Annotated in this window: 69 protein-coding genes, 8 tRNA genes, 1 rRNA gene and 2 other annotated features (1 of these 80 only partly in view); of the genes, 1 reads left to right on the top strand and 77 read right to left on the bottom strand. The window is 47.6% G+C overall.

What is annotated here, in order from left to right; all coding sequences use genetic code 11:
* Positions 1–37, top strand: the final stretch of a protein-coding gene (locus EWH91_RS10805; RefSeq protein WP_129930052.1) for a polysaccharide deacetylase family protein. 716 nt of this gene lie to the left of the window's left edge; 37 of the gene's 753 nt are visible here — the last part of the coding sequence; its start codon lies beyond the left edge, outside the window; its stop codon occupies positions 35–37.
* A 5-nt stretch (positions 38–42) separates the two neighbouring features.
* On the opposite strand, the gene gerD is transcribed toward EWH91_RS10805, so the two are convergent.
* From gerD to rrf, 77 genes are all read right to left on the bottom strand, one after another.
* Positions 43–597 carry a spore germination lipoprotein GerD gene (gerD, locus tag EWH91_RS10800; RefSeq protein ID WP_129930051.1) on the bottom strand — a complete coding sequence of 185 codons (555 nt, stop codon included), beginning with the start codon at positions 595–597 and terminating at the stop codon, positions 43–45.
* Between the two features lie 102 nt (positions 598–699).
* On the bottom strand, positions 700–1,755 hold the full coding sequence (locus tag EWH91_RS10795; RefSeq protein WP_129930050.1) for an Mrp/NBP35 family ATP-binding protein: 1,056 nt from the start codon (positions 1,753–1,755) through the stop codon (positions 700–702).
* A gap of 85 nt (positions 1,756–1,840) precedes the next feature.
* Positions 1,841–2,551, bottom strand: a complete 711-nt coding sequence (gene cwlD, locus EWH91_RS10790; protein ID WP_129930049.1) for an N-acetylmuramoyl-L-alanine amidase CwlD — start codon at positions 2,549–2,551, stop codon at positions 1,841–1,843.
* Between the two features lie 70 nt (positions 2,552–2,621).
* Entirely contained in the window at positions 2,622–3,056 is a 435-nt protein-coding gene (locus tag EWH91_RS10785) for a DUF2521 family protein (RefSeq protein ID WP_129930048.1), read from the bottom strand.
* Between the two features lie 417 nt (positions 3,057–3,473).
* Positions 3,474–3,866: a 30S ribosomal protein S9 gene (gene rpsI, locus EWH91_RS10780; protein WP_129930047.1), complete on the bottom strand. Its 393-nt coding sequence runs from the start codon at positions 3,864–3,866 to the stop codon at positions 3,474–3,476.
* A 16-nt stretch (positions 3,867–3,882) separates the two neighbouring features.
* Positions 3,883–4,320: a 50S ribosomal protein L13 gene (gene rplM, locus EWH91_RS10775; protein ID WP_129930046.1), complete on the bottom strand. Its 438-nt coding sequence runs from the start codon at positions 4,318–4,320 to the stop codon at positions 3,883–3,885.
* Between the two features lie 206 nt (positions 4,321–4,526).
* Complete coding sequence (truA, locus tag EWH91_RS10770) at positions 4,527–5,267, bottom strand: tRNA pseudouridine(38-40) synthase TruA (protein WP_129930045.1); 741 nt, start codon at positions 5,265–5,267, stop codon at positions 4,527–4,529.
* A gap of 15 nt (positions 5,268–5,282) precedes the next feature.
* Complete coding sequence (locus EWH91_RS10765) at positions 5,283–6,077, bottom strand: energy-coupling factor transporter transmembrane component T family protein (protein ID WP_129930044.1); 795 nt, start codon at positions 6,075–6,077, stop codon at positions 5,283–5,285.
* A complete protein-coding gene (locus tag EWH91_RS10760) occupies positions 6,070–6,945 on the bottom strand; it encodes an energy-coupling factor transporter ATPase (RefSeq protein ID WP_129930043.1) in 876 nt (291 codons plus the stop codon). The genes EWH91_RS10765 and EWH91_RS10760 overlap by 8 nt, the downstream gene beginning before the upstream one ends.
* Positions 6,921–7,760: an energy-coupling factor ABC transporter ATP-binding protein gene (locus EWH91_RS10755; RefSeq protein ID WP_129930042.1), complete on the bottom strand. Its 840-nt coding sequence runs from the start codon at positions 7,758–7,760 to the stop codon at positions 6,921–6,923. The genes EWH91_RS10760 and EWH91_RS10755 overlap by 25 nt, the downstream gene beginning before the upstream one ends.
* A gap of 209 nt (positions 7,761–7,969) precedes the next feature.
* Positions 7,970–8,335, bottom strand: coding sequence for a 50S ribosomal protein L17 (rplQ, locus tag EWH91_RS10750; RefSeq protein ID WP_129930041.1), 366 nt, complete (start codon positions 8,333–8,335; stop codon positions 7,970–7,972).
* A gap of 78 nt (positions 8,336–8,413) precedes the next feature.
* A complete protein-coding gene (locus EWH91_RS10745; RefSeq protein ID WP_129930040.1) occupies positions 8,414–9,358 on the bottom strand; it encodes a DNA-directed RNA polymerase subunit alpha in 945 nt (314 codons plus the stop codon).
* Positions 9,359–9,504: 146 nt separating this feature from the next.
* The gene (gene rpsK / locus EWH91_RS10740; RefSeq protein WP_129930039.1) at positions 9,505–9,894 is read right to left on the bottom strand and encodes a 30S ribosomal protein S11; all 390 of its coding nucleotides are present in this window, start codon (positions 9,892–9,894) and stop codon (positions 9,505–9,507) included.
* Positions 9,895–9,916: 22 nt separating this feature from the next.
* Positions 9,917–10,282: a 30S ribosomal protein S13 gene (gene rpsM / locus EWH91_RS10735; protein WP_129930038.1), complete on the bottom strand. Its 366-nt coding sequence runs from the start codon at positions 10,280–10,282 to the stop codon at positions 9,917–9,919.
* 19 nt (positions 10,283–10,301) lie between these two features.
* A complete protein-coding gene (gene rpmJ / locus EWH91_RS10730) occupies positions 10,302–10,415 on the bottom strand; it encodes a 50S ribosomal protein L36 (RefSeq protein ID WP_010024581.1) in 114 nt (37 codons plus the stop codon).
* 38 nt (positions 10,416–10,453) lie between these two features.
* Positions 10,454–10,672, bottom strand: coding sequence for a translation initiation factor IF-1 (gene infA / locus EWH91_RS10725; protein WP_129930037.1), 219 nt, complete (start codon positions 10,670–10,672; stop codon positions 10,454–10,456).
* Complete coding sequence (locus EWH91_RS10720) at positions 10,665–10,988, bottom strand: KOW domain-containing RNA-binding protein (RefSeq protein WP_129930036.1); 324 nt, start codon at positions 10,986–10,988, stop codon at positions 10,665–10,667. Before EWH91_RS10720 ends, infA begins: the two co-directional genes overlap by 8 nt.
* 16 nt (positions 10,989–11,004) lie before the next feature.
* Positions 11,005–11,754: a type I methionyl aminopeptidase gene (map, locus tag EWH91_RS10715; RefSeq protein WP_129930035.1), complete on the bottom strand. Its 750-nt coding sequence runs from the start codon at positions 11,752–11,754 to the stop codon at positions 11,005–11,007.
* Positions 11,751–12,404 carry an adenylate kinase gene (locus EWH91_RS10710; protein WP_129930034.1) on the bottom strand — a complete coding sequence of 218 codons (654 nt, stop codon included), beginning with the start codon at positions 12,402–12,404 and terminating at the stop codon, positions 11,751–11,753. The genes map and EWH91_RS10710 overlap by 4 nt, the downstream gene beginning before the upstream one ends.
* A 31-nt stretch (positions 12,405–12,435) precedes the next feature.
* Positions 12,436–13,725 carry a preprotein translocase subunit SecY gene (secY, locus tag EWH91_RS10705; protein WP_129930033.1) on the bottom strand — a complete coding sequence of 430 codons (1,290 nt, stop codon included), beginning with the start codon at positions 13,723–13,725 and terminating at the stop codon, positions 12,436–12,438.
* Entirely contained in the window at positions 13,725–14,165 is a 441-nt protein-coding gene (rplO, locus tag EWH91_RS10700; RefSeq protein WP_129930032.1) for a 50S ribosomal protein L15, read from the bottom strand. Before rplO ends, secY begins: the two co-directional genes overlap by 1 nt.
* A gap of 31 nt (positions 14,166–14,196) precedes the next feature.
* Positions 14,197–14,385: a 50S ribosomal protein L30 gene (gene rpmD / locus EWH91_RS10695; RefSeq protein WP_129930031.1), complete on the bottom strand. Its 189-nt coding sequence runs from the start codon at positions 14,383–14,385 to the stop codon at positions 14,197–14,199.
* Between the two features lie 13 nt (positions 14,386–14,398).
* A complete protein-coding gene (gene rpsE / locus EWH91_RS10690; RefSeq protein WP_129930030.1) occupies positions 14,399–14,914 on the bottom strand; it encodes a 30S ribosomal protein S5 in 516 nt (171 codons plus the stop codon).
* A gap of 18 nt (positions 14,915–14,932) precedes the next feature.
* Positions 14,933–15,295 (bottom strand): 50S ribosomal protein L18, encoded by a 363-nt coding sequence (gene rplR, locus EWH91_RS10685; RefSeq protein WP_129930029.1) that lies wholly within the window; start codon positions 15,293–15,295, stop codon positions 14,933–14,935.
* Positions 15,296–15,335: 40 nt separating this feature from the next.
* Positions 15,336–15,875, bottom strand: coding sequence for a 50S ribosomal protein L6 (gene rplF / locus EWH91_RS10680; protein WP_129930028.1), 540 nt, complete (start codon positions 15,873–15,875; stop codon positions 15,336–15,338).
* A gap of 27 nt (positions 15,876–15,902) precedes the next feature.
* Entirely contained in the window at positions 15,903–16,301 is a 399-nt protein-coding gene (rpsH, locus tag EWH91_RS10675) for a 30S ribosomal protein S8 (protein WP_129930027.1), read from the bottom strand.
* A 33-nt stretch (positions 16,302–16,334) separates the two neighbouring features.
* Positions 16,335–16,520, bottom strand: coding sequence for a type Z 30S ribosomal protein S14 (locus EWH91_RS10670; RefSeq protein WP_129930026.1), 186 nt, complete (start codon positions 16,518–16,520; stop codon positions 16,335–16,337).
* A 24-nt stretch (positions 16,521–16,544) separates the two neighbouring features.
* Positions 16,545–17,084 (bottom strand): 50S ribosomal protein L5, encoded by a 540-nt coding sequence (gene rplE, locus EWH91_RS10665; protein ID WP_129930025.1) that lies wholly within the window; start codon positions 17,082–17,084, stop codon positions 16,545–16,547.
* 29 nt (positions 17,085–17,113) lie between these two features.
* Positions 17,114–17,422 carry a 50S ribosomal protein L24 gene (gene rplX, locus EWH91_RS10660; RefSeq protein ID WP_129930054.1) on the bottom strand — a complete coding sequence of 103 codons (309 nt, stop codon included), beginning with the start codon at positions 17,420–17,422 and terminating at the stop codon, positions 17,114–17,116.
* A 43-nt stretch (positions 17,423–17,465) separates the two neighbouring features.
* On the bottom strand, positions 17,466–17,834 hold the full coding sequence (gene rplN / locus EWH91_RS10655) for a 50S ribosomal protein L14 (RefSeq protein ID WP_129930024.1): 369 nt from the start codon (positions 17,832–17,834) through the stop codon (positions 17,466–17,468).
* 45 nt (positions 17,835–17,879) lie between these two features.
* Entirely contained in the window at positions 17,880–18,152 is a 273-nt protein-coding gene (rpsQ, locus tag EWH91_RS10650; RefSeq protein ID WP_129930023.1) for a 30S ribosomal protein S17, read from the bottom strand.
* Positions 18,153–18,168: 16 nt separating this feature from the next.
* Positions 18,169–18,372, bottom strand: coding sequence for a 50S ribosomal protein L29 (gene rpmC / locus EWH91_RS10645; RefSeq protein WP_129930022.1), 204 nt, complete (start codon positions 18,370–18,372; stop codon positions 18,169–18,171).
* Entirely contained in the window at positions 18,362–18,796 is a 435-nt protein-coding gene (gene rplP, locus EWH91_RS10640; protein ID WP_129930021.1) for a 50S ribosomal protein L16, read from the bottom strand. Before rplP ends, rpmC begins: the two co-directional genes overlap by 11 nt.
* Before the next feature lie 2 nt (positions 18,797–18,798).
* A complete protein-coding gene (gene rpsC / locus EWH91_RS10635) occupies positions 18,799–19,461 on the bottom strand; it encodes a 30S ribosomal protein S3 (protein WP_129930020.1) in 663 nt (220 codons plus the stop codon).
* Between the two features lie 3 nt (positions 19,462–19,464).
* The gene (rplV, locus tag EWH91_RS10630) at positions 19,465–19,806 is read right to left on the bottom strand and encodes a 50S ribosomal protein L22 (protein WP_129930019.1); all 342 of its coding nucleotides are present in this window, start codon (positions 19,804–19,806) and stop codon (positions 19,465–19,467) included.
* A gap of 17 nt (positions 19,807–19,823) precedes the next feature.
* The gene (gene rpsS, locus EWH91_RS10625) at positions 19,824–20,105 is read right to left on the bottom strand and encodes a 30S ribosomal protein S19 (protein ID WP_129930018.1); all 282 of its coding nucleotides are present in this window, start codon (positions 20,103–20,105) and stop codon (positions 19,824–19,826) included.
* 38 nt (positions 20,106–20,143) lie between these two features.
* The gene (gene rplB / locus EWH91_RS10620) at positions 20,144–20,980 is read right to left on the bottom strand and encodes a 50S ribosomal protein L2 (RefSeq protein WP_129930017.1); all 837 of its coding nucleotides are present in this window, start codon (positions 20,978–20,980) and stop codon (positions 20,144–20,146) included.
* A 28-nt stretch (positions 20,981–21,008) separates the two neighbouring features.
* Positions 21,009–21,299 (bottom strand): 50S ribosomal protein L23, encoded by a 291-nt coding sequence (gene rplW / locus EWH91_RS10615; RefSeq protein WP_129930016.1) that lies wholly within the window; start codon positions 21,297–21,299, stop codon positions 21,009–21,011.
* On the bottom strand, positions 21,299–21,922 hold the full coding sequence (rplD, locus tag EWH91_RS10610) for a 50S ribosomal protein L4 (RefSeq protein WP_129930015.1): 624 nt from the start codon (positions 21,920–21,922) through the stop codon (positions 21,299–21,301). The genes rplW and rplD overlap by 1 nt, the downstream gene beginning before the upstream one ends.
* 17 nt (positions 21,923–21,939) lie before the next feature.
* Positions 21,940–22,578, bottom strand: a complete 639-nt coding sequence (gene rplC / locus EWH91_RS10605) for a 50S ribosomal protein L3 (RefSeq protein ID WP_129930014.1) — start codon at positions 22,576–22,578, stop codon at positions 21,940–21,942.
* 29 nt (positions 22,579–22,607) lie between these two features.
* On the bottom strand, positions 22,608–22,916 hold the full coding sequence (gene rpsJ / locus EWH91_RS10600) for a 30S ribosomal protein S10 (RefSeq protein ID WP_129930013.1): 309 nt from the start codon (positions 22,914–22,916) through the stop codon (positions 22,608–22,610).
* A gap of 259 nt (positions 22,917–23,175) precedes the next feature.
* A complete protein-coding gene (gene tuf, locus EWH91_RS10595; RefSeq protein WP_129930012.1) occupies positions 23,176–24,363 on the bottom strand; it encodes an elongation factor Tu in 1,188 nt (395 codons plus the stop codon).
* A 138-nt stretch (positions 24,364–24,501) separates the two neighbouring features.
* Complete coding sequence (fusA, locus tag EWH91_RS10590; protein WP_129930011.1) at positions 24,502–26,580, bottom strand: elongation factor G; 2,079 nt, start codon at positions 26,578–26,580, stop codon at positions 24,502–24,504.
* A gap of 31 nt (positions 26,581–26,611) precedes the next feature.
* Positions 26,612–27,082, bottom strand: coding sequence for a 30S ribosomal protein S7 (gene rpsG, locus EWH91_RS10585; protein ID WP_129930010.1), 471 nt, complete (start codon positions 27,080–27,082; stop codon positions 26,612–26,614).
* Positions 27,083–27,113: 31 nt separating this feature from the next.
* Positions 27,114–27,527, bottom strand: a complete 414-nt coding sequence (gene rpsL / locus EWH91_RS10580) for a 30S ribosomal protein S12 (RefSeq protein ID WP_129930009.1) — start codon at positions 27,525–27,527, stop codon at positions 27,114–27,116.
* Between the two features lie 101 nt (positions 27,528–27,628).
* A complete protein-coding gene (locus EWH91_RS10575; protein ID WP_129930008.1) occupies positions 27,629–27,880 on the bottom strand; it encodes a 50S ribosomal protein L7ae-like protein in 252 nt (83 codons plus the stop codon).
* Positions 27,881–27,963: 83 nt separating this feature from the next.
* Complete coding sequence (rpoC, locus tag EWH91_RS10570) at positions 27,964–31,587, bottom strand: DNA-directed RNA polymerase subunit beta' (protein WP_129930007.1); 3,624 nt, start codon at positions 31,585–31,587, stop codon at positions 27,964–27,966.
* A 100-nt stretch (positions 31,588–31,687) separates the two neighbouring features.
* Positions 31,688–35,209, bottom strand: coding sequence for a DNA-directed RNA polymerase subunit beta (gene rpoB / locus EWH91_RS10565; RefSeq protein ID WP_129930006.1), 3,522 nt, complete (start codon positions 35,207–35,209; stop codon positions 31,688–31,690).
* A gap of 149 nt (positions 35,210–35,358) precedes the next feature.
* Positions 35,359–35,973 (bottom strand): class I SAM-dependent methyltransferase, encoded by a 615-nt coding sequence (locus EWH91_RS10560; RefSeq protein ID WP_129930005.1) that lies wholly within the window; start codon positions 35,971–35,973, stop codon positions 35,359–35,361.
* A 123-nt stretch (positions 35,974–36,096) separates the two neighbouring features.
* The gene (gene rplL, locus EWH91_RS10555; protein ID WP_129930004.1) at positions 36,097–36,459 is read right to left on the bottom strand and encodes a 50S ribosomal protein L7/L12; all 363 of its coding nucleotides are present in this window, start codon (positions 36,457–36,459) and stop codon (positions 36,097–36,099) included.
* A 70-nt stretch (positions 36,460–36,529) separates the two neighbouring features.
* The gene (rplJ, locus tag EWH91_RS10550) at positions 36,530–37,036 is read right to left on the bottom strand and encodes a 50S ribosomal protein L10 (protein ID WP_129930003.1); all 507 of its coding nucleotides are present in this window, start codon (positions 37,034–37,036) and stop codon (positions 36,530–36,532) included.
* Between the two features lie 61 nt (positions 37,037–37,097).
* Positions 37,098–37,246 (bottom strand) — a sequence feature (ribosomal protein L10 leader region).
* Between the two features lie 51 nt (positions 37,247–37,297).
* On the bottom strand, positions 37,298–37,990 hold the full coding sequence (gene rplA, locus EWH91_RS10545) for a 50S ribosomal protein L1 (protein ID WP_129930002.1): 693 nt from the start codon (positions 37,988–37,990) through the stop codon (positions 37,298–37,300).
* Between the two features lie 93 nt (positions 37,991–38,083).
* A complete protein-coding gene (gene rplK, locus EWH91_RS10540; RefSeq protein WP_129930001.1) occupies positions 38,084–38,509 on the bottom strand; it encodes a 50S ribosomal protein L11 in 426 nt (141 codons plus the stop codon).
* Positions 38,510–38,676: 167 nt separating this feature from the next.
* Positions 38,677–39,213, bottom strand: coding sequence for a transcription termination/antitermination protein NusG (gene nusG, locus EWH91_RS10535; RefSeq protein WP_129930000.1), 537 nt, complete (start codon positions 39,211–39,213; stop codon positions 38,677–38,679).
* A 37-nt stretch (positions 39,214–39,250) separates the two neighbouring features.
* Positions 39,251–39,445, bottom strand: a complete 195-nt coding sequence (secE, locus tag EWH91_RS10530; protein ID WP_129929999.1) for a preprotein translocase subunit SecE — start codon at positions 39,443–39,445, stop codon at positions 39,251–39,253.
* A gap of 396 nt (positions 39,446–39,841) precedes the next feature.
* Positions 39,842–40,492, bottom strand: coding sequence for an RNA polymerase sporulation sigma factor SigH (gene sigH, locus EWH91_RS10525; protein WP_129929998.1), 651 nt, complete (start codon positions 40,490–40,492; stop codon positions 39,842–39,844).
* Between the two features lie 73 nt (positions 40,493–40,565).
* Positions 40,566–41,075 (bottom strand): NYN domain-containing protein, encoded by a 510-nt coding sequence (locus EWH91_RS10520; RefSeq protein WP_129930053.1) that lies wholly within the window; start codon positions 41,073–41,075, stop codon positions 40,566–40,568.
* Positions 41,076–41,080: 5 nt separating this feature from the next.
* On the bottom strand, positions 41,081–41,824 hold the full coding sequence (gene rlmB / locus EWH91_RS10515) for a 23S rRNA (guanosine(2251)-2'-O)-methyltransferase RlmB (protein ID WP_129929997.1): 744 nt from the start codon (positions 41,822–41,824) through the stop codon (positions 41,081–41,083).
* Positions 41,814–42,242: a Mini-ribonuclease 3 gene (locus EWH91_RS10510; protein WP_129929996.1), complete on the bottom strand. Its 429-nt coding sequence runs from the start codon at positions 42,240–42,242 to the stop codon at positions 41,814–41,816. Before EWH91_RS10510 ends, rlmB begins: the two co-directional genes overlap by 11 nt.
* On the bottom strand, positions 42,239–43,639 hold the full coding sequence (gene cysS / locus EWH91_RS10505; RefSeq protein WP_129929995.1) for a cysteine--tRNA ligase: 1,401 nt from the start codon (positions 43,637–43,639) through the stop codon (positions 42,239–42,241). The genes EWH91_RS10510 and cysS overlap by 4 nt, the downstream gene beginning before the upstream one ends.
* Positions 43,639–44,286 (bottom strand): serine O-acetyltransferase, encoded by a 648-nt coding sequence (cysE, locus tag EWH91_RS10500; protein ID WP_129929994.1) that lies wholly within the window; start codon positions 44,284–44,286, stop codon positions 43,639–43,641. Before cysE ends, cysS begins: the two co-directional genes overlap by 1 nt.
* Positions 44,287–44,445: 159 nt before the next feature.
* Positions 44,446–44,656, bottom strand: a binding site (T-box leader).
* Positions 44,657–44,696: 40 nt separating this feature from the next.
* On the bottom strand, positions 44,697–46,178 hold the full coding sequence (gltX, locus tag EWH91_RS10495; RefSeq protein ID WP_129929993.1) for a glutamate--tRNA ligase: 1,482 nt from the start codon (positions 46,176–46,178) through the stop codon (positions 44,697–44,699).
* Positions 46,179–46,297: 119 nt separating this feature from the next.
* Positions 46,298–46,780, bottom strand: a complete 483-nt coding sequence (ispF, locus tag EWH91_RS10490) for a 2-C-methyl-D-erythritol 2,4-cyclodiphosphate synthase (RefSeq protein ID WP_129929992.1) — start codon at positions 46,778–46,780, stop codon at positions 46,298–46,300.
* Entirely contained in the window at positions 46,758–47,477 is a 720-nt protein-coding gene (gene ispD, locus EWH91_RS10485; protein WP_129929991.1) for a 2-C-methyl-D-erythritol 4-phosphate cytidylyltransferase, read from the bottom strand. Before ispD ends, ispF begins: the two co-directional genes overlap by 23 nt.
* 31 nt (positions 47,478–47,508) lie before the next feature.
* Positions 47,509–48,615, bottom strand: coding sequence for a PIN/TRAM domain-containing protein (locus EWH91_RS10480; RefSeq protein WP_129929990.1), 1,107 nt, complete (start codon positions 48,613–48,615; stop codon positions 47,509–47,511).
* Positions 48,616–48,733: 118 nt separating this feature from the next.
* On the bottom strand, positions 48,734–50,140 hold the full coding sequence (radA, locus tag EWH91_RS10475; protein ID WP_129929989.1) for a DNA repair protein RadA: 1,407 nt from the start codon (positions 50,138–50,140) through the stop codon (positions 48,734–48,736).
* Positions 50,141–50,330: 190 nt separating this feature from the next.
* The gene (gene clpC / locus EWH91_RS10470; RefSeq protein WP_129929988.1) at positions 50,331–52,778 is read right to left on the bottom strand and encodes an ATP-dependent protease ATP-binding subunit ClpC; all 2,448 of its coding nucleotides are present in this window, start codon (positions 52,776–52,778) and stop codon (positions 50,331–50,333) included.
* Positions 52,779–53,094: 316 nt separating this feature from the next.
* Complete coding sequence (locus tag EWH91_RS10465) at positions 53,095–53,556, bottom strand: CtsR family transcriptional regulator (protein WP_129929987.1); 462 nt, start codon at positions 53,554–53,556, stop codon at positions 53,095–53,097.
* 291 nt (positions 53,557–53,847) lie between these two features.
* Positions 53,848–53,921 (bottom strand) — tRNA-Ala (locus EWH91_RS10460).
* A gap of 27 nt (positions 53,922–53,948) precedes the next feature.
* A tRNA-Pro gene (locus EWH91_RS10455) sits at positions 53,949–54,022 on the bottom strand.
* Between the two features lie 4 nt (positions 54,023–54,026).
* Positions 54,027–54,100 (bottom strand) — tRNA-Arg (locus EWH91_RS10450).
* A gap of 16 nt (positions 54,101–54,116) precedes the next feature.
* Positions 54,117–54,205 (bottom strand) — tRNA-Leu (locus EWH91_RS10445).
* 16 nt (positions 54,206–54,221) lie between these two features.
* Positions 54,222–54,296, bottom strand: a tRNA-Gly gene (locus tag EWH91_RS10440).
* Between the two features lie 38 nt (positions 54,297–54,334).
* A tRNA-Lys gene (locus tag EWH91_RS10435) sits at positions 54,335–54,409 on the bottom strand.
* 16 nt (positions 54,410–54,425) lie between these two features.
* Positions 54,426–54,498 (bottom strand) — tRNA-Thr (locus EWH91_RS10430).
* A 7-nt stretch (positions 54,499–54,505) separates the two neighbouring features.
* Positions 54,506–54,578, bottom strand: a tRNA-Val gene (locus EWH91_RS10425).
* Positions 54,579–54,583: 5 nt separating this feature from the next.
* Positions 54,584–54,700, bottom strand: a 5S ribosomal RNA gene (gene rrf, locus EWH91_RS10420).
* Positions 54,701–54,744 lie beyond the last annotated feature (44 nt).

The following is a 54,744-nucleotide window of genomic DNA, read 5'->3' as shown; positions in this document are numbered from 1 at the left end:
GGCTGACGGGAAGTCCAGCCATCGGTTGCTTGACTGATCCGATCACTCGGCGCGTTCCGTCTTCTCAGCCTGCTTCTGTAACACTTTCGTTATCGCATCTGACAGCTCCTTCTGAAACATGGGACCCGCGACCGTCTCCTGAAGGATCTTCTCCATTTGTTTACGGAATGGTTTGGTTTTCTGCAGTTCAAGATAGCCCTTCTGCAGTTCGGGATCCTTCAGAATGTCAATCATCATGCCCTGATAATCAGGATCCTTCATCATTTTTTTTAGCAGCTGTTCATTCTCCTTTTCCATCGTCTTTGCCAGCTTCCGGGAAAAGTCGGGGTCTTCCAGGAGTTCCTGCCAGACTTTGTGTCCTTCATCTGTTGTCAGCGTCTCAATAATGGTCTGTTTTACCGTCGTATCATTCATGACGACTGCAGATCTCAGTTCTTTGTCCTGCAACATTTCTTTCAGCGTGTCTCTGCCTTCATCGGTACGCAGCATATCCAGTACCATCCGTTTGCTGTCTTTATAAGTGGACGTCTCTTCTCCGCATCCGGACAGGATGATAAGGATAATAGCTGAGAAGACAATCACTGCTTTCTTTATCATGAACATGGCCCTCCTCACACATCCACCGTTAATATGTGAGGATCCCGCTACTTTATTCTCTGAGTATAAAAAAAGAGACACTCAATGGAGCGCCTTTTCTATTCAGCCATTGGATGATTCCACTTTCCGAAGAATTTTTTCAGCTATTTTGTCATAAATCCCGGCAACAGGGTCATCCTTGAAATAAACACCCGGGGCAAAAATTTCCGGATGGGGATCAGGCTGACGGAGGGGTAATCTGCCCAGAAGATCAGTCTGCAGAAGATCACTGAGTTTGTCACCGCCACCCTGGCCAAAGACATGTTCTCTTTCCCCGGTTTTTCGACTTTCAAAATAAGACATGTTTTCAATGACACCCAGAATCTCGTGCTTCGTTTTTACAGCCATTTGACCCGCCCGGGCTGCGACAAATGCGGCTGTCGGATGCGGTGTTGTCACAATAATCTCTTTAGAATGCGGAAGTCTGCTGTGCACATCCATGGCGACATCACCCGTACCCGGCGGAAGATCAAGAATCAGATAATCCAGATCGCCCCAGTCAACATCATGGAAAAAGTTATTCAGCATTTTTCCGAGCATCGGCCCGCGCCAGATCACAGGGGAATTGTTTTCTACAAAGAAACCCATGGAAATCACTTTGACACCAAAACGGTCGACCGGAATAATCCGGTTATGCGCCACCGCCGGTCGATTTTCGATACCCATCATGTCAGGCACGCTGAATCCGTAAATATCGGCATCCAGGAGTCCGGTTTTTTCCCCTTTTCGTGCGAGCGCGAGGGCCAGATTGACGGAAACCGTTGACTTGCCGACGCCACCCTTACCACTTGCGACAGCAATAAAAACCGTCTTATTTTCAGGGGAAAGCAGTGTCGGTGCTTCCCTGGGAAATCCACCGAGTGCTCTGATCTCGTCTTCACTGAGTTGTGTAAAACGCATGCCGACCGATCCGGCTCCCGCCTCTTTCAGTTTCGATGAGATTTCAACCTGAATCTGCATCTGTTTGACACGATCTGCCTTACTCAATGCAATCTTCATACTGACAAGGTCCTCTTTAATCTTCAGCTCACGCAAGGCACCTGTCTCCATCAGATTTTTATGTAAAAAAGGATCCTGAACGGTCTTCAGTACTTCTTCGATCTTTTGCTGATCTATCATCGATATTCCAGTCCTCCCGTGTCATCGTTTTCATATCCAGTATACCAGACATCTGTGTTCATGACGTGAAAAAAGGCCGGAGTATTTACTCATCAGCAGGTGTTTTTTCAGACGTGAAATAGCGCATAATCCCCTGGCTGATGGCATGTGCCGCCTTCCTCTGATAATTTTTCTGAATCAGCAGATGACGCTCATCCGGGTTAGATAAAAAACCGACCTCAACAAGTGCTGCAGGAGGGGCGGCTTTTTTTAACAGATACACGTGGCCGATCGGTCTGGCATAGCGGTCCGTATTGCCCAGATTCTTCTTCAGCGAGTCCTGAATAAACCGGGCGAACTTCTGATTTTTTATCGACTTCGGGTGATAAAAGGTCTGCGCACCGCGCCAGCGGGCAGAAGGGATGGCATTCATATGGATACTGATGAACGCATCCGGACTGGATGTCTGGATCAGTCTGGCACGACGCATCAGATCCTGCGTTTTATGGCGTCCGGTATAATCTTCATCCGACAGGTCTCTGTCGCTGTCCCGGGTCATGATGACAAGAGCCCCTGCTTCCTGAAGATAGTTGCGGATATCCCGGGCAATGGCAAGCGCGATTTCTTTCTCTTCGGTTTCACCGCCGACTGCACCGCCATCTGGACCACCATGGCCGGCATCAACCACAAGCACACGTCCGGAAAGTGGCAGATTCCATGCCTTCCAGGTGTGCATACTGGTGATCAGCCAGCCGGCGGCCACAATCACGGACAATGCACCAACAACCAGTATCCCCGCCAGCCACTTCCGTCTCATTTGCCCTGCCCCCTTGTCCTGCTTTGTCTCTTGGACATGTATATGGGCAAAATCGCCTTTTATGACGTGCTTAATGTAATTTCATTCTCAGACGTTTCACGGATAAATCAAAACCGTCCAGCCACCATCCATGCAAAAAGGTTCTGCATGCCTGATCAATCCCGCGCAGTTCTTCCGGATCGGTTGACCAGAAACGCCAGAAATCAAAGAAATCTTCATGCAGCATATCGAATTTCGGTTGACTCCGTTCAAATACCACCTCTTCCCGTTCACCATAAAAACCGAAGCGCCCCATCGATGAGCCCAGCAGAAAAGATTCAAGCGCGTATTCTGCGCACATCTCCATGGCCATACTGCTGCCCGTAGGCAGAGCACTCAGATACCGATCGAAAGTATGATGAATCGCGCTCTGGATCTTCTCAAAGGAGAGATCCTGAAGTGCCCGCCTCTCTGAATGTATTTGTTTATCCCGCTTCTTTTTCTGAAAATCCATAACAACAGCCATCAATTTTCCCTCCTTTCCCTTTATCATCCGACGGAGTCGCGATTTTAAAACGTAACAGCTTTTGCCATCCCTTTATCCGGCAAAAGTTCGTTTTGGAAAATTTACCGGTAAGTGGCAGGTGCCGACAGAAGCTTCGTTTTTTCCGATCCTTTTCGCAAAAAATTTGTACTTTCTTTAAAGGTAAAAAAAAATAAGCCCGGTAAACGGACTTATAGAAAAATGAAACTAAAGAGAGTATTCCACTACTCACTTATGACGTTACACTTTTCGACTATATGATCGCGGATTTTGTTAAATTTCACATGAAGAAAAACGTGTCGACCGGCAGGTCATGAATTTAGCCGGAGCCTTACCTTATCTGTAAAAGCAAAAACTCCCGGGTAAAAACCCGGGAGTTGCAAAACATATATAAACAGATCAGCGTTTTGAGAACTGCGGTGCGCGACGGGCGCCCTTGAGTCCGTATTTTTTACGTTCTTTCATTCTCGGGTCACGGGTCAGGAAGCCTGCCTTCTTCAATACCGGGCGATATTCCGGATCTGCCTTCAGAAGCGCACGGGCAACACCATGACGGATCGCACCGGCCTGGCCGGTAAATCCTCCGCCTTTCACGTTAACCAGCACGTCATATCTTCCTTCTGTTTCTGTTGAAACAAGAGGCTGTTTCAGAATCGTGCGCAGTGTTTCAAGGTTGAAGTAGTCATCCGCATTACGGCCATTAACGACGACTTTTCCGTCACCCGGGACGAGCCTGACGCGGGCAACTGAATTCTTACGACGGCCGGTACCGGTATATTGTAATTGTGCCATTCTTATTTCCCCCTCCTTATCCACGAAGTGTGTAAACTTCAGGTTTTTGTGCGGCATGCGGATGTTCCGCGCCTTCATATACGTGCAGTTTCAGGAACATTTTGTGTCCAAGACTGTTGTGAGGAAGCATGCCCTTAATGGTACGTTCGAGCATTTCCCTTGAACGCGTCTCACGCATTTGCTGGGCTGAACGGGCCTTAATGCCTCCCGCAAAGCCTGAATGACGAATATACTGTTTGGTCTGCAGTTTTCTGCCTGTCAGACGAATTTTTTTCGCATTAATAATAATCACATTGTCACCGACGTCCGCATGAGGCGTATAAGTCGGTTTATTCTTGCCGCGCAGTATCGCTGCGACCTGGCTTGCAAGGCGGCCGAGAATCTGGCCGTCCGCATCAATAACCAGCCATTTGCGGTCAGCTGATGCTGTTGTAGCCATATATGTTGTACGCACTACTGTTTCCTCCCTGATTACATTCATATTCTCTCAGCGACCCACAACCGCTTAGAGCCGGAAATGATCAATTTCCGTTTCCGTTCATGATTCTATTTGATCCAATATATTTTGGGGCTAATAGTGGTCAAATCAGAAATGCCGAAGTATATTTTATAACACACAGACTTGATTGTCAATCACTGATAATTTTTCGGGAGAAAGAATTAATAGATCACCCGCCACAATGTCAGCCCATGAGCAGGTGCCGTCTTTGACGCTGCCTGCCTGTCTTTTCCTTCAATGATTCGGCCAACGCTCTCCGGTACCCGTGCATGCAGACCGACATCCAGAAGTGTCCCTGTGACGATCCGAACCATCTGGTAGAGAAAACCGCTTCCGACGATACGAATCACGGTCTCATCAGGATCCACAGGGAAAATCTCCAGTTCATAAACCGTCCGGATTTTATTCCTGACGCTTGTATTTGCCGCACAGAAGCAGGAAAAATCATGCGTGCCGACAATATACTGTGCCGCTTCGTTCATTTTCCCAAGATCCAGTTTATCAGGGACGTGCAGGGTGTAAAGTCGTCTGAACAGATCCGGCTGCGGTCTGGTCAGCAGACGATATCTGTATTCCTTTTTCCTGACATCATACCGGGCATGAAAAGACTCCGGTACCCGTTCCGTCCTGAAGATATGGATATCTTCCGGCAAAAGGCTGTTCAGCGCCAGCGTCCAGTGATCGGTCGGAATCTTAAGCGGACTGCTGAAATGGAAGACCTGACCTTTCGCATGAACGCCCCGGTCCGTACGCCCCGAGGCTGTGATTTTTATCTGGCTGCCATGATGCATTCGGGAAAGGGCCGACTGAATTTCGCTCTGAACGGTGCGTTTTTCCGGCTGCACCTGATAACCATAGAAATGCGTTCCATCATAGGAAACCGTGCATTTGAGTTTATCCATTATGTTAACCTGCCTTCAGCTTCGGACAAGAATCAGTACGACAGTCAGTAAGCCGAGCAGGACCATCAGTTCCGTGTCCCGGTGCCCCCAGCTCAGTTTATGAAGCCGCGTCCGCCCGGCCTCCCCGTGATAGCCTCTGGCTTCCATCGCCATCGAAAGGTCTTCAGCTCTCTTAAACGCACTGACAAAAAGTGGGACGAGCAGGGGAACGACCGCCTTCATCCGGCTTTTCACGGAACCGCTGGAAAAATCAGAGCCGCGGGCAGCCTGCGCCTTGATAATCTTCTCCGTTTCTTCCAGAAGTGTTGGAATAAAACGCAGTGAGATCGACATCATCAGAGCAAATTCATGGACCGGAAACTTCAGCTTTTTCAGTGGCCCAAGTAAGCTTTCCATGCCATCCGTTATTTCTATCGGCGAGGTCGTCAGAGTCAGAAGAGTCGTCATGATAATAATCACTAAAATTCTGATGGAAATAAATATCGACTGGATTAGTCCATTAAGATAAATATGAAACCAGCCCAGGCTGAACAGGAGCGGTCCTCCCGTCGTAAAAAAGAGGTTCAGGAAAAAAGTCAGGAGAACGATGAAAAAGACGGCCTTTAGTCCCCTGTAAATAAATTTAAACGAGACTTTCGAGAAAATAATCCCCGCAACACAGAAAAGCAGCAATAATCCGTTAGTGACCCAGTTATTAGCCAGAAAGACAATGATGACAAATAAAAAAATGGAAATCAGTTTTGAACGCGGATCCATCTGGTGGATAAATGACTTCAGCGGAACATATTGTCCGATCACAAGATTAAACATGGTCAGCGCCTCCATTCAGAATCCGGATAACCGTATCAGCCGTTTCATTGAGTGTGAATACCGGACCTGTTTTTTTCCTGCGGCCCATTTTTTGGTTCAGCTGATCCAGAAACAGCATGGTCTGCGGGGCGTCCAGTCCGGCCTGATGCAGCTCCTCTTCCCTGGAAAATACGTCTTCAGGTTTCCCGTCCATTATTTTCTTCCCATGATTCATCACAATCACCTGATCGGAATATAAAGCGGCATCGTTCATATTGTGTGTGACCATAATAATGGTTGTTTTTCTCTCTTTATTCAGTCCGAGAAATAGCTGCAGAATCTCCTCCCGGCCCCTCGGATCAAGGCCGGCTGTGGGTTCATCAAGAATGATTGCCTCGGGGTGCGCTGCCAGTACACCTGCAATAGCCACGCGGCGCATCTGGCCTCCACTGAGATCGAACGGTGACCGTTGCCAGTATGGGGAAGGAATACCGACCCGTGTCAGACTTTCTTCTGCTCTCTTCACCGCTTCGTCCTGCGGCACACCGAAGTTTATCGGCCCAAAACAGACATCCTTGATGATTGTTTCATCAAACAGCTGATGTTCCGGATACTGGAAAACAAAACCCACTTTCGCTCTCAGAGTCCTGAGATCCTGTTTCTTTTTATCTGCTGTCAGGTTATACGAACCAACGACCACTTTCCCCGAAGAAGGTTTGAGTAATCCGTCGATATGCTGGACAAGAGTAGATTTTCCTGATCCAGTTTGACCGATAATGGACGTAAATGAACCGGACGGGATACGAAGATTAATATCATCCAGGGCTTTACGCGCAAACGGTGACCCCGGGTTGTAGATGTGGTTTACTTTTGTGAACGTAATGTCCATAATTCATTCACCAACTCTTCCTGGGTTAATGCATGATCCGATAAACCGACCCCTTTTTCCCTGAGCAAATTCCGCAGCTTTATGGAAAAGGGCAGATCAAGACCGATTTTTTCCAGCAGTTCCGGTGTCTGGAAGATCTCACGCGGACCACCTTCCCGGATCATTCTGCCATTATTCATCACAAGCACACGGTCCGCGTAGATCGCTTCATTCAGATCGTGAGTAATGGATAGTACGGTGATTCCGCGTGTTCTGTTCAGGGTTCGCATCGTCCTGATGATTTCTCTTCTGCCCTCAGGGTCGAGCATAGAAGTTGCTTCGTCAAGAATGATAATCATCGGCTGCAGGGCAACAATACCGGCTATGGCCACACGCTGCTTCTGTCCTCCGGAAAGCCGGTGGGGTTCCTGACTGGCGAACTGATCCATCCGGACCAGTTTAAGCGATTCTTTAAGCCTTTTAATCATTTCATCACGCGGAATCCCATGGTTCTCCATTCCAAAAGCGACATCATCCTGCACCGTTGCGCCGACAAACTGGTTATCCGGATTTTGAAAAACCATACCCACTTGTCGCCGGATTTCCCAGATTGCTGATTTATCCCTCGTATCATAGCCACCGACATGGACCGTCCCTTTCTGAGGAAGGAGCAGCCCGTTCAGGCATTTGGCCAGTGTGGACTTACCGGATCCGTTGTGACCAATGATGGCCAGCCATTCACCCCGATTAACCGAAAAACTGACATCCTGCAACACCCATGGGTGATCTTCTGTATATTGGTAAGATACATTGTCGACTTTAATGATTTTCTCCATTACACGCTCGGACTCCCCTCATCCTGTTCTTCTCTATGTACCGGAAATGTCTGGACGACACCTCCAGACGCTCATCTCATCATCTCGGCCGAAGAAGAACCTGGTAAAGCCAGGACCCTCTGGCACCGGCTGAGCCATTTGCAGTGTAAAAAAAAGGCAGAAAACAGGTCCCTCTCGGAGCCATGCCTCTGCCCGTTGTGTCTGGTACATTATTTTACCAGTTCGATAATAGCCTGTTCCGCACCATCGCCCTTGCGCGGACCTGTTTTAAGAACACGTGTGTAACCACCCTGGCGTTCTTCATAGCGTTTTGCTATGTCATCGAACAGCTTTTGAAGCGCATTCTGACCGGATTCCTGGTCAGCCACTTCTTTACGGACAAAAGCAGCCGCCTGACGACGCGCATGAAGATCACCGCGCTTAGCCAGCGTAATCATCTTCTCAACGATCGGCCTCAGTGCCTTAGCCTTAGCGTGGGTTGTCTGAATCCGTTCATTAATTATCAAATCGGTCGTCAGATCACGGAACAATGCCTTCCTCGCTGCCGAGTCCCGGCCCAGTTTTGCATATGCCATGTACCTGTACCTCCTTTTTTCAACCTGGTTTCTTCTTTTTTGCGCAAAAAAGAGAAATATTGACTTGATCACCGTCTGTTATTCTTCAACTCTAAGTCCAAGCCCAAGTTCATTCAGTTTCTCTTCCACTTCTTCAAGAGATTTACGGCCGAGGTTTCTGACTTTCATCATGTCCTCTTCTGATTTCTGAGTCAGTTCCTGAACTGTGTTGATCCCGGCACGCTTCAGGCAATTATAGGAGCGTACGGAAAGGTCAAGTTCTTCGATCGTCATCTCAAGTACTTTTTCTTTTTTATCTTCTTCTTTTTCAATCATGATCTCAGCGGTCTGAGCCTGATCAGTCAGTCCGACAAAAATATTCAGATGTTCGGTCAGAATCTTTGCCGCAAGGGATACAGCTTCTTCAGGGCGAATACTGCCGTCTGTCCATACGTCAAGCGTCAGCTTGTCATAATTGGCTACCTGACCCACTCTTGTTTTCTCTACCTGATAGTTTACACGCTCAATCGGTGTATAAATAGAATCGACCGGAATGACACCAATTGGCAGGTCCTCAGATTTGTTCCTTTCAGCAGGAACATATCCGCGACCTTTTTTTGCCGTCATTCTGACATGAAAATGCGCGCCCGCATCAACATGCGCGATCTCCAGTTCCGGATTCAGAATCTCAACATCACTGTCGTGAATAATATCAGCGGCTGTCACTTTTCCTTCTCGCTTAACGTCGATTTCCAGTGTCTTTTCTTCATCTGAATAGATCTTCAAAGCCAGCTTCTTGATATTCAGAATGATCGCCGTTACATCTTCTACAACGCCTTCGATAGTGGAAAATTCGTGAAGCACCGTATCAAACTGAACGGTCGTAACAGCCGCGCCCGGGAGGGAAGAAAGCAAAATTCGACGTAAAGAATTACCCAGAGTCGTACCGTATCCACGTTCGAGCGGCTCCACAACAAACTTGCCGTAACTTCCGTCGTCTGCTATCTCAACCGTATCGATCTTTGGTTTTTCGATCTCAATCATCAAAAATGAACCCTCCTTCAAACGTCGAAATCATGGCTCTTCAGGGCCAGAATTTCCCGATTATACCTGTTTCAGGTTTACGGCTCGCTTCTTTCACATATTAATAGCATTATGAACGGATCGCCTTCATGCTATACACGGAGAGATCAGACGCGACGACGCTTCGGTGGACGGCATCCGTTATGAGGAATCGGGGTTACATCGCGGATCGTTGTGACTTCAAGGCCCACTGCCTGAAGTGCGCGGATTGCGGCTTCACGTCCGGCCCCTGGTCCCTTGACAGACACTTCGATTGTCTTCATTCCACTGTCCAGCGCGCTCTTGCCTGCCGCTTCAGCAGCGGTCTGAGCCGCAAAAGGTGTCGATTTTTTGGATCCCTTGAATCCGAGACCTCCTGCACTTGCCCATGAGATCGCATTACCATGGGGATCGGTAATTGTAACAATCGTATTATTGAATGTGGAGCGGATATGTGCCACCCCGTTTTCCACATTTCTCTTAATGCGGCGCTTACGCGTACGTTGTTGTTTAGCCATAAATGTTTTTACCCTCCTTCACTTATTTTCTTTTATTAGCCATCGTGCGCTTCGGGCCTTTACGCGTACGAGAATTATTCTTTGTGTTCTGTCCACGGACAGGAAGTCCGCGACGATGACGGATACCTCTGTAGGATCCGATTTCAATCAGTCTCTTGATATTCAGAGAAACTTCGCGGCGCAGGTCACCTTCCACACGATAGTGGTTAACGACTTCACGAATACGTGTCTGTTCTTCTTCAGTCAGATCGCGTACACGTGTATCTTCAGAGACCTTTGCTTCCGCCAGAATCTTCTTCGCTGTTGTCAGACCAATACCATAAATATAGGTCAGAGAAATAACGACTCTTTTTTCTCTTGGAATATCGACACCTGCAATACGAGCCATGCGTTAAAGCACCTCCTTTTCAGCCTTGTCTCTGCTTATGCTTTGGATTTTCGCAAATCACCATGACAACGCCCTTACGACGCACAATCTTGCACTTCTCACACATCTTTTTAACTGATGGTCTGACTTTCATCGATGAAACCTCCTTATTTCATGCAGAGCATCTTCTGATTATTTATGTCTGAACGTTATACGGCCACGTGACACATCATAAGGCGACAATTCAACTGTAACCTTATCACCGGGAAGAATGCGAATAAAATGCATACGAATTTTGCCCGATACATGTGCCAGTATTTTATGACCGTTTTCCAATTCGACACGGAACATCGCATTCGGTAACGGTTCAACTACGGTGCCTTCAACTTCAATGACATCTTCCTTAGCCATCGGCTGACTCACCCTTCCTGTTATTACTGAGTCTGCCATCCAGATAATGTGCGATGGCAAATCTGAGTTTTCCATTTGTTACGCGTCCTGTTTCCTGCAAGCTCTTCTGAACTTCGACAGATACATACGATTGAAGATCAAGATGGCTGATGTTCTTCTTTTTTGCATGATCAAACTTGCGACGGTTACCATCCGCAATTTCAACGTAACGGTCGTCAATAAGTTTTACAATGACAAAAAAAGAACCGGTCTCTTTCCCCCTTAATACCTGGACAAGTTGTCCGGGGACAGGCCGAGGAGCCTGATCACTACCCATCAATCATCACCTTCACTTAATGCTTTGTCAAGATTTCATGCCCATCGTCCGTAATAACCAGCGTATGCTCAAAATGAGCACATCTTTTTCCGTCCTGTGTTTCGATTGTCCAGTCGTCATCTCCAACGATCCAGATATCTCGCGTGCCCTCATTGACCAAGGGTTCAATTGCCAGCACCATTCCGGGTAACAGGACCGGACCCTGACCGGGTTTCCCATAATTGGGTACATCGGGTTCTTCATGGAGATGACGACCGATGCCGTGGCCGGTCAACTCATGAACTACTGAATATCCGTAAGACGCCACACAGGACTGAACCGCATAGGATATGTTCGTCAGACGGGACCCCGGACGGGCTTCTGCCATACCGTTGTCGAGTGCAGTTTCTGCTGCTTCAAGCAGTCTGCGATCTTCTTCGGCTATGTGCCCTGCCGGATATGTCCAGGCAGAATCCGCATGAAAGCCTTCATACCGGGCACCAATATCAATCGTGATGATGTCTCCGTCCTGCAGGATACAGGAACCGGGAATTCCGTGCGCCAGCTGATTGTTAACGGATGTGCAGATGCTGTTGGCATAACCGTCAAAACCTTTGAAAGATGGCTCTGCTCCGGCCTTTCTGATCAAGCGCTCTGCTAGCAGGTCGAGCTCAATCGTAGAAATCCCCGGACGTATTGCCTGTTGCAGTTGATTAAGTGTATCAGCAACAATTTGTCCGGCCTGACGAATTTTCTCAATCTCGCTCTCAGTTTTCAGTTGAATCACTCAGCCTCCGACTCCAGAATCTGCGAAATATCCTTGAATACGGCCTGAATGGACTGATCACCGTTCACCGTCTTTAACACATTCTTCTTTTCATAGAAAGAAACAAGTGGCTCCTGCTGCTTCATATTCACCTGCAGTCTTTCATGAACCGTGGCCGGGCGGTCGTCCGAACGCTGCTTCAGAGCACTGCCGCATCTGTCGCATATGCCCTCTTGTTTCGGCGGGTTGAAAATCAGATGATAACTTGCTCCGCAATTTGGGCAGACACGACGTCCCGTCAGACGGGCAGCAAGTTTTTCCGGATCCACATTGATATCAAGCACCGCATCGATCTTTCTTCCGCCCTCAGCAAGCATCTCATCCAGTTTTTCAGCCTGCAAGACGGTTCTTGGAAAACCATCCAGCAGAAACCCTCTGTTGCAATCTTCCGCCGACAAGCGTTCCCGGACAATACCGACAGTCACATCATCAGGAACCAGTGCGCCTTTATCCATAAAGGACTTCGCTTTTTTCCCGAGTTCTGTTCCGTCTTTGATGGCCTGTCGGAACATATCACCTGTTGATATATGAGGAAAACCGAACTGTTCGACAATCCGATCAGCCTGCGTCCCCTTACCGGCGCCCGGAAGCCCCATTAATATCAGATTCATGTCACCACTCCCGACTTGATCTGCGGATCTATTATCTTCTTCGGATAAACCCGTGATAATTTTTCTTAACCAGCTGGCTTTCAATACGTTTCATTGTATCCAGTGCAACACCGACAACGATCAGAAGGCTGGTGCCTCCTATTCTCGCGCTTGCCGGTAAATCGCCAATTTCCCCGAATACGATCGGCAGAAGCGAAATCACCGCAAGGAAAATAGCTCCGAGAAACGTCAGGCGGTACAGGATCTTCGTAATAAACTTCTCCGTGTTCTTTCCCGGTCTGATTCCGGGAATATAGCCCCCCTGCTTTCCCAGATTCTTTGCCATTTTTTCCGGATTCACCTGTACGAACGTATAAAAATAGGTGAATGCAATAATCAGTGCGGCATAAATAATCATGCCATAGACCGTCGAATAATCAAAGATCCTGACGATCCAGTCGGTCACATTATTGCGTGGGAAGAAACGGGCGATGGTCGGTGGCGTAATCATCAGTGAAATAGCGAAGATCACCGGGATCACTCCTGCTGCATTAACCTTAATCGGCAAATGGGCAGGTTCGACGCTGTATGTCTTCGTTCCGACAGTACGTTTTGCATACTGAATGGGGATCTTTCTAATTCCCTGCTGAACGAAGATGGTACCCACAACAATCAGAAGAACAATCACAACAATAGCCAGCAGGCCCAGTATTTCCATAAACGCGTTGGTTGAAGCTTCAAAACGCTGGACATAAATCTGGTTGATTGCTGTAGGGATACGGGCAACGATGCCTGCAAAAATCAGGATCGAAATACCATTTCCTACACCGTAGGCAGTGATCTGATCGCCAAGCCACATCAGAAAAGCTGTTCCGGTCGTCAGAACAGACGCAATGATGAGATAGGTCCAGATATTCGGATTCGCGACAAGACCGGGAAAGTTTGCGTTGAATCCGAAGGACAGACCAAGAGCTTCAATGAATCCCAGCACGATGGTGCCGTAGCGGGTCAGCTGATTCAGCTTACGCCTTCCCATTTCGCCCTGCTTGGACCACTCAGTCAGCTTCGGAACGACATCCATCTGCAACAGCTGAACAATAATGGATGATGTGATGTAAGGCATAACACCCATCGAAAAGATGGAAAAATTCTGCAATGCCCCTCCACCGAATGTGTTAAACAGACCAAACGCGCTGGAATCACTGATATTAATCAATTCTGTATTGATATCCGGAACAGGAATAAATGTCCCAATCCGAAAAATAATCAACATAAGAAGTGTAAATACTACCTTTTTGCGAATGCCTGCGTCCCGCCACATACTGGAAAGCACTTGAAACATCAGATCACCTCAATGTTTCCGCCGGCAGCCTCGATAGCTTCTTTGGCAGAAGCAGAAAATTTTGTCGCTTTCACAGTTAATTTGGCTTCGATCTTGCCTTCACCGAGTATTTTAACACCGTCATTCAGTTTCCTGATCACGCGTGTTTTAAGAAGAAGTTCCGGTGTTACTTCTGTACCGTCTTCAAAACGGTTCAACTTTTCAAGGTTGACAATAGTATACACTTTGCGCGTAGGATTCTTGAAACCCTTCTTCGGCAGCGTCTGGAAAAGAGGCAGCTGACCGCCTTCAAATCCAAGACGAACATTGCCGCCGGAACGGGATTTCTGTCCCTTTTGTCCTCGCCCAGATGTTTTACCAAGTCCTGAACCATAGCCACGGCCCACTCTTTTCCGTGAAAAACGTGATCCTTCAGCCGGTTTTAATTCATGAAGTTTCATCTTGGCACCTCCTTGTTCCAATATACTTACATTAATCATTCAGCTCGCGGACAGATACCAGATGCGAAACCTTGGTGATCATTCCGCGAATAGATGGATTGTCTTCCTGAACGACAGTCTGATAGGTCTTCCTGAGTCCGAGCGTCCTGACTGTTACACGCTGTGATTCCGGCCGGCCGATCACACTGTGTTTGAGGGTGATTTCCAATTTCTTTGCCATTGCTGTTCCCTCCTTAGCCGAGCAGCTCTGCCACAGATTTGCCGCGAAGTTTTGCGACATGTTCTGCACGCTTCAGATTCTTAAGACCTTCGACCGTTGCCCGGACCATATTAATCGGATTATTGGATCCCAGTGATTTAGACAGGATATCACCCAGTCCTGAGAGTTCAAGCACCGCACGGACAGGTCCGCCGGCAATGATTCCGGTACCTTCAGACGCCGGTTTCAGAAGAACACTGCCTGCTCCCGAATGTCCGACAACCTGATGTGGAATCGTTGTATTTACAATCGGCACATTAAATACATTTTTCTTAGCATCTTCAATAGCTTTCCTGATGGCTTCAGGTACTTCGTGAGCTTTACCCTGTCCGAAACCAACGTTTCCTTTTTTGTCACCAACGACAACCAGTGCCGCAAAACGGAACCTGCGCCCGCCTTTTACTACCTTTGCTACACGATTAATCGAAACAACACGGTCTTCAAATTCCGATTTGTTGCGATCTGATTTGTTACGATCACGATAAGCCATGGATTCCCCTCCTTATTTTTAAAATTTTAATCCGGCTTCCCGGGCGCCTTCAGCTACAGCTTCAACACGTCCGTGATAAATATAGCCACTGCGGTCGAAAACGACACGGTCAATACCCTTTTCAGCTGCACGTTTACCTATGATCTCGCCGACACGTTTCGCTGCTGCCACATCACTGCCTTTTTCAAGATCAAAAGCCTTATCGATAGATGAAGAGGAGACAAGTGTGACACCCTTTGTGTCATCAATCAACTGGGCATAAATGTTCTTTGATGAACGGAAAACATTCAGACGCGGACGTTCACTTGTTCCAACAATCCGGTGGCGGACATGCATATGCCTTTTCAGGCGGAGTGCATTCTTATCCTTTTTAGTGATCATGCTTCTATCGCTCCTTTCTCAGTCACATTACAGCCGTCTATTATTTCTTACCTGTTTTTCCTTCCTTGCGACGGACATGTTCGCCTTCATAGCGAATACCCTTGCCCTTGTAAGGTTCAGGGGCACGGACAGAACGGATATTAGCAGCTACTTCACCGACACGCTGCTTATCAATACCCTGGACACTGATCTTGTTGTTGCCTTCTACATTCAGTTCAATGCCCTGTTCCGGAACAATTTCTACCGGGTGAGAATAGCCGACATTAAGAACAAGATTTTTACCTTTAATATTCGCCCGGTAACCAACTCCCACCAGCTCAAGATTTTTGACATAACCTTTGGTTACACCTTCAACCATATTGCTGATCAGACTGCTTGTCGTGCCATGCAGCGCACGATGCTTATTTGAATCATCCGGCCTTTCGACCTTCACTTCATTATTCTCCTGTTTAATGATCATATCCGGATGAAATGTACGGGACAGTTCCCCTTTCGGTCCTTTAACCGTCACATTCTGACCGTCTATAATAACCGTTACGCCATCCGGAATGGCCGTCGGTTTTAATCCAATACGGGACATGAGAACACCTCCATTCTTGTTTCACGCTTACCAGATGTAGGCGAGAACCTCTCCGCCTACATTCTGCTGGCGGGCTTCTTTATCCGTTACAATGCCTTTTGATGTGGAGACGATGGCGATGCCGAGACCACCAAGTACCTTAGGCACTTCGTCAGCTTTAGCATAAACACGCAGACCAGGTTTACTGATTCTCTTAAGGCCTGAAATGACGCGTTCTTTGTTACTGCCGTACTTCAGAAAGAGGCGGAGTACACCCTGTTTGTCATCATCTATATACTCAACATTTTTGATGAAACCTTCACGTTTGAGGATCTCAGCTATTTCTCTTTTGACTCTGGAACCTGGCAGCTCAATCTGCGCATGACGAACAATGTTCGCATTACGAATACGGGTCAGCATATCTGCAATAGGATCTGTCATGACCATGCAAATCGACCTCCTTCCCTATTACTTATTATTTTACCAGCTGGATTTTCTGACGCCGGGAATCTGTCCCTTATGAGCCAGTTCACGAAAGCAGATCCTGCATAACTTGAACTTTCTCAGTACCGAATGAGGACGTCCGCAGCGCTCACAGCGCGTGTATTCCTGCACTTTGAATTTTTTCGGACGGTGTGCGGATACAAGCATCGATTTTTTTGCCAAAATGGATTCCCTCCTTATTGATTATTATTTTGCAAAGGGCATGCCGAGCAGAGTCAGCAGCGCCGACGCTTCTTCATCAGTCTTCGCAGTAGTCACAATGACAATATCCATACCGCGGACCTTGTCTACCTTGTCGTAATCAATTTCAGGGAAAATCAGCTGTTCACGAATGCCAAGCGTGTAATTACCCCGACCATCAAAAGATTTCTTTGAGATCCCGCGGAAATCACGGACACGCGGCAGGGCAACAGTAATCAGTTTATCCAGGAAGTCATACATACGGTCCCTCCTGAGGGTCACTTTGGCACCGATTGCCACGCCTTCACGCAGTTTAAATGCCGCAATAGATTTCTTCGCACGGGTAATTACCGGTTTCTGACCAGACAATGCAGTCAGATCTTCAACGGCACTGTCCAGAACCTTAGAATTATGAACAGCATCGCCAACACCCATATTGATAACAACTTTCTCAATCGATGGAACCTGCATAATCGATGTATATTTGAACTTGTCAATTAATGCCGGGACAACTTCTTTTTCATACTTTTCTTTGAAACGGCCCATGAGTTTGCCTCCTTTCAAAAACAATCAGATCAGTCGATGACTTCGCCTGATTTTTTGGATACACGTACTTTCTTGCCATCTACTATCTTGTGGCCCACTCGCGTAGGTTCATTCGTTTTCGGATCAACGAGCATAACATTTGAAACGTGGATCGGCGCTTCATGTTCCAGAATTCCGCCCTGCGGAGCCGCCTGTGAGGGTTTTGAATGTTTCTTGACCACATTGACCCCTTCAACAACGACACGTTCTTTTGAAGGATAAGCTGTGAGGATCACACCCTGCTTGCCCTTGTCTTTTCCGGAAATCACCTGGACTTTATCGCCCTTTTTCACATGCAATTTCGCCATACTGAGTAGCACCTCCTTTTCCTGAACGTTCAAATTACAATACTTCCGGTGCGAGTGAAACGATCTTCATGAACTGTCCTTCACGAAGTTCACGTGCTACCGGCCCGAAGATTCGTGTTCCACGCGGACTCTTATCATCGCGAATCAGAACAACCGCATTTTCATCAAAGCTGATGTACGATCCGTCTGTCCTGCGCACGCCTTGTTTTGTACGGACGATAACCGCTTTGACAACTTCGCCCTTCTTAACAACGCCACCTGGTGTTGCCTGTTTTACAGAACCAACAATGACGTCGCCGATATTCGCTGTCTTACGTCCGGAACCTCCAAGCACTTTAATGGTCAGTACTTCACGGGCACCGGAGTTATCGGCAACCTTTAAGCGGCTTTCCTGCTGAATCATACAGATGTGACCTCCCTTCGACCCTTAATCGCATAGATGCTGCGATCAGATAATGACGGATTCCTCAACAATTTTAACGAGACGAAAACGTTTATCTTTCGAAAGCGGGCGAGTTTCCATGATTTCAACGATATCGCCGGCTTTTGCCTGATTATTTTCATCATGCGCTTTAAACTTCTTTGAATACTTGACATGTTTGCCGTAGAGTTTATGTTTCTTTGATGTCTCAACCAGAACTGTAATGGTTTTATCCATTTTGTCTGAAACAACACGACCAACCAGAACTTTACGGGCATTGTTACGTGTGTCTTCAGCCATTCATTGAACCTCCTTTTCAGCCGTTTTGAACATTCAGTTCACGTTCACGCAAAATCGTTTTCGCACGAGCAATGGATTTTCTCACTTCACGTATGCGGGCAGTGTTTTCCAATTGTCCGGTTGCAAGCTGGAAACGCAGATTAAATAATTCTTCTTTCAGCGTCTTCACATTTTTTTCAACCTCGGCAGTGGATAAATTACGAAGTTCTTCAGCCTTCATTTGCGTCACCACCCACTTCTTCGCGTTTCACAATCTTCGTTTTGATCGGAAGTTTGTGGCCTGCGAGTCTCAAAGCTTCATTGGCTACTTCTTCATTGATGCCGCCCACTTCAAAGAGTATGCGGCCAGGTTTAACGACTGCAACCCATCCTTCAGGAGCACCTTTACCGGAACCCATGCGGACGTCCAGTGGTTTTTTGGTATAAGATTTCTGCGGGAAGATTTTGATCCATACTTTTCCGCCACGTTTCATGAAACGCGTCATAGCGATACGGGATGCTTCAATCTGGCGGCTGGTAATCCACGAGGATTCCAGTGCCTGAAGTCCGTATTCACCGAATGTTACCGTAGCACCGGCTTTGGTCTTACCATGCATTCTGCCACGATGCTGTCTGCGGAATTTTACACGTTTTGGCATTAACATAATTATCTTCCTCCTTCCTTATTGTCTGTTCCTTTCGTCGGAAGGACTTCCCCGCGATAGATCCAAACTTTAACGCCGATTTTACCATATGTTGTATCTGCTTCTGCAGTACCGTAGTCAATATCAGCGCGAAGTGTGTGAAGCGGTACAGTTCCTTCACTGTAATCCTCTGTTCGTGCCATATCAGCACCACCCAGACGTCCGGCACACTGTGTTTTAATCCCCTTGGCACCGGCCCTCATGGCTCTCTGCAAGGTCTGTTTCTGGGCACGTCTCCAGGAGATACGGCTTTCCAGCTGTTTCGCAATGTTTTCCGCAACCAGTCTGGCATCAAGATCCGCATGCTTGATTTCGAATATGTTGACGTGAACACGTTTGCCGGTCAGGTCATTCAGTGCTTTGCGAAGCGTTTCAACTTCTGAGCCACCCTTACCGATGACCATTCCGGGTTTCGCCGTTTTGATCGTAATATTGATCCGGTTTGCGGCACGTTCCAGTTCAATGGATGATACGGCTGCATCCTTCAGCCTGTCTTCAATATATTTACGGATTCTGATATCTTCGTGAAGATATTTTGCATAGTTCTTCTTATCAGCATACCATTTGGATTCCCAGTCACGGATCACTCCGATTCTGAAACCTATAGGATTAATTTTCTGACCCACTCATTATCCCTCCTTCTTTTCTGATACGATAACCGTGATGTGACTCGTACGTTTGTTAATTTTGCTTGCACGTCCCTGAGCACGCGGACGGAAGCGTTTGAGCGTTGCGCCTTCATCCACATAAGCTTTTTCAACATACAGGTCACTGGTATCCATATCATAATTGTGTTCTGCATTAGCAATAGCAGATTTCAGTACTTTTTCAATGATCGGAGAAGCGGCTCGCTGCGTGTTCTGCAGAACTGCCAGAGCATAGCCGACCTCTTTTCCCCTGATAAGATCGATAACAAGACGCGCCTTACGGGGAGCAATTCGAATTTGTCTGGCAACAGCTTTTGCTTGCATCAGATTTCCTCCTTTCCTTAACGAACGCTTGTTCTCTTATCGAAAGATACATGTCCGCGGTACGTTCTTGTCGGTGCAAATTCACCCAGTTTATGTCCAACCATATCTTCTGTAATGTAAACCGGCACATGTTTGCGGCCATCATAAACAGCGATGGTATGGCCAATAAAGTCGGGGAATATCGTTGACCTTCTTGACCAGGTTTTAATGACTCTTTTTTGATCCTTATCATTCAGTGCAGCGACTTTCTTCATCAGGTGATCGTCGACAAAAGGTCCTTTTTTCAAGCTTCGGCTCATGAATAGGCCTCCTTCCAAAAATGATTTATCATCCGTAGTTATTTTTTGTTTTTGCGGTGTCTGACGATGAACTGTTCAGACTGATTCTTCTTCTTCCGCGTCTTGTAACCCGTCGTCGGCATGCCCCATGGTGACATCGGTGACTTGCGCCCTACAGGAGCTTTTCCTTCACCACCACCATGCGGATGGTCATTCGGGTTCATAACAGAACCACGGACAGTCGGGCGGATACCCTTCCAGCGTGAGCGACCCGCCTTACCAACCGACACAAGGCCGTGTTCCAGGTTGCCAACCTGCCCGATTGTTGCGCGGCAGGTTTCCAGGACCATCCGGACTTCACCGGATACAAGACGGATCAGTACGTATTTACCTTCTTTACCGAGAAGCTGTGCAGATGCCCCTGCTGAACGAACGAGCTGTCCGCCCTTTCCCGGCTTCAGTTCAATATTGTGAACCGTTGTACCTACAGGAATATTTTTTAACGGCAGCGCGTTACCGGTTCTGATATCTGCTTCGGTCCCTGACATTATTTCTGTTCCTACTTTGAGACCCTGGGGAGCAAGGATATACCTTTTTTCACCATCCACATAGTGAATAAGTGCAATATTTGCTGTCCGGTTTGGATCATATTCAATCGTTGCAACGCGGCCTGGAATGCCGTCTTTATCACGTTTAAAATCAATCAGACGGTACTGACGCTTGTGACCGCCGCCCTGATGACGAACAGTCAGTTTGCCCTGATTGTTTCTGCCTGCTTTGTTCGGCAGCGACCGAAGCAGCGTTTTTTCCGGAGTCGTTGTTGTTATTTCAGCGAAATCCAGCGAGCTCATATTTCTCCGGCCGTTGGACGTCGGTTTATACTTTTTAAGTGGCACGATCAATAACCTCCTTCTTTACTGATGCTCATTCGCCCTCGTAAAAATCGAGTTCTTTACTTTCAGGTGTCAGAGTAACAATCGCTTTTTTGCGTCGTGCTGTGTAGCCGGAATAGCGGCCATAACGTTTCGGCTTACCCTTCACGTTCATGGTATTGACTTTATCGACCTTAACTTCAAAAACGGCTTCCACAGCGCGTTTGATTTCAGATTTGTTTGCACGAAGATCAACATCAAACGTATATTTCTTGTCCGCCATCTGATCTGTTGTTTTTTCAGTCAGCACGGGGCGCTTAATAATATCATGCGGATCCTTCATTATGCAAGCACCTCCCCAAGTTTTTCGGCAGCGTCCCTGGTGACAATCAGTTTGTTATGTGCCAGAACATCAAGAACGTTGACCTGGGATGCTGTCAGTACCTTTACACCAGGAATATTGCGGGAGGACAGGATCACGGTGTCATCCGCTTCATTCGTGACAACAAGAGCTTTTTCTGATACTGACAGATTCTTCAATACAGCAATAAATTCTTTTGTTTTCGGAGCTTCAAATTTAAGGCTGTCCAGAACAATTAAATCCTTTTCTCCGACTTTCCCTGATAAAGCAGATTTAATAGCCAGTCTGCGCACCTTTTTAGGAAGTTTATAGGCATAGCTGCGTGGTGTCGGTCCAAATACCGTACCGCCACCGACCCACTGCGGGGAACGTGTGGATCCCTGACGTGCGCGGCCGGTTCCTTTCTGGCGCCACGGTTTTCTTCCGCCGCCGCGTACTGCAGAACGGTTTTTAACAGCGTGCGTGCCCTGACGCTGTGACGCCTGCTGCATCACAACCGCCTGATACAGGACATGTTCATTCGGTTCAATGCCAAAAACGGCATCAGCCAGTTCAACATTTCCGACCTCAGCACCTTTTTGATCATAAACAGTTACTTTTGGCATGGAAGCATCCTCCTTTCTTATTTAGCTTCTGCCGCTTTACGGGCAGATTTTATCGTAATATAGCTTTTCTTTGCGCCCGGGACATTGCCTCTGATCAGAAGCAGTTTCCGTTCAGCGTCAACTTTTGCAACAACGAGGTTTTGTACGGTTATTCTCTCTCCGCCCATACGACCGGCGAGCTTTTTGCCTTTGAACACGCGGGCCGGGTCGATAACGCCCAAAGAGCCCGGACGACGATGGTAACGTGAACCATGTGTCATCGGTCCGCGGGACTGGTTGTTCCGTTTAATCGGGCCCTGATAGCCTTTCCCCTTCGAAGTACCCGTTACGTCAATGATGTCTCCTGCTTTGAAAATATCAGCTGTTACTTCCTGACCAACTTCATAGTCGTCAAGGTTTACATCACGGATTTCCTTAATGAAGCGCTTAGGTTCCGCCTTTGCTTTATCGGCGTGTCCCTGAACCGGTTTGACAATGCGTGATTCCTTCAGTTTGTCAAAGCCAAGCTGAACGGCTTCGTAACCATCTGATTCGGCCGTCTTTTTCTGAAGAACCACATTACCCGATACATCAACAACCGTAACCGGGAGTGCATCGCCGTTTTCCGCAAAAATCTGCGTCATACCGATTTTTTTGCCTAAGATTCCTTTAGTCATCCGTTACACCTCCTGTTTCATATAGGGATTTATAACTTAATTTCGATGTCTACACCTGAAGGAAGATCCAGTCTCATTAATGAATCAACCGTCTGAGGTGTCGGCTCAACAATATCAACTAAACGTTTGTGCGTACGCATTTCGAACTGTTCACGTGAGTCTTTGTATTTGTGCACGGCACGCAGAACGGTGTAAATCGACTTTTCTGTGGGGAGCGGAATCGGTCCTGAAACCCTTGCTCCCGAACGTTTTGCCGTTTCCACAATCTTTTCAGCCGACTGATCCAGAATACGATGATCATATGCCTTTAAACGAATGCGAATCTTTTGCTTTGCCATGTTACATTCCCTCCTTTTTTCGTCCATTTTTTAAAAACAGACTTGCTCCACGAAAATTTCCATCTGCACCCGCCTTGGCAAAGGAGCCGGGTGTATCCGCAACCTTCCGCATCATCGCTAACAAACAACTTACTCATTATACATGAGCATACCGGACAAATCAAGAATTAACCTGTTTTTTTCTCCAGCTCTTCAGGTTGGCCGCTGTAAAGTTAAAAAAAGAACATCCCCCTGGAGGGATGTTCTTTTTATCTGTTTCTTATTCAACGATTTCAGAAACAGAGCCGGCGCCTACTGTACGGCCACCTTCACGAATCGTGAACTTTGTTCCCTTTTCAATAGCGATCGGTGAAATCAGCTGAACATCCATATTGACGTTGTCGCCGGGCATAACCATTTCTGTTCCTTCCGGAAGAGTGATTGTGCCGGTTACGTCGGTTGTCCTGAAATAGAATTGCGGACGGTAGTTTGAGAAGAAAGGCGTATGACGGCCACCTTCTTCTTTCTTCAAAACGTAAACCTGAGCTTTGAAGTGCGTATATGCTGTAACCGTACCTGGTTTAATTAAAACCTGGCCGCGTTCTACACCATCACGGTCAATACCACGAAGAAGCGCCCCGATGTTATCACCGGCTTCAGCGAAGTCCAGAGTTTTACGGAACATTTCAACACCGGTTACAACGGTCTTCTTCGGTGCATCAGTCAGACCAAGAATTTCAACTTCGTCACCGATTTTAACCGTTCCGCGTTCTACACGGCCGGTTGCAACCGTACCACGACCGGAAATGGAGAAGACATCTTCGACAGGCATCATAAATGGCTTGTCATTGTCACGCTGAGGTGTCGGGATGTAGTTATCAACGGCATCCATCAGTTCAACAATATGTTTTTCTTCTTCAGGGTCGCCCTGGAGAGCTTTCAGAGCAGAACCTTTGATAACCGGTACATCGTCACCCGGATAACCGTATTCACTGAGCAGGTCACGAACTTCCATTTCAACCAGTTCCAGAAGTTCAGGATCGTCAACCTGATCCGTCTTGTTCAGGTATACAATGATTGCAGGAACACCGACCTGGTGTGCCAGCAAAATGTGTTCACGAGTCTGCGGCATCGGACCATCAACAGCGGAGACAACAAGAATCGCACCGTCCATCTGTGCTGCACCGGTGATCATGTTCTTTACATAGTCTGCGTGGCCGGGGCAGTCAACGTGTGCATAATGACGCTTTTCAGTTTCATATTCAACGTGTGCCGTTGAAATCGTGATCCCACGTTCACGTTCCTCCGGAGCACCATCAATAGAATCATAAGCACGTGCCTTAGCTGTACCTTGCTTGGCAAGCACACTTGTAATCGCTGCAGTCAAAGTTGTTTTACCGTGGTCAACGTGACCGATTGTGCCAATATTAACATGCGGTTTTGTGCGTTCATAATGTTCTTTAGCCATGGATTTATAATCCTCCTTTAATTCAATGCAAAGTTTTAATTTATATGCAGTAAGGAAGCAGGCAGGCTCGTTGTTTGCCATCTCCCTTAGCTTACAATAAAAAACAAAGTGTGACAATTACCGGGCATACAAAAGTTGTTATTCACCTGTAGCCTTTTTAATGATCTCTTCACTGATACTCTTCGGCACCTGTTCATAGTGGTCAAATTGCATCGTGAATGTCCCGCGTCCCTGAGTAGAGGAACGGAGTGAGGTCGCATAACCGAACATTTCAGCCAGCGGCACATGTGCATTAACGGCCTGTGCGCCTGCGCGGGCTTCCATTCCGTCAACACGTCCGCGACGGCTTGTAATGTCTCCCATAATATCACCGAGATACTCCTCAGGGATATTAACCTCAACCTTCATGATAGGTTCGAGGATCACCGGAGCACAGGTATTTTTAGCTGCTTTAAGTGCCATCGATGCAGCGATCTTAAAGGCCATTTCACTTGAGTCGACATCGTGGTAAGATCCGTCAACCAGGCTCGCCTTTACATCAATCATCGGATAGCCGGCAAGCAGGCCATTTGCCAGCGATTCTTTCAGCCCGGACTCAACTGCCGGGATGTATTCACGCGGCACAACGCCACCGACAACCTTGTCTTCAAATACAAAGCCTTCTCCTTCTTTAAGAGGCTCGAATTCGATCCAGACGTGACCATATTGCCCACGTCCGCCGGACTGACGGATAAATTTACCTTCACAGCGACCCGCTTTGGTTAAGGTTTCTCGGTAGGCAACCTGAGGAGCACCTACATTAGCGTCAACTTTAAACTCGCGGCGCAGACGGTCAACAATGATGTCCAGGTGCAACTCACCCATACCTCCGATAATCGTCTGACCGGTTTCGTCATCCGTGCGCGTTTTAAAAGTAGGATCTTCTTCAGCCAGTTTTGCCAGAGCGATATCCATTTTATCCTGATCTGCTTTTGATTTTGGTTCAATCGCAACGTGAATGACCGGATCAGGGAAATCCATGGACTCCAGAATGACCTGATTATCTTCATCACAGAGTGTATCTCCGGTCGTTGTATTCTTCAAACCAACGGCAGCTGCGATATCACCGGAATATACCTGCTTGATTTCGCTTCTGTGGTTGGCATGCATTAACAGGATTCGTCCAAGGCGTTCCCGTGTATCCTTTGTTGAGTTCTGGACGTATGAGCCCGCTTTGGCAGTACCGGAGTAGACACGAAAGAACGTCAGTTTTCCGACATACGGATCCGTCATCACCTTGAACGCAAGTGCGGAGAACGGTTCGCTGTCATCTGCTTTACGCTCCGCATCTTCACCGGAATCCGGAAGTGTTCCTTTAATCGGAGGAACATCAAGCGGGGACGGAAGATAGTCGATGACGGCATCAAGAACATGCTGAACGCCCTTATTTTTAAAGGCTGTTCCGCAAAGAACCGGGAAGAATTTAACATCACAGGTTGCTTTACGGATAGCGGCTTTTAATTCATCAACTGTGATTTCCTGACCATCCAGATATTTCACCATAATGTTGTCATCAACATCAGCGACCGCCTCAACCAGCTTGTCGTGATATGCTTCAGCCTGTTTTTTGTATTCATCAGGAATCTCTTCGGCGTCAATGATCGAACCCATTTCATCCTCATAAATATAGGCTTTCATACCAACCAGATCGATTTCACCTTTATAGTGATCCTCAGCTCCCATTGGCAGCTGAATCGGATGGGCGTTAGCGTGCAGACGTTCATGAAGCGTCTTGCATGAATACAGGAAGTCGGCACCGATTTTATCCATCTTGTTTACAAAGACAATTCTCGGTACGCCGTATGTCGTTGCCTGGCGCCAGACCGTTTCCGTCTGCGGTTCGACCCCCGACTGGGCATCAAGTACTGTGACGGCACCATCAAGGACACGCAGAGAGCGTTCCACTTCAACTGTGAAGTCTACATGCCCCGGTGTATCGATAATGTTGATCCTGTGATTCTTCCACTGGGCAGTCGTCGCAGCAGATGTAATCGTGATCCCGCGTTCCTTTTCCTGATCCATCCAGTCCATCTGTGAAGCACCTTCATGGGTTTCACCAATTTTATGGATTCGACCGGAGTAGTAGAGAATTCGTTCCGTTGTGGTTGTTTTACCGGCGTCGATATGGGCCATAATCCCAATATTTCTCGTCTTCTCCAAAGGAAAATCCCTTGCCATGTTTTTCACTCCTTCCTATGCGCCTCGTGCATTACCAGCGATAATGAGCGAAAGCCTTATTAGCTTCAGCCATTTTATGCATATCTTCGCGCCTTTTAACTGACGCACCCGTATTATTGGAGGCATCAATAATTTCATTCGCCAGTCTTTCGACCATCGTTTTCTCGCCGCGAAGTCTTGAATAGTTCACCAGATAACGGAGACCCAGAGTCGTCCGTCGTTCCGGACGCACTTCAACCGGCACCTGGTAGTTTGAACCGCCGACACGCCGTGCTTTTACTTCAAGCACCGGCATAACATTCTTGAGTGCCTGTTCAAAAACTTCCATGGCTTCATGGTTGGTGCGTTTTTTTATTAAATCAAAAGCCTGATAGAGAATCGTCTGAGCCTTGCCTCTCTTACCATCTTTCATAATCCGGTTGATCAGCCGTGTGACCAGCTTCGAATTATAAAGCGGGTCAGGCAGTACGTCTCTTCTTTCAACAGGTCCTTTTCTGGGCATGATGGATCCTCCCTTCTGTTTCAGTTATTTATTATTTCTTCGGTTTCTTGGCACCGTATTTTGAACGGCCCTGCTTACGATCGACAACACTTGCCGTGTCCAGTGCGCCACGGATGATATGGTAACGGACACCCGGAAGATCCTTGACACGTCCGCCGCGGATCAGCACAACACTGTGTTCCTGAAGGTTGTGACCGATTCCCGGGATGTACGCGTTCACTTCAATGTTATTAGAAAGACGGACACGCGCATATTTACGAAGCGCAGAGTTCGGTTTCTTTGGGGTCAGCGTACCGACACGGGTACATACGCCCCTCTTCTGCGGAGCAAAATCATCTGTCAGTGATTTTTTGAAGCTGTTGTAGCCTTTGTTCAACGCAGGAGCTGTCGACTTCTTCGTTCTTGACTTACGTCCCTTATTAATTAATTGATTAATTGTAGGCATCTAACCAGTTCCTCCTTTCATTTTCTAATCCCACTGATCCAGGCGGTTCCTTTTTCGCGCAAAAAAGTGTTTTTGCAGAAGGACTGCTTCCGCAAAAACAGTTATCTTTTTATTGCAACCGTCGAAGCCCCGACTTCAATGCCACAGGCTTGACCCAGTTTTTTCATTGAATCGACAGGACTGACCGGTACATCCAGTTCTTCCGCAAGTTTCAGCACTTTACTGGTTACACGGACATCGGCGTCACGGGCTATAATGACTTCCTGAGCCCGCTTTTCCTTTAACGCTTTTAATGTCTGCTTCGTCCCAATAATAATTCCATTCTTCGCCTGTGTCACTTTTTCATAAGACATATTTCAAATCCTCCAAAGTAACAAAGTGTTCAAGAACACTCAGATATAATAGCACCTGCCAAACCCTGTTGTCAACACCCGGATCAGCTTTCCTGATTAATCAGTTCCCCTTCAGGTTTTTTCTCTTTTGTCTGTGCATCTTCATCGGCTGTCTGAACCTTAATGTTACGATATCTTTGCATTCCTGTTCCGGCCGGAATCAGCTTACCAATGGTGACATTCTCCTTCAGTCCGACCAGTTCATCAGTTTTACCCTTTATCGCTGCATCGGTGAGGACTCTCGTCGTTTCCTGGAAGGAAGCTGCCGAGAGGAAGGACTCTGTTTCAAGGGCTGCTTTCGTAATACCAAGTAATACCGGATGACCGGTTGCCGGAATCTTATGATGCAGAAGCACTTCGCGGTTATCATCCTTGAATCGATGGATGTCCATCAGCGCACCCGGAAGAACCGACGTATCACCGCCGTCAATGACGCGGATCTTCCGCATCATCTGACGAACCATGACTTCTACGTGCTTATCACCGATTTCAACACCCTGCATCCGATAAACTTTCTGCACTTCACGGAGCAGATAGTTCTGAACGCCGCGCAGTCCGACGACATGAAGCAGCTCTTTCGGATCGATTGACCCGACGTTGAGCGGATCGCCGGCTTTGACTTTACTGCCTTCACCGACTTTCATACGGGCGCTTAACGGAATCGTGTAGGTCTTGGTTTCCAGGTCGCCTTTTACAGTCACTTCACGTTTGTCTTTCAATTCACTGATGGAAGTCACTTCACCATTAATTTCAGTGATGGTCGCCTGGCCTTTTGGATTTCTCGCCTCGAAAAGCTCCTGAATACGCGGGAGACCTTGCGTGATGTCGTCTCCGGCAACACCACCGGTATGGAATGTACGCATCGTCAACTGAGTACCAGGTTCACCAATCGACTGAGCGGCGATAATGCCGACGGCTTCACCCACCTCAACTTCAGATCCGGTGGCAAGGTTACGACCGTAGCACTTTCTGCAGACACCGTGACGCGTCTCGCAGGTAAATACGGAACGGATTTCCACCTCTTCAATTCCGGCGTTCACGATGTTCGTGGCTGTGTCTTCATTAATCAACTCATCTTTTTTAACGAGCACTTCGCCGGTTTCCGGATGATAAACGGTCTTATTTGCCCTACGTCCGACTATACGGTCAAACAGGCTTTCGATTTCTTCGGTTCCTTCACGGATGGCTCGAACGACAATTCCACGGTCTGTACCGCAGTCGTCTTCTCTGACAATCACATCCTGAGCCACGTCGACCAGCCGGCGTGTCAGATAACCTGAGTTGGCGGTTTTAAGAGCCGTATCCGCAAGTCCCTTCCGCGCACCGTGTGTAGAGATAAAGTACTCCAGTACGGTCAGACCTTCGCGGAAACTTGAGATAATCGGCAGCTCGATAATACGCCCTGACGGGTCGGCCATCAGGCCACGCATACCTGCCAGCTGCGTAAAGTTGGAGGCATTACCACGGGCACCGGAATCACTCATCATAAAGATCGGGTTGGTCTTTTCCAGCGAGTCCATCAGTTTGGACTGGATGGTATCTTTGGCGTCGCTCCAGATACCAACAACACGTTCATAACGTTCATCTTCGGTAATTAACCCGCGACGGAACTGTTTCAGGACTTTCTGAACATTTTCTTCCGCCTTGTCCAGTATTTCTTTCTTTTCCGGAAGGACGATGACGTCGGATACGCCAACGGTAATTCCGGCTTTCGTTGAATACTGGAATCCAAGTGCTTTCAGGCGGTCAAGAAATTTCGATGTTTCTGTAACTTTATAGCGTTTGAACACTTCAGCAATGATATGTCCCAGATATCCTTTTTTGAACGGCGAGATCTCATCACGTGAAGCAATCTCTTTCGGAATATTGGAACCCATCGGCACGAAATATTTTTCGGGAGTTTCCACCTGAAGGTTGTGATCCGTTGGTTCATTAATATACGGGAAAGATCTGGGCAAAATGCGATTAAAAATCATTTTGCCGACTGTTGTGATCAGGTACTCGCTGTTCTGTTTATCCGTAAATGTCGGGTTATGCAGCGATGCAGCCGGGATCGCAACCCGGGTATGCAGATGTACATAACCGTTATGGTACGCGAGCATAGCCTCGTTTGAATCTTCGAATACCTTTCCTTCACCAACGGCCCCTTTTCTCTCAAGGGTCAGATAATAGTTACCCAGCACCATATCCTGTGATGGTGTAACAATCGGTTTACCGTCTTTCGGGTTCAGGATATTCTGTGCCCCAAGCATCAGAAGACGTGCCTCAGCCTGTGCTTCGGTTGAGAGCGGAACATGAACGGCCATCTGGTCACCGTCGAAGTCCGCGTTGTAAGCTGTGCAGACCAGCGGGTGAAGACGAATAGCACGACCTTCAACAATCTTTGGCTCAAAGGCCTGAATACCCAGACGGTGCAGCGTTGGTGCACGGTTCAGTAAAACCGGATGTTCTTTAATCACATCTTCCAGAACACCCCAGACTTCCGGGCTGACTTTCTCAACCTTTCTCTTGGCACTCTTGATATTATTCGCAATGCCGCGTCCGACAAGTTCTTTCATGACAAAAGGTTTGAACAGTTCAAGCGCCATTTCCTTCGGCAGCCCGCACTGATACATTTGCAGGCTTGGTCCGACAGCAATAACAGAACGTCCGGAATAATCAACACGTTTGCCAAGCAGATTCTGACGGAACCGGCCCTGCTTTCCTTTCAGCATGTGAGACAGTGATTTGAGCGGACGGTTACCCGGTCCGGTGACAGGACGTCCGCGACGTCCGTTGTCAATCAGAGAGTCGACCGCTTCCTGAAGCATACGTTTTTCGTTCTGGACGATAATGCTCGGTGCACCAAGCTCCAGCAGTCTTTTCAGTCTGTTGTTACGGTTGATGACGCGTCGATACAGATCATTCAGATCGCTTGTTGCGAAACGACCGCCATCCAGCTGAACCATCGGACGCAGTTCAGGAGGGATGACCGGCAGAACGTCCAGAATCATCCATGACGGCTCGTTGCCGGATTCACGGAATGCTTCGACCACTTCAAGTCTTTTAACGGCGCGGGTCCGTCGCTGGCCCTGAATGTTCTTGATCTCCTGCTGAAGGGTTTCAGATTCTTTATCCAGGTCAACATCCTGAAGTAATTTTTTGATGGCTTCAGCACCCATGCCCGCTTTGAATGCCGTACCGTATTTTTCACGGTAACTGCGGTATTCCTTTTCGGAAAGAAGCTGTTTCTTTTCGAGCGGTGTATCACCTGGTTCGGTCACAGCATAAGAAGCAAAGTAGATGACTTCTTCCAGCGCTCTGGGGGACATGTCGAGCAGAAGACCCATCCGGCTTGGAATACCTTTGAAGTACCATATATGGGAAACAGGTGCTGCAAGTTCAATATGACCCATTCTTTCTCTGCGGACTTTCGCCCGGGTCACTTCAACACCGCAGCGGTCACAAACCACGCCTTTATACCTCACGCGTTTGTATTTTCCACAATGACATTCCCAGTCTTTTGTCGGCCCGAAAATACGTTCACAGAACAGACCGTCTTTTTCCGGTTTCAGCGTTCTATAGTTGATGGTTTCAGGTTTTTTGACTTCGCCATGCGACCATGAACGAATTTTGTCTGGTGATGCTAAACCAATCTTCATAAATTCAAATTTATTAACATCCAGCAAGGGGGCAACCTCCCTTATTTTTCAGTGTTTCGGCCATCCTGGAGCCGAGTTGTTTCACCAAGCTGTTTGCCTGAAGAGGTTGATTCTTTCCAATGGATCGTCAAACCTGCACATTCAGGTTATCATCAACATTTTCTTCTTCATCTTCAAGTTCCTTAATCACAATTTCCGATTTATCTGCAGCAAGTACTTTAACATCCATGCCAAGGCTCTGAAGTTCTTTGATTAATACTTTAAAAGCTTCAGGAACACCGGGTTCCGGTAAATTTTCACCTTTGACGATGGACTCATAAGTTTTCACACGTCCGACGACATCGTCGGATTTAACCGTCAGAATTTCCTGGAGTGTGTGGGCAGCACCATAGGCTTCAAGTGCCCATACTTCCATTTCACCGAAACGCTGGCCTCCGAACTGTGCCTTTCCTCCAAGAGGCTGCTGCGTAACCAGTGAATAAGGACCCGTAGAACGTGCGTGCAGTTTATCATCAACCATGTGTGCCAGCTTGATCATATACATCACGCCGACAGAAACCCGGTTGTCAAAGGGTTCGCCTGTACGTCCGTCATACAGGACTGTTTTTCCGTCACGGGGCATGCCCGCTTCGTCCAGTGTGCTCCAGACATCTTCCTCACGCGCTCCGTCGAAAACGGGGGTTGCCACGTGGATGCCCAGTTCATGGGCGGCCATACCAAGATGGAGTTCGAGCACCTGCCCGATATTCATACGGGAAGGCACGCCGAGCGGGTTCAGCATGATGTCGAGCGGACGGCCGTTAGGCAGATAAGGCATATCCTCTTCAGGAAGAATCTTGGAGATGACACCTTTGTTTCCGTGACGTCCGGCCATCTTGTCGCCTTCATGGATTTTTCTCTTCTGAGCGATGTAGACACGAACCAGTTCATTGACACCCGGCGGCAGTTCATCTCCGGCATCCCGGGTAAAGATCTTGACATCATGGACAATACCGCCGCCTCCATGTGGTACCTTAAGCGATGTATCACGTACTTCGCGTGCCTTCTCACCGAATATGGCATGGAGAAGCCGTTCTTCTGCAGTCAGTTCCGTAACGCCTTTCGGGGTCACTTTTCCAACCAGGATATCTCCATCCCGCACTTCGGCGCCGACGCGGATAATGCCACGGTCATCCAGGTTCCTGAGGGCATCTTCACCGACATTCGGAATGTCGCGGGTGATGTCTTCCGGTCCCAGCTTGGTATCGCGGGCATCGGATTCGTATTCCTCAATATGAATAGAAGTGTACACATCATCTTTGACCAGCTTTTCACTCATGATGACGGCATCTTCATAGTTATATCCGTTCCAGGTCATGAATCCGACAAGTACGTTACGGCCGAGAGCAAGTTCACCGTTGTCCATTGATGGACCATCGGCAATAATTTCGCCTTTATCAACAACCATACCTGTTTTAACAATCGGTTTCTGGTTGTAGCACATCCCCTGGTTCGAACGTTCAAATTTAGACAATTTGTAAGTCATCGTATCGCCTTCGGTCTCCTGCCCGTCGACCGTCTCCAGCGTACGTACCCGGATCCTGTCTGCAGAAACGTACTCTACACGCCCGCGGAATTTCGAACGGATAGCAGCACCGGAATCACGGGCCGAAACGTATTCCATACCTGTTCCGACAATCGGTGCTTCCGGTTTCAGCAGAGGAACGGCCTGGCGCTGCATGTTGGCGCCCATGAGTGCACGGTTTGAGTCGTCGTTGGCGAGGAAGGGGATACATGCGGACGCAACAGAGACGACCTGCTTTGGAGAGACATCCATGTAGTCCACACGATCACGATGGACGACCAGATTTTCACTCCGGAAACGGGCGAGAATATGATCATCCTTAAATGAGCCATCCTCGTTCAGTTCCGCATTCGCCTGCGCAACGACGTAGTTATCTTCTTCATCCGCAGTCAGATAATCAATATGTTCCGTCACCTTCCCGGTATCCGGATCCACGCGGCGATACGGTGTTTCAATGAAACCGTATTTGTTGACACGTGCATAGGTAGACAGAGAGTTGATCAGTCCGATGTTCGGGCCTTCAGGCGTTTCAATTGGGCACATACGGCCATAGTGTGAGTAGTGAACATCACGGACTTCCATTCCCGCGCGCTCTCGCGTCAGACCACCCGGACCCAGTGCGGAAAGCCTGCGCTTGTGGGTCAGTTCAGCAAGCGGGTTTGTCTGATCCATGAACTGCGACAGCTGCGAACTTCCAAAGAATTCTTTTATTGAGGCAATCACAGGACGGATATTAATCAGAGCCTGTGGTGTGATACTATTCGTATCCTGTATCGACATCCGTTCGCGGATCACCCGCTCCATTCTTGAAAGGCCGATACGGAACTGGTTCTGAAGCAGTTCCCCGACCGACCTGAGACGGCGGTTCCCCAGATGGTCAATGTCGTCTGTGTCACCAATGCCGTGCAAGAGGTTAAAGAAATAGTTAATCGACGACAAAATATCTGCCGGGGTTATATGTTTAATCGACTTGTCAATACCGCAGTTGCCGATCACTTTAATGACTTTCCCCTGGTCTTCTTCAAGCGGTGAGTAAACGCTGATCGACTGAACTCTGACCGTCTGGCCGGCAATGACACCATCTGTCGGGGTATATTCAACATAACCCAGTTTCTTCTCAATGATCGGAAGCAGACGGTCCAGCGTCCGACGGTCAAGAAGTGTCCCTTCGTTGGCAACAATTTCACCGGTATCCGGATCAATCAGTTTCTCAGCGAGGCGCTGGTTGAACAAACGGTTTTTGATGTTCAGTTTTTTATTCATTTTATATCGACCGACATTAGCCAGATCATAGCGTCTCGGATCAAAGAAACGTGCTTCGAGCAGGCTCTTCGCGTTCTCAACAGTCGGCGGTTCGCCCGGACGCAGACGTTCATAAATTTCAACAAGTGCTTTGTCTGTATTATCGGTGTTGTCTTTTTCCAGTGTATTTCTGAGATATTCATCATCGCCAAGAAGATCAATGATTTCCTGGTCTGTACTGAATCCAAGGGAACGTAAAAGCACCGTTATCGGAACTTTACGTGTGCGGTCAATTCTCACATAAGCAATATCCTTGGCATCTGTCTCATATTCAAGCCATGCACCACGGTTAGGGATGACAGTCGCTCCGAAACCTTTCTTGCCGTTCTTGTCGATTTTATCATTATAGTAAACACTTGGAGAGCGGACAAGCTGTGAAACGATTACCCGCTCGGCACCGTTGATAATAAATGTCCCGGCTTCCGTCATCAGCGGAAAGTCGCCCATGAACACTTCCTGTTCTTTCACTTCGCCGGTTTCTTTATTAATCAGCCGCACTTTAACACGCAGCGGTGCGGAATAGGTCACATCGCGTGATTTCGCTTCGTCTACCGAGTACTTGGGTTCTCCCAGACTGTAATCGACAAATTCCAGAATCAAGTTTCCCGTAAAATCTTCCACCGGTGAAATGTCCTGAAACATTTCCCTGATTCCCTCATCAAGGAACCATTGATAGGAGGCGGTCTGAATTTCAATAAGATTAGGGAGTTCAAGAACTTCCTTAATCCGAGCGTAGCTCCTGCGTTGGCGGTGGCGTCCGTATTGTACGAGTTGACCTGTCAACTATTTCACCCCTCAAATCAAGCATATTGAAAAAATCGGCAAACTGAATAGAAAAGCTTACCGTCATTCAAAAATTATTTGATTAGTATTCCCAATAAAAGGGAATAGCATACTCACAAAAGTATCAATGTTAGCATTAAAACATAATATCATAGTCGATTTTTATTGTCAATCTTTTTTGCACAAAAAACATGATACCCCTTCTTGCGTGCTTCTATCTGAACGGTACCGAACAGTTCGCGTAGTGCAGTAAGCGCTGAAGGAGCCCCCTGTTTTTTTTGAATAACCGACCAAAATTCACCACCGCTCACCAGATGATGAAAGGCATCCTGAAAAATCTCCCGGACTATTTTTTTCCCTGCGCGAATCGGCGGATTGGTCACAATCGCAGCAAACGTCCCGTCAACATGTGTAAACAGATGGCTCTGAACCACATCGGCCGTCACATGGTTGGCGTTCACATTTTCATGAGCCAGGCGGACAGCCCGTTCATTGATATCAGCCATCATGATCCGGCGTTCCGGGAAGGCTTTAGCCAGGGCAATACCAATCGGTCCGTAACCACAGCCCATGTCAAGAATTCTTCCTGGAACCGGCGACTCACGGAAGGATTCGATCAGTAATCTGGATCCGAAATCAACACCTTTTCTGGAGAAGACGCCGGCGTCAGTTGTAAAATGGCAGGGGATGCCTCTCAGCTCTACGCTGATGACCTGAGGATGACTTTCTGCCTGGGGATGTTCCGAATAATAGTGATCGTTCATTGACATCGGCACCTCAATCCAAAGTTCCTTATTTTCGGACCTGTCATAACAGATACTATGCTGCACTTATCGTGTAAAATAATAAGAAAGGCCCGCGCAAGCGCGGGCCTTGTGAGCAGAAACTTATTTCAGCTCTACTTTTGCGCCAACATCTTCGAGTTTGGCTTTGATTTCTTCGGCTTCTTCTTTTGCAGCGCCTTCTTTAACAGCTTTCGGAGCTTCGTCTACCAGATTCTTTGCATCTTTCAGACCAAGGCCGGTGATTTCACGGACAGCCTTAATCACTTTAATTTTCTGTCCGCCGACTTCAGCAAGAACCACATCAAATTCTGTTTTTTCTTCAGCCTGGGCAGCACCGGCACCTGCAGGAGCAGCGACCTGAGCAGCTGCCGATACACCAAATTCATCTTCAATTGCTTTTACGAGGTCGTTCAGTTCAAGAACCGACATCTCTTTAATTGCACCAATGATATCTTCTTTAGTCATTGATTATAATCCTCCTCAAATTGCATTTTTTCACTTCATTTTTTGTAAATGTTAACAGATCAGGCCGGGATCAGGCTTCCTGCTGTTCCTTCTTGTCGGCAACAGCCTTGACGCCAATCGCAAACTTGCGAATTGGAGCCTGCAGCACATTGGCCAGCATAGAAAGCAGTTCTTCTCTTGTCGGCAACTTGGCGAGTGTCTGAAGTTCTTCAATAGAAACCGGTTTGCCTTCAATAACACCGGCTTTGATTTCCAGCGCTTCATGATCCTTCGCAAAATTGTAAAGAATTTTTGCCGGGGAAATGACGTCCTCCTTGCTGAAAGAGATGGCTGTTGGGCCAGTGAGTGCTTCATCAAGAGAAGTCATGTCGGTTAATGCTGTTGCACGACGGGCAAAAGTATTTTTATATACTTTGTAATCCACATCGGCTTCGCGAAGCTGTTTACGCAGTTCCGTGACTTCTGCAACAGACAGACCGCGATAGTTCACAACGATGGCTGCCACACTGTTTTTCAGTTTATCGGCAATCTCATCTACAACCTTCTTTTTTCCTTCGATGATTTTCGCATTGCTCATTTTCTGTTACACCCCCTTTTCCCCGCAGTCCGGAAATTTCAGATTTTGCCTGATTCTCATAAAAGGCAATAAAAAACCCTCAGTCCAATGAAGACATGAGGGACCATTTCTATCCAACACATAACGGTTATCAAGAATCTGAAAACCTCGGCGGGGAGAATTAAGCATCTGTGATGCCCCTGCTGTCTTCGGTTATTGCTATTCAATGTGTACAAACAACAACTGCGATTATATTATCCTTCTACCCGTCTGTCAAGCGCTTCAGCGGGCAAGGGCCGTTGATACCTTTACTCCAGGGCCCATTGTTGATGAGATCGCGATGTTCTTCAGATACGTCCCCTTTGCTGCAGAAGGTTTAGCCTTTACCAGGGTATCAACCAGAACCCGGAAATTTTCTACCAGCTTGCTGTCTTCAAAGGAAATCTTGCCAATCGGCACGTGGACGTTACCATCTTTCTGAGCACGATATTCTACTTTGCCGGCTTTAATTTCCTTAACCGCTTTTTCTACATCAAACGTTACCGTTCCGGTCTTCGGGTTCGGCATCAGTCCTCTTGGACCAAGCACACGGCCGAGGCGGCCCACCTGAGCCATCATATCAGGAGTGGCAACGACGACGTCAAAATCGAACCAACCTTCATTGATCTTATCAACATATTCCTGTTCGCCGACAAAATCAGCTCCGGCAGCTTCCGCTTCCTTAGCCCTGTCGCCCCTGGCAAACACCAGAACGCGCTGCGTTTTTCCTGTTCCGTTGGGAAGGACAACCGCCCCGCGGACCTGCTGATCGTTCTTTCGGGTATCAACGCCCAGTCGTACGGCAACGTCAACAGACTCATCAAAACCCGCATGAGCAATCTTTTTTACAAGTGCGACAGCTTCATCGATATCATAAGCCTTTGAGCGGTCGACTTCTTTGATTGCATCAAGATATTTCTTTCCTCTTTTAGCCATTCCAAATCCTCCTCTGTGGTATTAACGGTTTGCATCAGACCTCCCACCGATCAAAAACAGCTCGAACTTCATTCACTTTTAGTGAAGAACGGATCAGTCTTCCACAACAATGCCCATGCTCCGGGCCGTTCCTTCAACCATCCGCATGGCGGCATCTACATCGGCCGCATTAAGATCAGGCATTTTCAGTTCAGCAATTGAACGCACTTTATCGCGCTTAATCGTTGCTACTTTCGTTAATTTCGGTGAACCCGAACCGGATTCAATACCCGTTTCCTTTTTCAGCAGAACAGCTGCCGGTGGTGTCTTTGTGATGAACGTAAATGAGCGATCCTCAAATACGGTGATTTCCACCGGGATGATCATTCCTGCCTGATCAGATGTACGTGCGTTGAACTCCTTGCAGAAGCCCATAATATTAACGCCCGCCTGGCCCAGTGCCGGACCTACTGGCGGAGCCGGATTTGCTTTCCCTGCCGGAATCTGCAGTTTAACCAGTTTGACTACTTTCTTTGCCATGAGAGCACCTCCCTGAAACAAATTGTGGTACGGGCACAGCCCTCCCACTCAATTGATAAATCTCTATGGCCTGTTCAGTTTCCCGTTATGATGATGAGATCGGTTAAGGTTTTGCTCATACAAACATTGAAATTATACACGCCGGCTGATAAAATTGCAAGGCGAAGTCAGTCAAGCTTTCGAACCTGTTCAAAATCCAGTTCAACCGGTGTTTCACGGCCGAACATGTTCACATGCACTTTCAGTTTGTTCTTCTCCGGGTCAATACTTTCTACGTTGCCGACGAAATCAGCAAACGGACCTTCCTTGACCTTAACCTGTTCATTAATTTCAAAATGAACATCCACAGTTTTCTCTTTCAGGCCCATTTGCTTTAGAATGCCATCTACTTCTTCCGGGAGCAGCGGAATCGGTTTTGAACCCGCTCCCGTTGAGCCGACGAAGCCTGTAACACCGGGTGTGTTGCGCACAACGTACCATGAATCGTCTGTCATAATCATTTCAGTCAGGACATATCCGGGGAACACCTTCCGCATAGCTGTCTTTTTCTGGCCGTTTTTAATTTCTGTCTCCTCTTCCATCGGAACGAGAATCCGGAATATTTTATCAGCCATACCCATGGATTCCACTCTTTTTTCGAGGTTGGTCTTGACCTTGTTTTCATAACCCGAGTATGTGTGAATAACATACCAGTTCTTTTCCATAACTTTCTTCCTCCAATGATTATCCTTCAGGCCATTATCAGTCTGTGATCACACGCATAAGTTCCGTAATGCCCAAGTCAACCAGTACAAAGAATACAGCCAGAAATACAACAGTCACAATCACTGTAACCGTATATTTGAACAGTTCTCTGCGCGTTGGCCAGGTGACTTTCCTGGTTTCCGTAATGATGCTCCGGAAAAATTTCCCGGTCCCCTTTACAATACCTGCCATGCTTGTTATACCTCCGATTCCTCGTTCTTCATTCCCCTGTGCGCGGTGTGCGTGTATTACAGTGCTGCAGAACTTATTGATTTCGGGCCGTACTGTCTTCTCTCTGTCAGTTCCTGTCCTTTGCTGCCGATGCTGCCGACGTACAGCAGGAAAAATCTTTTTCCTGGCGCTGTTAAACTTATCTTCATTTCGCTTCAGGCGCCCGCGGACAGCGGGCGATCCGTGAGCCGCCTCGTCCGGATACCCGCGCTGCGTGGGCTTACCCGAACGGCGGGCTCAGACAGGAATAATTTCATACACTAAAAGAAAGGCGTCATGACGCCTTTCCTGTCGCAATTCTACTCTTTTTTCAATTTATCACATCACTGCAGGCCTGTCAATAAACACAGGGGCAGATCAGATACTCAGCTTTTTCATCTGCAGGCAATGTTCAAGTTTTCTTTTCACGCGCTGCAGCGCATTATCAACAGACTTGATATGTCTTTTCAGGTTCACAGATATTTCCTGGTAGGTCCGTCCGTCGAGATACTGGCGAAGCACTTTTCGTTCCAGCTCACTCAGCATATGCGATAGTTTTTCCTCGATATCGTCACATTCTTCCCGGTTAATAAACAGCATCTCCGGATCGGAAGAATCATCTTCACCGACAACATCCATCAAAGTCCTTTCAGATTCTTCATCATAAATCGGTTTGTCAAGAGAAATATAAGAATTCAGCGGGATATGCTTCATTCTGGTCGCCGTTTTTACAGCCGTAATCATTTGCCTTGTAATGCAAAGTTCTGCAAACGCTTTAAAAGAAGCGGGCTTGTCTCCCCTGTAATCACGGATAGCCTTATACAGGCCGATCATGCCCTCCTGAATAATATCTTCGTGTTCACCCCCGACCAGAAAATAGGCTTTCGCTTTGGCACGGACAAAATTCTTATATTTAAAAATGAGGTACTCCAGAGCCTCTTTGTTTCCATCCTGGACAATTCTTAGCAAATGTTCATCATCAAGTAACCGAAACGTTGCTGTGTCAGACTGAACTGGATTGTAACTCATTTTCATCCCCCCGGAAACGTTGATGCCTTTGTTTGCGATTATACAGTAAAGAAATTAGAATCGTCAAGAAAATTCAAAAACCTCTGCGCATTTTCTCCAGCTTTTCCCTTATGGTCCGGTCAAGGGGAATCTTTGACCCTTTAGTCTGTGGTCTGGTATCGATGATGGCTTGTTTAATCTGACTGTCAATGGTCCTGATTTCTTCAACCAGTTCCCGTGACGGCATGCGCAGTGCACCCTGCGAGAAAACGGCCCATTGTTCCGCCATGTCAGATGTTGCGACATGGATCCGCGTTTTAACGTTTTTCATTTTTTTAATCAGGCCTTCAATCTTCTGATCTGCCTTTTCACTTTTTTTGGTGTAAATCACTTCTACTCTGGATTTATGCGTCCGGATCTCTTTTCCAGGGATCAGATAAGCGTCAAAGATAATGATGACCCGCCAGCCCGTAACTGCCTGATATTCAGCCATCTTATCAATCAGCATATCTCTGGCATTTTCGAGCTCTTTCTTTTTTAGCGCCTTCAGTTCCTTCCATGCTCCGATCACATTATATCCGTCAACGATCAGAATGTCTTTCAAAATACTCACCCTTGCTTCCGCTGTCTGCGCTGCCTGAATACTTCATACATCATCAGTCCGGCAGCAACTGAAGCATTCAGTGAGGTGACCTTTCCGTTCATCGGAATGTGTATGAAAAAGTCACATTTTTTTCTGACTAACTGCGAAATGCCTGTACCTTCATTACCGATGATGAGGCACACAGGCATCGTATAATCGGTTTCATCATATGATGAATCGGCATCCGCCGCCGTGCCGGCAAACCAGATACCCTTTTTCTTCAACTCATCAATGGTCTGAGCTAGATTGGAAACGCGGGCGACAGGTACGTATTCGATCGCACCTGTTGACGCTTTGGCCACAACAGAGGTCAGACCCACTGATCGCCGTTTCGGGATAATGATGCCCTGACAGCCCGAGGCATCAGCTGTACGCAGAATTGAACCCAGGTTATGCGGATCTTCGATATTATCCAGCATCATAAAGAAAGGCGGTTCATCACGCTTTTCTGCAAGAGCAAATAAATCGCTGATTGTCGCATACCGGTAGGCGGCAATCGATGCCACAACGCCCTGATGCTGTGAAGAGCGGGAAAGCTGATCCAGCTTTTTTCTGGGAACAAACTGCACGGCAATCTGGTGACTTTTTATCAAGTCAAGCAGCTCGCCTAACCCGCGTCCTTCTTTGTTCATCCAGACTTTGTTTATTTCTCTGCCGGATCGGATCGCTTCCGCAACCGGATGACGCCCGATAATCCATTCATCGCTCATCGCTTGCGCCCCCTTCTGTCGGATGATCTGTAAATATTTTCGCCATTATCTCCTGAATGCGATTGCCTTTCCCTGAAAAATACAGATAACCGATCAGAGCTTCAAAACCGGTACTGAAATTATAGGTCTGCACGTCGGTGTTTCTGGGCACGGAATGAGACCTGGTATTACGCCCGCGGCGAACAACGTCCATCTCTTCATCGGTCAGGAAATGCTGTTCCTGCAATTCATGAAGAAAAGTGCATTGTGCCCTGGCTGATACATAATTGACCGTCTGCTTATGCAACTGATGGATCTTTGTTTTTCCGGCACAAATGACATGCTCACGGACATAGACTTCCATAATCGCATCGCCCATGAACGCCAGGACCAGACTGTTGACTGTTGCCGGATCCACCGTTTTTCCTTTAATGGTCATTCTCCGTCCCTCTTCCAGCGAACGCCCTGCGGTGTGTCTTCCAGTATGATGTCCGCTTCTTTCAGCTGCTCTCTGATGCGGTCTGCTACATCAAACTTTTTGGCCTGCCGCGCCTCTTCCCGCTGCCTGATCAGTTTTTCAACATCACTGTCTAATATACTGTCTGATGGTTCGCTTAGTTTCAGTCCAAGCACACCCGAGAGTTCATCGAGCATATTCAGATAAGCAGCGATAAGCGTCAGATCCACGTCCTGCTTCTGCAGGGCAATATTGCTGTCCCGTACGATATCGAACAGGACAGCAATCGCATTGGCCGTATTAAAGTCATCATCCATAGCTTCATGAAACCGATGGCGATAGGCTGCCTCTGTCTCCTTGTCCCCGCTGAGGGTCACGTGCTCCTGCCTGAGCAGATGTTCGAGATTATACCTGGCCGTTTTCATACGGGAGAAGGCCTGCGACGCATCACGAAGCAAAGCATCACTGAAATTAATGGGATGGCGATACTGAACACCTAAAATAAAAAAGCGAATTACCTGCGGGTCAAATTTTTTGATCAGATCATGCACAAGGATTACATTCCCGATTGATTTCGACATTTTCTCGTGATTGATCTGAATATGACCGTTGTGAAGCCAGTACCGCGCCATTGTTTTGTGATGGAGTGCTTCGGACTGAGCAATTTCATTTTCATGATGAGGAAAAACAAGATCCGCACCGCCGGCATGAATGTCGATGGTGTCGCCAAGATATTTTTCTACCATAGCCGAGCATTCAATGTGCCAGCCGGGCCGGCCTTCTCCCCATGGGCTGCTCCATTTGATTTCTCCGGGTTTGGCTGCTTTCCACAGAGCAAAATCAAGTGGATCGTCCTTGTTTTCGCCAATCTGGATACGGGCACCTGATTTCAGGTCATCTATGGACTGGTGAGAGAGTTTTCCATAATCCTTAAATTTCCTCGTCCGGAAATAAACATCGCCGTTAACAACGTAGGCATAACCCTCATCAACCAGTTTTTTTATAAAAGTGATGATTTCATCCATGGTCTCTGTTGCCCTGGGATTGACGGTTGCCCGCTTGACATTCAGGGCATCCACATCACTCAGATATGCTTTAATGAATTGATCAGCAATTTCAGGAACCGGGATGCGACGCTCTTTAGAGGCGTTGATCAGCCGGTCATCGACATCAGTAAAATTAGAAACGTAGTCTACAGAATACCCGAGATACTCAAAGTACCGTCTAACCGTATCGAATACAACCGCGGGACGGGCGTTTCCGATGTGAATGTAGTTGTAGACGGTGGGCCCGCAGACATACATGCGTACTTTTCCTTTCTCCAGCGGAATGAATTTTTCCTTTTTTCTGGTCAGTGTATTAAACACGCTCAGTACCATTATGATCTACTCCTTTTCATGGTTTCCAGTTCTTCTTTCAGTTGTTTGATTTCTGCTTCCAGGCGTGTCATTCTGTCCGCCACGGGATCGGGCAGATCGGCGTGATCCAGATCATGATGATGGATCTTTCGTCCGTTTTGTCTGACGACGCGCCCGGGGATACCTACTACTGTGGAGTCTGGAGGAACATCGTGAAGCACAACCGACCCGGCCCCGACTTTGGAGTGATCGCCCACCCTGATAGAGCCCAGGATGCGGGCTCCCGTTGATATCAGTACGTCATTTCCTATCGTCGGGTGTCGTTTTCCCTTTTCTTTACCTGTACCACCCAGCGTGACTCCCTGAAAAATTGTTACATCATCACCTATTTCGCATGTCTCACCTATAACAATACCCATCCCGTGATCCATAAAAAAGCGGCGGCCGATTTGAGCACCGGGATGAATTTCAATTCCAGTCAGAAAACGGGTGAACTGTGAGAGGGCACGGGCCATGAAAAAAAACTTTTTTTTCCATAACCAGTGAGCCACCCGATGCGCCCAGATCGCATGCAGACCGGAATAAGTCAGGATGACTTCCAGTTTGCTGCGTGCGGCCGGATCCTGATCGAATACATTCCGCAGATCCTCAGCTATAATATTGCGCACCTTCAGATAACACCTCCGTTAATCAATCGAGATAATGAGAAAAACTTGCCGGCGGCCTGTTGCGGGCGTTGCCGGAGATCTCGTTTTTCTTAACCTTTTTTCGAAAAAGTTTCAGACTTTTTTATCATGTGAATAAAAAGGCGCCTTTGTGCCGGCTGACACAAAGACGCCTTAAACGCGGTTCCACTTTGCTTGAGAATCATTCTCCACTCATCGGCCCGTAACGGGGGTACCGTTTTCGTCTACTCCGGTTTCAACGAAAAAACTCAGAGGTGCATTCAGTATCAGTCTGCCTGAGCGGCTCTCACCCGCGGCTGCTCTCTCTGTACCGGCAGACTTGATTCCTACTATTCCTCTTCATCGCTTTTCATGCTATTTTATGCAACAGCCCGGACCCGGGTGATTCAGAATCACCCGACGTGCTGCGTTTCAAGATAATGATCCATACGTTTGATGACCAGATCCCGCCCGAGCAGTTCCAGGGCTTCCGGAAGTTCCGGACCATGCTGGGATCCAGTTGCAACGACGCGGATGGGCATGTACAATTTCCATCCACGCTGTTTCGTCTCCTTCTGAACGACTTTGATCTTCGGTGCGATCTTTTCAGCCGTCCACTCCGTCAGAGTTTTCAGTTCGCGGTTAAATGCAGAAAGAACGTCATGGACCTGATCCCCGGCAAGAATCTTCTTCTCATCTTTTGTCGGCTCTTCAATAGTAATCCGCTTGTTAAAAAACATATTGCTGACTTGAACAATTTCTTCACCATAGTGCAACTGTTCCTGATAAAGCAGGACAACCTTCTCCGCCCATGCTTTCTGTTCCGGAGTCATCTCCCGCGGAAGCAGCCCTTTCTGGATCAGATAGGGTACAGTAAAAGCAATATACTCTTCTTTTGAAAGCTCGTTGATATACTGCCCGTTCATCCATTCCAGTTTAGACTTGTCAAACATCGCCGGTGATTTACTGAGCCGGCCGGCATCAAACATCTTAATAAACTCGTCCCGCGTGAATATTTCGTCTTCACCTTTTGGCGACCAGCCGAGCAGTGTAATAAAATTGAACAGCGCATCCGGCAGGAAACCCATGTTTTTATATTGTTCAATAAACTGAACAATACTGTGATCACGCTTGCTCAGTTTCTTATGATGTTCGTTAACGATCAGGGTCATATGGCCATAAACGGGCGCCTGCCAGCCAAAGGCACGGAAAATAAGAATCTGTTTCGGTGTATTTGAGATGTGTTCCTCACCGCGGAGAACATGAGTCATTTTCATCAGATGGTCGTCGACAACAACAGCAAAGTTGTATGTTGGCACGCCATTCTGTTTCACGATAACAAAGTCACTGACATCGTTGGAATCGAATGAGACATGGCCCTTGACCATGTCGTCAAATTCAATTTTCTGATTCTCAGGAACTCTGAATCTGATCGTCGGTTTGCGCCCTTCGGCAACATATCTGGCAATCTGATCTGCAGTCAGATTGCGGCATTTGCCTGAATAGTGCGGTGCCTGCTTATGGGCCATCTGATATTCACGTTCTGCTTTCAGTTCTTCCTCCGTACAGTAACATTTATAAGCAAGCCCTTTGTCGAGCAGTTCCTGTGCGTATTTTTTATAAATATCGAGTCGTTCCATCTGCCTGTAAGGGCCATAGGGTCCTCCGACATCGACACTTTCATCCCAGTCAAGACCAAGCCACTTCAGAAACTTCAGCTGGCTTTCCACGCCGCCTTCCACATTCCGCTTCTGGTCGGTATCCTCGATACGGATGATAAATTTTCCACCTGCATGGCGGGCAAAAAGATAGTTAAATATCGCGGTACGCGCATTACCTATGTGCAGGAATCCGGTCGGACTCGGTGCATAGCGCACCCTTACTTCTTCAGTCAAGGCATTCACCACTTTCTGTTATTCCTATTCATTTTAGCACGTATCACTGAAGGTAAAACAGTTTTTTGCAATTTTTTACATGCATGCACGGCTCAGGACATGTGCTGGCTCCGGATGGGTCAGTCCTGCTGCAACTTCTCGATGAGGCAGATCGCTTCCGCAGCGATTCCTTCCCCTCTTCCGGTAAATCCGAGCTTTTCGGTCGTTGTCGCCTTGACGTTAATTTGGTCCATATCGATGTTCACGACGGATGCGATTGTGGTTCTCATTTCTGCGATGAAGGGCGCTATTTTCGGGCGCTGGGCAATGACGACGCTGTCAATATTACTGATTGTATAATCTTTTTCCCGGACTAAAGACGCAACATCCGCAAGCAGAATCTTTGAATCTGCATCTTTATAAGCCTCATCGGTATCGGGAAAATGACGACCGATATCCCCCTCGCCCATAGCACCAAGCAGTGCATCACTGATCGCATGCAGCAGGACATCAGCGTCTGAATGCCCGGCAAGCCCTTTTTCATCAGGAATGTGAACACCGCCAATGATCAGTTTACGTCCGTCAGCGAACTGATGGACATCAAATCCGTGGCCAACCCGCATGGTTATTCTCCTCTTCTTCAAAAAACTTTTCTGCTACAACCATGTCCTCCGGAGTTGTCAGCTTAATGTTCCGATAACTCCCCATGACAACCTTCACCGGAAGATCAAGATGTTCAACAAGCGAGGCATCATCAGTTGCCCCGAATGGATGATTGGTCTCCGCCCGATGTGCGCGAAGAATCAGAGACAGGCGAAAAGCCTGAGGCGTTTGTGCCGCCCACAGGCTTTTTCGATCCGGCGTATCGGCAACCTGGCCCCGGCCATCCACCTGCTTAATGGTGTCTTTTACCGGAACAGCAAGAAGTGCTGCGCCATATTCATACGCCTGCTTTGCCGTTTCGGCTATCCCGCGTCGGGTGACGAATGGGCGGGCGCCGTCATGAATAAGAACAATACTGTCCGGATCAGAATCTTCGAGAGCCAGAAGTCCGTGATAGACACTTTCCTGCCGCTCAGCTCCACCCGGCGCAAAATCAATCTTTTTCGTGATCCCGTACGTTTCGATTAATGACCGGAAGGTGTGATATTCAGCATTTTGCACGACTAGAACGATCTTTCTGCAGGATGGATCCTGATCAAAGACACGGAGCGTATGGATGATTACCGGTTCACTGTGCAGGGGGAGAAGGACTTTATTTTGATTCGATCCCATACGCGAACCCTGCCCTGCAGCGACGATCACCGCTTGATAATTCATTATTTTTAAAACCTCCGCAACTGCATCTGTCTTACAGTGCTTTTTCCAGCAATTTCGGTTTGGCAAAAATCATTCGACCCGCAGACGTCTGCAGAACACTGGTAATAATCACATCGATGGTTTTTCCAATATACCTATGTCCTTCTTCTACCACAATCATGGTTCCGTCGTCAAGATACCCGACACCCTGATTCTGCTCTTTCCCGTCTTTTATAACCTGAACCTGAAGCTCTTCTCCCGGTAAAACAACCGGTTTGACGGCATTAGCCAGGTCATTAATATTTAAAACACGTACACCTTGGAATTCACAGACTTTATTCAGGTTGAAATCATTTGTTACAACAATGCCACCTGACTCTTTTGCGAGACGAACCAGTTTGCTGTCCACTTCCGTTATATCATCATAGTCTCCTTCATAAAGATTGACATGGATCGAGTGGTCCTTCTGAATCCGGTTCAGAATATCCAGTCCGCGCCTGCCGCGGTTTCGTTTCAGCACATCGGATGAGTCCGCTATATGCTGCAGTTCTTCAAGGACAAAATGTGGTATAACCATGGTGCCCTCCAGAAAACCCGTCTGACAAATATCAGCTATCCGGCCGTCAATGATCACGCTTGTATCAAAAATTTTATAAGGCGAACCTGTTTCGGACAAACTTAGCTCAGATCTTGCTTCCTTTTTTTTCTCCTTCGAACGGGCAGGCAGATGAAACAGACCAATCAGCTCATCTCGCTTTCTGGATCCGATCTGATAAAAAAGGTATCCGAGAAAAAAATAAATAAAAATGGGAAGGACGTTGCTGATTCCGGGAATATTCAGTGCAGCAAGGGGCAACTGGATCAGGTAGGATATTACCAGCCCGAAAATCAGGCCAAGTGTCCCGAATAAAACATCGGTAATTGGCGCTTTCATAATTCTGTCCTCAAACGTTTTCATTAAATGCACTAATGAGTCCACAAACCAGAATGTCAACAATGTCATGATAACCGCGCCGACTGCCATGCCAATAAACGGGGATGTCAGCCATTCCGGCATTCCTTCACCAAAATTAAGCAGTACGATGATTTTGGGTATATAAACAAAGCCGAGTGTCCCGCCCAGCAGGATGAAAAATAATTGTATTACTCGTTTTAACATATGTGGTCACCTCCTCCACTCAGTATGGACAAAATAAAAAAATAAAAACGGATTTTCGGGATTAACAGATAAAAACCTTTAAAATTACCTGCAAAACAATTGCTGGTTTGTCATTCTGCTAGACTTTGGGTGGGAAAAAGGGCGAATCTGACAGCGGTTCTTCAGTTTTTCCCAGCGCCAGTTGCATAACCTGAACAAGTGAGTCTGCTCCAATGATCTGAATCCCCTCAGGTTTCCGCCACCCACCCATATTTTTTGCAGGAATATACGCTTTGGTAAACCCGAGTTTACTGGCCTCGTTCACTCTCTGTTCGATCCGGGACACCCGCCTGACTTCACCGGTCAGTCCGACTTCCCCAATGAAGATGTCGGTCACACCGGTCGGACGGTTACTGAAACTGGATGCAATGCTGATGGCAGTTGCCAGGTCTGTTGCCGGTTCATCCAGTTTTATCCCGCCGGCAACGTTCACGTAGGCATCCTGGTTCTGAAGCAGGAGCCCGGCTCTTTTCTCGAGCACAGCCATAATCAGTGACATCCGATTATTATCAAGTCCTGCTGCCATCCTGCGCGGGTTCCCGAAATTAGTGGGTGTAACCAGTGCCTGGATCTCAACAAGAATCGGCCGGGTTCCTTCCATGGCGGCGACAACGGCCGATCCTGATGCGCCACTTGTCCGTTCCTGAAGAAATATTTCCGATGGATTTAAGACCTCTGTCAGTCCTTCCTCTTTCATTTCAAACACACCCATTTCATTCGTAGAACCGAAGCGGTTTTTTACCGCCCGAAGGATACGAAATGTGTGATGGCGCTCCCCTTCAAAATATAAAACGGTGTCGACCATATGTTCAAGAGTCCTTGGACCTGCAAGCGCCCCGTTTTTTGTGACATGACCGACAATAAATATGGCGGTTCCGCTGGTCTTGGCGATCCGCAGCAATTGACCTGTGCATTCTCTGATTTGTGAAATACTGCCCGGTGCTGAAGTAACATCAGGATGATAGATCGTCTGAATGGAATCAATAATCATCACTTCCGGATGAACCTCTTTCATATGCATCTCAATCTGACTGATGTCCGTTTCTGACAGAACATAAAGCCCGTCCGAACTGACATTCAGCCGTCCGGCGCGCATTCTGGTCTGCCGAATCGATTCTTCTCCCGATATATACAACACCGTATGGCCATGTGAAGCCAGATGATCGGAAACCTGAAGGAGAAGTGTCGACTTGCCTATGCCCGGGTCACCTCCTACAAGGGTCAGTGATGCAGGGACAATGCCTCCGCCCATCACACGGTTAAACTCCTTCATTCCGGTAATAATCCTTGGTTCCTCATCCAGGGTCACATCAGACAGGAGAGCGGGACGATTATTTTTTTTAACCGGGCCATGAGCGGCGTTTGCCGGCTGTATCAATTCTTCAACCATGGTATTCCAGTTCCGGCACTCCGGACAGCGTCCCATCCATTTGGGGCTTTTATAGCCACATTCCTGGCATATAAATACTGATTTTGCCTTTGCCATTTAATCACCTTGCCTGATTCAATTAAAAATTCGGGATCTATTAAGAAAACCTGACGACTGACAAGTCGCAGACACCGCCAGAAACCTGGTCTTTCCGAACATTTTTTTACTTTCTTAAAGTGCAAAAGAGCCAAGGCTTTTTTCAGGCTTTGGCTCTTTTAGCCGCAAAAACGGTCCGGCCTGCCGGACATCAGGATTTCGCGACTGCTGCTTCTTTTTTGTTAACTGTATAATCACCGTCTTGATAATCAATAACAACATGGGTTCCCTTAGTAATATGCCCCATAAGCAGCTCTTCGGACAATTTATCTTCAACGCGTTTTTGCAGCGCACGACGCAGTGGACGGGCACCGTATTCGGGATCATAACCTTCCTCAACGATCCGGCTCTTAGCCGCATCGGTCAAATCGATGACAATACCCTGGCTGGACAGACGATGTTTCAGACGTTCAGCCAGAAGCGAAACAATCTCCATCAGCTGAGGCTTGGTCAAATGGTGGAACACAATAATCTCATCAATCCGGTTCAGAAATTCAGGTCGGAATGCCCGTTTCAGTTCGGTCATCACCTTCCCCTTCATTTCTTTATATTCCTCTCCCTTGTCTCCGACGGTAAAGCCAACATATTTGTTCCGTTTGAGTTCGGTAGCGCCGACATTTGATGTCATGATGATCGCTGTGTTCCGGAAATCAACGGTCCGTCCCTTCGAATCCGTCAGTCTGCCATCATCCAGTACCTGAAGGAGAATATTGAAAACATCGGGATGTGCTTTTTCAATTTCATCAAAAAGAATCACTGAATAAGGCTTCCGTCGTACTTTTTCCGTCAGCTGTCCGCCCTCATCATGGCCGACGTAACCCGGAGGAGAGCCGACAAGCCGGGAAGTTGTGTGCTTCTCCATATATTCGGACATATCAATACGGATAATCGCTTCTTCATCACCAAAGAGCGTTTCCGCAACCGCCCGGGCCAGCTCCGTTTTCCCCACACCGGTAGGGCCAAGAAAGATAAATGAACCAATCGGACGTTTGGGATCTTTAAGACCTGCCCGTGCTCTCCGGACAGCGTGTGAAATTGCTGTGATCGCTTCATCCTGACCGATAACACGTTTGTGCAGAATTTCTTCCATATGCAGCAAACGCTCGCTCTCCTTCTGTTCCATACGGACGACAGGAATTCCTGTCCAGTTGGCAACAACCAGCGCAATGTCATTTGGAAGCACCTGGGTGTTTTCTTGCCCCTGTTTTTCTTTCCACTCTTTTTCGCAGAGATCTACCTGTTCTTTCAGCTTCTGCTCATGATCACGGAGTGAGGCGGCCTTCTCAAATTCCTGACTTTGAACTGCTGCATCCTTTTCTTTTTTCACCGTCTCAAGCTTCTGCTCCAGTTCTTTAAGGTTCGGCGGAGCCGTATAAGAACGCAGACGTACTTTAGATGAGGCCTCATCCATTAAATCAATCGCCTTATCGGGAAGGAAGCGGTCGGAAATATAGCGGTCTGAGAGGCGTACAGCGGCCTCTATCGCCTCATCCGTAATCTTAACCCGATGATGCGCTTCATAACGGTCGCGAAGTCCCTTTAATATCAGGACCGACTGTTCCCTTGTCGGCTCTTTAACTGTAATCGGCTGGAACCGGCGCTCAAGAGCCGCATCTTTCTCAATATACTTTCTATACTCATCAATAGTTGTGGCTCCGATACACTGCAATTCTCCGCGGGACAGAGAGGGTTTAAGAATGTTCGAAGCATCTATGGCCCCTTCAGCTCCGCCCGCGCCAATCAGCGTATGAAGTTCGTCGATGAACAGAATGATATTGCCTGCCTGTCTGATTTCATCCATTACTTTTTTCAGCCGGTCTTCAAACTCCCCGCGGTATTTTGTTCCGGCCACAACAGTTCCCATATCTAATGTCATGACCCGTTTGTCACGGAGAATCTCGGGCACTTCATTATTATCAATTTCCTGTGCCAGGCCTTCTGCAACAGCGGTTTTCCCGACACCCGGTTCTCCGATCAGAACCGGGTTATTTTTCGTTCTTCTGCTCAGTACTTCAATCACCCGTTCAATTTCCTTACTTCTTCCGATAACCGGATCCAGGTTTCCTTCACTGGCCATAGAAGTCAGGTCCCTTGCCAGGCTGTCCAGAGTCGGCGTGCTGGCATGAGCTGCATTGCGGCTCTGTGAACCACCGGACGTCGCTTCATGACTCCCAAGCAGCTGCAAAACCTGCTGTCTTGCCTTATTCAGGCTGACGCCCAGATTATTGAGTACCCGGGCAGCCACGCCTTCACCTTCACGTATCAGTCCAAGCAGAATATGTTCTGTACCCACGTAAGAATGACCAATCTTTCGTGCCTCATCCATTGACAATTCAATGACCCTTTTTGCTCTGGGCGTATAGTGTGGCGTCTGAACCGTTTCGCTCCCGCGTCCGATCAGTGCCTCCACTTCCTTCTGGATTTTCTCCGGGCTGAGGTTCAACGCCTTGAGCGCCTTGGCTGCGATGCCGTCACCTTCCCGGACCAAACCAAGAAGAATATGTTCCGTGCCGATATTATTATGACCGAGTCTCATGGCTTCTTCCTGAGAGAGTGCAAGCACTTTTTGAGCGCGTTCTGTAAATCGTCCAAACATCATGATTGTGGCCCCCTTTTCATATCCACTGTCCGCAGGATGGATCACATGATTAAAAAAGAAGCTTACCTGTACCTTATTCGAAAAGCTCCTCCGTTGACCACATCCCGCCGACTACCGGGTATCAGACAGGAATACTCTTTCCTGTTCTGTCTATTGTAGTGAACATTCTGTAATGGTTCAACCAAAGTCACTCCAGCTGCCTGTTTTGCATCCCTTTATTTTCAACCACTTACTTATTATTTCTGCACCCTGCTGAAAAATTCCTTCATTCCCTGTCAACAAAAAAATCAGGATCCATGCTCAGGGTGCTGCCTGATCAGCGTCTGTACGTCAGTGACTGCAACATTGCCTTTAAAATATTCGCACGCATTTCGTCTCTTATCGGGATACCGAAGTCGAGCACACCACGATCAGTAGCGCTGAGCATCAGCCTTGCTTCCCTTTCGCTGATGACATCTTCTTCCAGAAGATGAACAATAATCGAGTCGGCCATATTCTCGGTCAGACTGTAGTCAATTAAATGAATCATTTCATCAATTAAGTCGGCATCTGTGACGGGACGGACTTTGATCACCTGAATATAACCACCACCACCCCGTTTACTTTCAACGACATATCCTCTCTCAACAGAAAAACGGGTTTTTAAAACATAATTAATCTGGGAGGGAACACACTGAAATTTTTCAGCCAGCTCACTTCGTTTAATTTTAATCGCATCATCACCTGAGTCCAGTATATCCTTAATATATTTTTCAATAATATCTGAAATGTTCCTCATCGGGGCACCATCTCCCTGACCTTGACTAACTTTGACTATAATTTTATTATGTATGTATTTGCAAAAATAATCAACCTCTGTCATCCCCAATTTGGAAAAATAACGGAACAGGAAGAACTTATGGAGGAGAAATTTGAGGGAGCCTGTCAGCTGTCAGAAGCTTTACTTATCTAAAAATTCTTCCCTGCAAAATTCCCGGCATTCATAAAAGATAAAAAAATTTACGTTGCTTCTTTAACGAGACGGAAGCACCGTAAATTTCACTTTAACTTCATATAACAAAGCTGTAAGTGGAGCCTGGGAGGATCGAACTCCCGAACCTCCTGCGTGCAAAGCAGGCGCTCTCCCGGCTGAGCTAAGACCCCATTCGGACAAAATCCTGTATAAAAAAATCGGGAAGACAGGATTTGAACCTGCGACCCCCACGTCCCGAACGTGGTGCTCTACCAAGCTGAGCCACTTCCCGAAAATGCGCCCTAGAGAACTCGAATCCCCAACCTTCTGATCCGTAGTCAGACGCTCTATCCAATTGAGCTAAGGGCGCAAAATAACAGAATAAATGGTGCCGAGGGCCGGACTCGAACCGGCACGGTAGTCACCTACCGCAGGATTTTAAGTCCTGTGCGTCTGCCAATTTCGCCACCCCGGCACACTGGTAAATGAAATGGAGCGGAAGACGGGATTCGAACCCGCGACCCCCACCATGGCAAGGTGGTGTTCTACCACTGAACTACTTCCGCAATATGTAATATCCGGAATGAATAAATATAATAACAAATGGTGAGCCACGAAGGATTTGAACCTTCGACCCTCTGATTAAAAGTCAGATGCTCTACCCCTGAGCTAGTGGCTCACACAGATTAAAACAGTGCCGGTCAGAGGACTTGAACCCCCAACCTACTGATTACGATTCAGTTGCTCTACCAATTGAGCTAGACCGGCATGAAAATGGAGGATATAGGGCTCGAACCTATGACCCTCTGCTTGTAAGGCAGACGCTCTCCCAGCTGAGCTAATCCTCCATATCGCCTGGCAGTGACCTACTCTCACAGGGGGACAGCCCCCCACTACCATCGGCACAGAAGAGCTTAACGACCGTGTTCGGGATGGGAACGGGTGTGACCTCTTCGCTATGACCGCCAGACTTGAAAATCACCCGGGGCCAGACGACCCCTCAAAACCGGTAAC

The sequence above is a fragment of the Sporolactobacillus sp. THM19-2 genome, from assembly GCF_004153195.1.
Classification (GTDB): Bacteria; Bacillota; Bacilli; order Bacillales; family Sporolactobacillaceae; genus Sporolactobacillus.
This window is presented reverse-complemented; position numbering and strand designations above follow the sequence as displayed.

What these genes read in the sequence shown, in the direction of transcription:
- rpsK (WP_129930039.1), bottom strand. Translation starts at nt 9,894, where the DNA reads ATGGCTAAACAACAACGTACGCGTAAGCGCCGCATTAAGAGAAATGTG.
- EWH91_RS10575 (WP_129930008.1), bottom strand. Translation starts at nt 27,880, where the DNA reads ATGTCTTATGAAAAAGTGACACAGGCGAAGAATGGAATTATTATTGGG.
- rpsH (WP_129930027.1), bottom strand. Translation starts at nt 16,301, where the DNA reads ATGGTCATGACAGATCCTATTGCAGATATGCTGACCCGTATTCGTAAT.
- rpsG (WP_129930010.1), bottom strand. Translation starts at nt 27,082, where the DNA reads ATGCCCAGAAAAGGACCTGTTGAAAGAAGAGACGTACTGCCTGACCCG.
- EWH91_RS10510 (WP_129929996.1), bottom strand. Translation starts at nt 42,242, where the DNA reads ATGACCATTAAAGGAAAAACGGTGGATCCGGCAACAGTCAACAGTCTG.
- rplR (WP_129930029.1), bottom strand. Translation starts at nt 15,295, where the DNA reads ATGATCACTAAAAAGGATAAGAATGCACTCCGCCTGAAAAGGCATATG.
- rplK (WP_129930001.1), bottom strand. Translation starts at nt 38,509, where the DNA reads ATGGCAAAGAAAGTAGTCAAACTGGTTAAACTGCAGATTCCGGCAGGG.
- rpmJ (WP_010024581.1), bottom strand. Translation starts at nt 10,415, where the DNA reads ATGAAAGTCAGACCATCAGTTAAAAAGATGTGTGAGAAGTGCAAGATT.
- rpsS (WP_129930018.1), bottom strand. Translation starts at nt 20,105, where the DNA reads ATGAGCCGAAGCTTGAAAAAAGGACCTTTTGTCGACGATCACCTGATG.
- truA (WP_129930045.1), bottom strand. Translation starts at nt 5,267, where the DNA reads ATGGATAAACTCAAATGCACGGTTTCCTATGATGGAACGCATTTCTAT.
- ispF (WP_129929992.1), bottom strand. Translation starts at nt 46,780, where the DNA reads ATGCGGGTTGGCCACGGATTTGATGTCCATCAGTTCGCTGACGGACGT.
- rpmC (WP_129930022.1), bottom strand. Translation starts at nt 18,372, where the DNA reads ATGAAGGCTGAAGAACTTCGTAATTTATCCACTGCCGAGGTTGAAAAA.
- rpsM (WP_129930038.1), bottom strand. Translation starts at nt 10,282, where the DNA reads ATGGCTCGTATTGCAGGTGTCGATATTCCAAGAGAAAAAAGAGTCGTT.
- rplD (WP_129930015.1), bottom strand. Translation starts at nt 21,922, where the DNA reads ATGCCAAAAGTAACTGTTTATGATCAAAAAGGTGCTGAGGTCGGAAAT.
- EWH91_RS10785 (WP_129930048.1), bottom strand. Translation starts at nt 3,056, where the DNA reads ATGGCTGTTGTTATGGATTTTCAGAAAAAGAAGCGGGATAAACAAATA.
- infA (WP_129930037.1), bottom strand. Translation starts at nt 10,672, where the DNA reads ATGGCTAAGGAAGATGTCATTGAAGTTGAAGGCACCGTAGTTGAACCG.
- cwlD (WP_129930049.1), bottom strand. Translation starts at nt 2,551, where the DNA reads ATGAGACGGAAGTGGCTGGCGGGGATACTGGTTGTTGGTGCATTGTCC.
- clpC (WP_129929988.1), bottom strand. Translation starts at nt 52,778, where the DNA reads ATGATGTTTGGACGATTTACAGAACGCGCTCAAAAAGTGCTTGCACTC.
- EWH91_RS10560 (WP_129930005.1), bottom strand. Translation starts at nt 35,973, where the DNA reads ATGAACGATCACTATTATTCGGAACATCCCCAGGCAGAAAGTCATCCT.
- rpmD (WP_129930031.1), bottom strand. Translation starts at nt 14,385, where the DNA reads ATGGCAAAGAAATTGGAAATCACCCTCAAACACAGTGTGATCGGCCGG.
- rpsL (WP_129930009.1), bottom strand. Translation starts at nt 27,527, where the DNA reads ATGCCTACAATTAATCAATTAATTAATAAGGGACGTAAGTCAAGAACG.
- rpsJ (WP_129930013.1), bottom strand. Translation starts at nt 22,916, where the DNA reads ATGGCAAAGCAAAAGATTCGCATTCGTTTAAAGGCATATGATCATCGT.
- rplW (WP_129930016.1), bottom strand. Translation starts at nt 21,299, where the DNA reads ATGAAGGATCCGCATGATATTATTAAGCGCCCCGTGCTGACTGAAAAA.
- EWH91_RS10760 (WP_129930043.1), bottom strand. Translation starts at nt 6,945, where the DNA reads ATGGACATTACGTTCACAAAAGTAAACCACATCTACAACCCGGGGTCA.
- rplV (WP_129930019.1), bottom strand. Translation starts at nt 19,806, where the DNA reads ATGCAAGCAAAAGCTGTTGCCAGACAAATTCGAATTGCTCCCCGTAAG.
- EWH91_RS10480 (WP_129929990.1), bottom strand. Translation starts at nt 48,615, where the DNA reads ATGTTAAAACGAGTAATACAATTATTTTTCATCCTGCTGGGCGGGACA.
- rplA (WP_129930002.1), bottom strand. Translation starts at nt 37,990, where the DNA reads ATGGCTAAAAGAGGAAAGAAATATCTTGATGCAATCAAAGAAGTCGAC.
- rplQ (WP_129930041.1), bottom strand. Translation starts at nt 8,335, where the DNA reads ATGGCATATGCAAAACTGGGCCGGGACTCGGCAGCGAGGAAGGCATTG.
- cysS (WP_129929995.1), bottom strand. Translation starts at nt 43,639, where the DNA reads ATGGTACTGAGCGTGTTTAATACACTGACCAGAAAAAAGGAAAAATTC.
- EWH91_RS10795 (WP_129930050.1), bottom strand. Translation starts at nt 1,755, where the DNA reads ATGATAGATCAGCAAAAGATCGAAGAAGTACTGAAGACCGTTCAGGAT.
- rplJ (WP_129930003.1), bottom strand. Translation starts at nt 37,036, where the DNA reads ATGAGCAATGCGAAAATCATCGAAGGAAAAAAGAAGGTTGTAGATGAG.
- EWH91_RS10755 (WP_129930042.1), bottom strand. Translation starts at nt 7,760, where the DNA reads ATGGAGAAAATCATTAAAGTCGACAATGTATCTTACCAATATACAGAA.
- radA (WP_129929989.1), bottom strand. Translation starts at nt 50,140, where the DNA reads ATGGCAAAGGCAAAATCAGTATTTATATGCCAGGAATGTGGCTATAAA.
- rplE (WP_129930025.1), bottom strand. Translation starts at nt 17,084, where the DNA reads ATGGGCCGTTTCAAAGAAAAGTATGAAAAAGAAGTTGTCCCGGCATTA.
- rplL (WP_129930004.1), bottom strand. Translation starts at nt 36,459, where the DNA reads ATGACTAAAGAAGATATCATTGGTGCAATTAAAGAGATGTCGGTTCTT.
- EWH91_RS10710 (WP_129930034.1), bottom strand. Translation starts at nt 12,404, where the DNA reads ATGAATCTGATATTAATGGGGCTTCCGGGCGCCGGTAAGGGGACGCAG.
- tuf (WP_129930012.1), bottom strand. Translation starts at nt 24,363, where the DNA reads ATGGCTAAAGAACATTATGAACGCACAAAACCGCATGTTAATATTGGC.
- sigH (WP_129929998.1), bottom strand. Translation starts at nt 40,492, where the DNA reads ATGAGTTACAATCCAGTTCAGTCTGACACAGCAACGTTTCGGTTACTT.
- fusA (WP_129930011.1), bottom strand. Translation starts at nt 26,580, where the DNA reads ATGGCAAGGGATTTTCCTTTGGAGAAGACGAGAAATATTGGGATTATG.
- EWH91_RS10765 (WP_129930044.1), bottom strand. Translation starts at nt 6,077, where the DNA reads ATGTTTAATCTTGTGATCGGACAATATGTTCCGCTGAAGTCATTTATC.
- rplO (WP_129930032.1), bottom strand. Translation starts at nt 14,165, where the DNA reads ATGAAACTTCATGAATTAAAACCGGCTGAAGGATCACGTTTTTCACGG.
- ispD (WP_129929991.1), bottom strand. Translation starts at nt 47,477, where the DNA reads ATGAATTATCAAGCGGTGATCGTCGCTGCAGGGCAGGGTTCGCGTATG.
- EWH91_RS10720 (WP_129930036.1), bottom strand. Translation starts at nt 10,988, where the DNA reads ATGGGTAGTGATCAGGCTCCTCGGCCTGTCCCCGGACAACTTGTCCAG.
- rplN (WP_129930024.1), bottom strand. Translation starts at nt 17,834, where the DNA reads ATGATTCAGCAGGAAAGCCGCTTAAAGGTTGCCGATAACTCCGGTGCC.
- rplC (WP_129930014.1), bottom strand. Translation starts at nt 22,578, where the DNA reads ATGACTAAAGGAATCTTAGGCAAAAAAATCGGTATGACGCAGATTTTT.
- EWH91_RS10465 (WP_129929987.1), bottom strand. Translation starts at nt 53,556, where the DNA reads ATGAGGAACATTTCAGATATTATTGAAAAATATATTAAGGATATACTG.
- rlmB (WP_129929997.1), bottom strand. Translation starts at nt 41,824, where the DNA reads ATGAGCGATGAATGGATTATCGGGCGTCATCCGGTTGCGGAAGCGATC.
- rplF (WP_129930028.1), bottom strand. Translation starts at nt 15,875, where the DNA reads ATGTCCCGTATTGGATTAAAACCGACGGCCATTCCGGATGGCGTAACG.
- secY (WP_129930033.1), bottom strand. Translation starts at nt 13,725, where the DNA reads ATGTTTCAAGTGCTTTCCAGTATGTGGCGGGACGCAGGCATTCGCAAA.
- nusG (WP_129930000.1), bottom strand. Translation starts at nt 39,213, where the DNA reads ATGGAAAAGAACTGGTATGTTATTCACACATACTCGGGTTATGAAAAC.
- secE (WP_129929999.1), bottom strand. Translation starts at nt 39,445, where the DNA reads ATGGCAGGTATTGTAAAGGGGACCGGGAAATTTTTCCGGAGCATCATT.
- rplP (WP_129930021.1), bottom strand. Translation starts at nt 18,796, where the DNA reads ATGTTAATGCCAAAACGTGTAAAATTCCGCAGACAGCATCGTGGCAGA.
- rpsI (WP_129930047.1), bottom strand. Translation starts at nt 3,866, where the DNA reads ATGGCACAATTACAATATACCGGTACCGGCCGTCGTAAGAATTCAGTT.
- rpsQ (WP_129930023.1), bottom strand. Translation starts at nt 18,152, where the DNA reads ATGGCTGAAGACACACGTAACAATGCCCGTAAAGTTCTGGTTGGTCGT.
- EWH91_RS10745 (WP_129930040.1), bottom strand. Translation starts at nt 9,358, where the DNA reads ATGATTGAGATCGAAAAACCAAAGATCGATACGGTTGAGATAGCAGAC.
- gerD (WP_129930051.1), bottom strand. Translation starts at nt 597, where the DNA reads ATGATAAAGAAAGCAGTGATTGTCTTCTCAGCTATTATCCTTATCATC.
- rpsE (WP_129930030.1), bottom strand. Translation starts at nt 14,914, where the DNA reads ATGGCTTATCGTGATCGTAACAAATCAGATCGCAACAAATCGGAATTT.